Here is a 57671-nt window from a genome sequence, read left to right as displayed (position 1 = left end):
TACGGGGGATTATTTTGTTTTCGTTGCTGGTTTCCCTTGCAACGAGTAATAACTATACCGGGGCTGTTTGGGCTCCGCAACTTGAAATGCCGTGAAGTGCATCACTCTTTGGGTTGTGTGGCTGGATTGGGTGGTGCAGGCTCCGGCGAACCCGCGGTATTCCCCGGCAACCTGCAGAACACAGGACATTCGGCAGGTTGCCGGGGCGTAGCGGAAGAACCGTACTTAGCCGCGCTGGGCTGTGAGCTGGCGGCGGCGCATTTCCAGTTCGAGAAGCTGACGCTGTACCGCTTCGAACTCTTCGTCGTCGGGGTTGGCGCTGAGCTGTTCCAGGCGCATCATCAGGTCGGATTTTTGGCGGGCGATTTGCTGTTCGAATAGGGCGTTGAGCGCACCAATCACAAAACCGGGCAGACGCTCAGCGCTACTGACCGGTAGCGGTGAGACGGCGAGCTCTGCGATGGCGGGGTGTACGCCCTCCACAGCGCCGGAGCGCACGCAGTTAATCCATTCGATGCCGGGGGTGGGCGCCATGACGGTTGCCGCGTGAATAATGCCGGCGGCCACCTCGCGGTGGGTGCGGTAGCGGAACTGCACAGTGGCGAGGTTACGCCACTGTTCCACACTGATGAGCTCGGGGTGCTGCAGGGCAATCTCAAGTGCCGCCTTTTCGAGGCGGGCAACCGGGTCGCGCGGGTCGGGGGTGAGGAATTCCTCGACGGCGGGGGCGGTCACCTCCGGCTGGGGTGCGGCGGGCTGAATGCTACTCGGCGGGTGCGCGGCAGCGTTCTGCCCTGCGTAGGCGCTGGGTGCGGCGTGGTCTTCTGGTGGCGGTGCGTCGTAGGCGGGGTCGTAGGGCGCGTCAGCATGAACTGCGCCCTGAGCACCCGCGTAACCCGGCGCGCCCGCGTAACCCGGCGCGCCCCCATAGCCCGGCGTGCCCGACACTCCCTGCGGCCCCTCATTCAGACGCTCGTAACGCGGCGCGGCGGCGGTAGCCTCCGCCTGCTGGGGGCGAGAAAGCTTCGGGTGGTTCTGCGCGTACGCCACGGCACGCTGAATCTCGTCCAGCTCCAGGCCGAGCTGGCCGGAGACCTTACGCATGTAGGCGGGGCGCAGGTCACGGTCCTTAATGCCGGCAATAATCGGGGCGATAGCGCGCATCGCCAGCACGCGGCCCTCCAGGGTCGCCAGGTCGTACTTGGCGAGGGTCGAATCAATCGCGAACTCGAAGAGCGGGCGGCGCGAAGCAATCAGCGAGCGCACGGCGGCGTCGCCCTTGTGCAGGCGCAGATCGCAGGGGTCCATGCCGTTCTCGGCTACCGCTACGAAGGTCTGCGCGACGAAGCGCTGATCCTCCTGGAAGGCTGCCATGGCGGCCTTCTGTCCTGCGGCGTCGCCGTCGAAGGTAAAGATGATTTCGCCGCCGGAGCCGTCGTCGGTAATCATGCGGCGCACCATCTTGATGTGGCCGGGACCGAACGCGGTGCCGCAGGTGGCTACGGCGGTGGTGATGCCGGCAAGGTGTGCCGCCATGACGTCCGTGTAGCCTTCCACGATGACGACCTGCTTGGTCTTGGTCATATCGCGTTTTGCCAGGTCAATGCCGTAGAGCACCTGGGATTTCTTGTACAGCTGCGTCTCGGGGGTGTTGAGGTATTTGGGGCCCTGATCGTCATCGAAGAGGCGGCGGGCACCGAAGCCGATGGTTTCTCCGGCGATGGTGCGAATCGGCCACATGATGCGGCCGCGGAAGCGGTCGTACAGGCCGCGGTTACCCTCCGAGAACATACCGGTCGCCTTCAGCTCCTCATCGGTGAAGCCCTGGGAACGAAGGTGCTTGAGCAGGTGGTCCCAGCCGCGCGGGGCGTAGCCGACACCGAACTTGCGGGTTGCGGCGGGGTCGAAACCGCGGGCGCCGAGGAAGCGCTGCGCCTCCTGAGCATCAGCGCTGTATAGGTTGCGTTCAAAGAACTCTGCGGCAATCTTGTGCGCATCGAGCAGGCGGCGGCGCATACCCGCCTCGTAGCGGGCGCCGGGCTTACCGCCCTCATAGTGCAGGGTGTAACCAATACGGGCGGCTAGACGCTCCACCGTCTCAACGAAGCTGGTGTGTTCCATCGCCATAACGAAGGAGTACACGTCACCGGATTCACCGCAGCCAAAACAGTGGTACGAACCGACCTGCGGGCGCACATTGAAGGAGGGCGTGCGCTCGTCGTGGAACGGGCACAGCCCCTTGAAGGTGCCTATACCGGCGCTTTTGAGGCTCACATAGCCTTCAATGATTTCGCGGATATCGGTACGGGCGCGGACTTCGTCAATGTCTTCTTTGCGGATCAATCCAGCCATAAACTCAATTCTACGGTGAGGGTCAACAGGTAGCCTCTGCATGCGTTGCAGGAGCGGCAACATAGCGCACGAACAGGCTCGTAAAAAGGATGCGCCGCGACGCGCAAACAGCACGCCGCGGCACACAAGTGTTTAGCCGCCGGAAATATCCAGCTCAGCCTCCACCAGGCCCAGACGCTCAGCGTCCCCCAGGATGCGCGAATCCAGCCAGCCATCGGGCAGGTGCGGCTGCTTGGGGCTGCCGGCGCGACCGCGCGAACCCTCAACGGCGGCACCCGGGTAACCAATCGAGTGGTCCAGCTGAGCAATCAGCTCACGGAAGGTCGCCAGGTCGGGCACCTGAGCCATCTTCGCACGCAGCTCACCGCCAACCGGGTAACCCTTGAAGTACCACGCCACGTGCTTACGAATCTCACGCAGGCCGCGAGTCTCATCGCCGAAAGTCTCCACCAGCAGTTCTGCGTGGCGGTAAATCATGTCCGACACCTCAGTCAGGGTCGGGCGGATACGCTCCGAGGAACCCTCAAACGCATTCTGCAGGTCACCAAATAGCCACGGGCGGCCCTGGCAACCGCGACCAATCACCACGCCGTCCACGCCGGTCTGCTCAACCATGCGCACCGCATCCTCGGCGGAGAAAATATCGCCATTACCCAGAATCGGCACGTCCGGAATCAGCTCACGCAACTGCGCAATAGAATCCCAGTCAGCCTTACCCGAATAATGCTGAGCCGCAGTACGACCGTGCAGAGCAATCGCCGCAACACCGGCATCGCGCGCGATCTTGGCGGACTCCAAGAACGTAATGTGGTCATCGTCGATGCCCTTACGCATCTTAATGGTCAGCGGAATATCGTTGCGGGACGCCTCCTTCACAGCGGTCTGCACAATCGCAGTGAACAGGTCAGTCTTCCAGGGCAGAGCGGCACCGCCACCGCGGCGAGTCACCTTAGGAGCCGGGCAGCCAAAGTTCAAGTCAATGTGGTCGGCACGGTCCTCTTCAACGACCATGCGCACAGCCTTACCGACGTTAACCGCGTCCACACCGTAAATCTGGATGGAGCGGATCTTCTCGTCCGGGTCATGCTCAATAATGCGCATGGACTCGGGCTTACGCTCCACGAGGGCGCGCGCAGTCACCATCTCGGTCACGTACAGGCCGCCACCGTATTCACTGCAGAGACGGCGGAAAGCCTTATTGGTCACGCCAGCCATCGGGGCGAGGACCACGGGGGTGTCAACGGTCAGTTTGCCCAGCTTCAGGGGCGGAAGAGTCAGACGGGGTGCTTCAGAATTCACCCCTATATTGTGGCATACGGGGGCAAATCGGGAACCGGACTCAGCTGAGGGGATACAGCGGGCACAGTACAGCGGCACGGCAGCCGCACGGAGGCGCAGCAGCACAACACAGCACAGGCTCAGCAACCGCAAGGAGGCGCAGGCACGCCAAAGGGCGGGGAAGCACTCCGCTCCCCCGCCCCTTTCAGCAAGAGTCAGCCAGCAGGCTCAGTACCGCGAACCTACTCGGTCACGTAAATATAGGTCGGATCCCCCTCCACCGAGGCAGTACCTGCACGCAGCAGCACGTCGGTCACCTGAACCAGCGCCTCCATGGCGTCGTCAACCTCAACCAGCACCGGGTACTTAGCGCTCAGCAGGGACAGCACCTGCATAATCGCCTCCACGGCACCCTCATTATCAAAGTCATAACCCAGCAGCAGCTCGGTGGCGGTCTTCTCATCCACCAGCGCCGCCTCCGGGTCAGTCTCAAAGGGGTGGTAGCTCACCGCAAACGCCACAATCGGGCCCTTCTTACCCTCAGCGGCAGCCTCACGAATATGGTCACGAAGCACCACCGCACCAAAAGCACGCACCTCATCCGAGAGGAAGTAGCGGTTCACCGTGCCCAGACCCACCTCAGCGGGAACATCCCACTCATGGGCGCGGCGGTAGAACTCCCAGAGCGCGGCGGTCAGCTCAACCGAACCGGTCGCCAAATCCTCAATCGCCTGAGTCTCGTTACCGTCAGCATCCTCACGCAGAGACACCGGGGGAATCGCGCCCGGCTCCACACGCACCATACGGGAACGCTGAATCAGCTTCATACCAGCCGCCTGCGCGAACTCCTCACCGTCACTAAACGGCGACAGCTTCACGCGCAGAGCGGTGGTCTGGCCGTGCGCCGCCGCAATCTCACGCAACGCATCCAGCAGGGCAGTACCAATACCCTGACGGCGGTGGTCAGCCGCGACCTCCACATAGGACCATAGACGCGTCGGATGCAGCATCGAAGCCACCACAGTACCCGCAGCCACCGGCACACCAGAAATAGTCACCACCAGAGTACGGCTGAACGGCGCATCCGTATCCGGGCCGAAAAGGCCACGCTGGCGCTCCTCAACCTCATTGCGGGCAGAGTTCCAAATCTCAAGCAGGGCAAGGTCATCACCCTCCTGCCAAGGACGAATCTCAAATTTTTCGCTGAGGCGTTCAGCCATATCCGTGCACCTTTCCTTCGCTCGCGTCAAACGTGCCAATCAGTCTAACCAGGGTAGCCCAAATACACGACGGCGGGTAGCCTCTTTCGCTCTAAGAGGCTACCCGCCGACCATGTTATAAATTATTTTTATCCTGCCAGGCGTGCAGCCAGGTAAGACTTCACCTGATCCAGAGCCACACGCTCCTGGTTCATGGTGTCGCGCTCGCGGATGGTCACAGCCTGATCCTCGAGAGTGTCAAAGTCCACGGTGATGCAGAACGGGGTACCAATCTCGTCCTGGCGGCGGTAACGGCGGCCAATAGCGCCCGCCTCGTCGTAGTCCACGTTCCACAGGCCACGCAGCTCATTCGCCAGCTTGGTTGCAGGCTCAGACAGTTCAGCCTTCTTCGACAGCGGCAGAACAGCAGCCTTCACCGGTGCCAGGCGCGGGTCGAGCTTCAGCACGACGCGCTTATCCACGCCACCCTTAGTGTTCGGTGCCTCATCCTCAACGTATGCGTCAACAAGGAACGCCATCATGGAGCGGGTCAGACCGAAGGACGGCTCAATCACGTACGGCACGTAACGTTCGCCGGTTGCCTGGTCGAAGTACTCAAGCTTCGCGTTAGAGTGCTCATTGTGCACGCCCAGGTCGTAATCGGTACGGTTCGCAACGCCCATCAGCTCACCCCACTCGGAACCCTGGAAGCCGAAGCGGTACTCAACGTCAATAGTGCCAGCCGAGTAGTGTGCACGCTCCTCCTTAGGAACGTCGAAGCGGCGCATGTTATCCGGGTTAATACCCAGGTCAACGAACCAGTTCCAGCAGTCCTCAACCCACTCGTTGAAGTACTTATCAGCGTCATCCGGGTGCACGAAGTACTCAATTTCCATCTGCTCGAACTCACGAGTACGGAAAATAAAGTTACCGGGAGTGATCTCGTTACGGAACGACTTACCAATCTGGCCAATACCGAACGGCGGGCGCTTACGAGAAGCAGTGACCACATTGTTGAAGTTCACGAAAATACCCTGAGCGGTCTCGGGGCGCAGGAAGTGTAGACCCTCCTCATTATCAACCGGGCCCAGGTAAGTCTTCATCAGACCGGAGAAGTTCTGCGGCTCAGTCCACTCACCACGAGTACCACAGTTCGGGCAAGCAATCTCCTCCATACCCTCAGCCGCGCGGCCCTTCTTCGCCTCAAAGTTCTCCAGCAGGTGATCCTGACGCAGACGCTTGTGGCACGACAGGCACTCAACCAGCGGGTCGGTGAAGGTCGCCACGTGACCGGATGCCTCCCACACCGCACGAGGCAGAATAACAGAGGAGTCCAGGCCAACCATGTCCGCACGGGAGCGGACGAAACGCTGCCACCACTGCTGACGGATGTTTTCCTTCAGCTCTGCACCGAGGGGGCCGTAGTCCCATGCGGAGCGGGAACCGCCGTAAATTTCACCGGCCTGGAAAACAAAGCCGCGGCGCTTCGCGAGCGCAATAACGTTATCGAGGGTGGACTTTTCAGCCATAGTTACTCCTTCTGCCCCGCCACCGGCTGTGACGTGCGTGAGTTCGGGTTCATAAGGGACGCCGCCCAGAACGGGGCGCCCATATTCGCGCTCATCGGCGCAATATGCACACTTTTTGATGCAAGACACTAGGGTACCATCACCACCCCACCCCTGGGTATGCCTACCCAACCCACCACTCCCCCATTTTTGCCGAACACCAGAATGCACCCGGCGGGATAAACTAGGAAGCATGGAAGAAATTTTTATTCGCGACGACATGATCCGCCTCGGCCAGTTCCTCAAACTCGCCAACCTCGTAGAGGACGGCGCGCAGGCACGCGAGGTCATTCAGCACGGCCTGGTAAAGGTCAACGGCGACATTGAGGAAGCACGCGGCAAGCAGCTGCACCCCGGCGACACCGTCACCTTCAACGGCGTGACCGTGAAGGTTGCGCACGAGGACTAGTCCTCTCTCTGCTTGGTTAGGGCTACAGGCGAGGGGCAGTGACCGTCCTCGTTCCTCCCCTCACCAAGCAGGGGCGGGGCGCCGCATATTTCCTCCGCGCCTACGCAGGGGCACCCGTCACCCGGACGCTCCGCCCCTCCTCGCTTCGCAACGGAGAGCGTCCGGGCTGACACCCTGAGGGCGCATCCAGAAAACGCGGCCGCACCCGCACAGTACCCCAGCGAGGAAAGGCGGTATCGTCCGAAAGTGACATCAGGGTGCCCGAAGCGAAGCGAGGGCGGGTTCCCTGTAGGAACGAGGACGATAACCGCCTTTCCAAGCGGAACCGTGCATCCCACGCGGAAGCAGAACTACAGCAAAGCCCCCGAGTCATCAGACCCGAGGGCTTTTTCCTATAGCCGTTTTAGGCGTCAGAGCCTTCCGCGGTGCCGGTCGCCTCCGCAACCTTCTGCGCACGAATACGCGGCTCCTTACCCTGCACCTTCACCTCCAGGAACTCGCCCACGTGACGAATCTCCATGGCGCTCACGCCGTGACCCGCACCGGCGTACAGCACCTTAATGCCGTCGGTGTACTTGCGGATCCAGTCGTAGGTGTAGTTCACCATCTCCTGCGGGATGACGGGGTCTTCCTGGTCGCGGCCGAAGAACACCGGCAGTTCGGTCTTCTTCAGCTCCTCATCCTTGAAGTACGGCGAATCTGAGTCCACCGCGTAGCCGGACAGACCCACCACGGCGGCGAACTCGCCGGGAGCGTGACGCACCATCGAGGTTGCGATACCCATGCCCTGCGAGAAGCCCAGCAGGGTCACCGAGGCGTACGGGGTGCGGTTCTCGCGTACCCACTCCAGCACGTAGTCGCTGGCCTGCTCGATGGCGCGCTGATCGGATTCGAGCTGCTGGTTTAGCGGGTACCACTGGTAGCCGATAGCGTCCGCAGCGATGTAGGCGCCGGTCGAGTCCGCGGAGAACTGGCTGCCAACCGGCTGCGGTGCACGCATGGAGGCGTAGGTGAAGCCCTCCTGCGGAAGGTGCGCCGCCAGGGACAGCAGGTCGTGTTCCTGGGAGCCGTAGCCGTGCAGCATGAGCACCAGGTGGGTGCCTGCGCGTTCGTTCTCGGGGCGGGTGTATTCGACGACGTATTTGTTTTCGCTCATGCACCCATCTTAGCGAGGACTCCTCCACAAACCTGCACCGCAGGTTCCGCCGCTAGCTTGACCCTCACCTAACGTGAGGTTTTAGAGTGAAACCATGGACGCGAACATAACACCACCTGACGGGCAACACGAATACACCGTAGGAGAAGCGGCATCATTGCACGGGCTCACAGTCCGCACGCTACACCACTGGGAGCAGCGAGGCTTACTCAACCCGGCACATGATGAGTTCAACGGGTACCGGTACTACACCGATACAGACCTTTGAACGAATCACCGTCATCATGGGATACCGCGCCATCGGCATGAGCCTTGACGCTATTCGCAACATACTGCAGGACCAGGCGAACAGCACCGAGCATCTGCTCGCTCAGCGGGATATGCTTCAACGCAAAATCGCCGCGTACGGACGCATGCTTGAAACCATCGAACACCTTTTGGAGGACACCATGGCACCTAAAAATGAGCAGCTCAGCGCCGCCGAAAAAGCAGGGATCATGGGTGAGGGGTTCAGCCTCGCCCACCAGCAGGAAGCGCAGGAACGTTACGTGAAAACTGACGACTGGGCTGAATACCAGCGCCGAACTGCAACGATGAACCGTGCCGACTGGCAGAACGGCAAACAGCAGGTTGACGAGGTAGAGCAGGCCCTCGTCGAGGCATTCAACCGCGGCGTGCAGCCGGGCAGCGAGGAGGCGAACGCGCTCGCCGAGCGGCACCGCGCCTCTCTGTTCTTTTTTGAGGTCACCCCCGCCAAGCACGCTATTCTAGCCCGCGGCTACGTTGAGGATGCCCGCTTCAAGGCTCACTACGAGAAGCTCGCGACCGGGCTTGCAGAATGGTTGCGGGATGTCATCTACGAGAATGCTCGTGCACACGGTGTCGACCCTGATGAAGCCGCCTGGGGTTAAATCTTTGGCTGAAAATACCCAGTAGCTAGGGGTGAGTAGCTGAGTGTGAAAGCTGAGCACAGAAAAACGCCCGGTATTCCCAACGTTGGGAATACCGGGCGTCGGCGTGCATACCTGCATGAAAATTAGACGGCTATCTAGCGGGTGCCATCGAGGTGACGGCGGTGCTCCTGAATACGGCGATCCAGGTGCTCAAGGTTCTGCTGCAACCCCACAATCTCATCCTCAATCTTCTGACGGGCACGCTCCATCACATCAATAGATAGAGCGTGGTCGTCCGGATTGCTCAAAATCGTGCGAATATCGGCAAGACTCATTCCGGCCTGACGGCAGGTAGCAATAAACCGTGCCGAGGAGATGGACTCCTCGTCAAAAACGCGAGTTCCGTGAGCATCACGGGGCACAGCAATGAGCCCCTCTTTTTCGTAATAGCGCAGGGCGTGGGTGCTCACCCCCAACTGCTCCGCTACCTCTTGAATACTTACCACAGCTTTAATGCTATGGGGTTAGAGCGGGTCTAAAGCAAACCGAGAACCTTTACCTTCCAGTGCAACAGGAGGCTACTTCCGCGGTATCTCGCGGAGACCTTCTAAAACACCTCAAAAACCGGAAAATATTCCCTGACTTGGCACGATACCCGTCAGGCGGGCATAAAGAAACGCCGGGCACTCGCGCTATGCGAGTACCCGGCGTCCTATAACCCAACCGTCAAGGTGAACGTTAATTCTCAACGGAGGGAAGGACAGTTGAGAATACCCAGCCATTCCCTCACAATCCCACACCCACTGTTTGGATAAAACAACATTCAACAGGATGCGTGAAACGCCTTCGGGTGCCGGTTGAGTTAGCGAGTAACAGCGCCGTACAGACGAGTCATCGAGTCCAGCGCCTCACGCTCACGCTGCGCCTCGCTCGGGGTAGCAGATTCATCTTCAACACCCAGGGCGCGCGCCAGAATCTTCTCCACCTGCTTCGCCTCAATCAGGAAGCCGTCATGGCCGTGGTTCGACTCGATAATATCCACGGTAACCGGGGTGGGCAGCGCCTCCGCCAGACGGTGCGACTCGTGCGGGAAGAACAAGCGATCCGTGTTCACCGCCGCAATCGTCCACTCGCAATCGGTATGCGCCAGCGCCTGCGCCAGAGTGCCGCGACCGCGCGCCACATCGTGCGAAATCAACGCCTCATTGACCGCAAGGTAGCTGTTCGCGTCAAAACGCTCAACCAGCTTAGCGCCGTGGTGATCCAGGTAGCTTTCGATGGCGTAGCGGCCGCGCGGCTCACCCAGCGAACCACCCACGGTGCTTTCGCCGCGGTTCTCTTCGCGGCCGAAGCGGTGCTCCAGTTCGGCGGGGCTGCGGTAGGTGGTGTGCGCGATACGGCGCGCCAGAGCCAGACCGGCAGTCGGTGCAGGACCGGCATAGTAGTCGCCACCGGCAAAGTTCGCGTCCGAACGAATCGCAATATTCTGGGTGTGTGCCCACGAAATCTGTTCCGCCGTAGCCGAAGGACCGGAGGCAATCACCGCGCATCCGCGCACCAGCTCGGGATTGGTTGCCGCCCACTCCAGGGCGCGAGCGCCACCGAGAGAACCACCAATCACGTAGCGGAAGCTGGTCACGCCCAGGGCACGTGCCAGGTGCGCCTCAGCACGCACAGAATCACGGATGGTTACCTGCGGGAAGCGGGAACCCCAGTGCTCGCCAGCACCCGGGTAGCCCTCGGGAATGATGCTTGCCGGTCCGGTGGAGCCGTAGCAGCCACCCAGAATATTGGGGGCAATCACGAAGTAGCGGTTAGTGTCGATGACCGAGCCGGGGCCCACAATACCTTCCCACCAGCCATCCGATTCAATAGCGCGAATCAGCGGAGCGGGCATGTCGGGGGTGGGTACGCCACGGGAGACGTGCGTATCACCGGTGAGCGCATGCAAAATCAGGATGGCGTTATCGCCAGCCTCGTTGAGGGTGCCCCAGGTTTCGTAGCCGATGGTGACCTGCGGCAGGGTTACGCCGGATTCGAGCTCCAGGTCGCCGATGTTCAGCTGACGCAGGTAGCCTTGCGCTTCGGGATGCTCGCGCTGGGTGCCCGCCACGGGGATGGGCGCGGTAACAGGCTGGTTGGTAGTGCCGGGCTGGGTGGTACCGGACTGGCTAGTGCTCTGGGTGGTCATGGGGGGTCCCTTCACTGGGTTTGGTCGGCGAGGTAGTGCCGGGTGTGAGCGGGGTACTCGTCTGTGGGTAGAAGGAGCAACGGGTGGGGCGGCATCAGCGCCGCGCAGTGACAAAACGCTCCGTAACGGGGAATCCGCAGGTAGACCGAAAAGCCGTAGCTTGCCGGTCCACCTGCGGGTGCATCACCGTTTAGGAGAGGGTGTCGAAGCCCAACTGCAGGTCGGCGAGAATATCGTCGATGTTCTCAATACCGACAGCAAGGCGGATAAAGTTCGGGTACACGCCAATCTTCTCCAGCTCCTCGGCGGACAGCTGGGAGTGGGTGGTGGAGGCCGGGTGAATCACGAGCGAGCGCACGTCACCAATATTGGCCACGTTCGAGTGCAGCTTCAGGGCGTCCACGAAGTCGCGGGTCTGCTCCAGGGTTGCGTCCTTAAGGGTGAAACCGAGCACCGCGCCGGGGCCCTTGGGCAGGTACTTCTGTGCGCGCTCGTACCAGGGGGAGGATTCCACGCCAGCCCAGATGACCTTGTCGACCTGCGGGTTTGCTTCGAGCCAGTGGGCGACCTTGGTGGCGTTCTCGATGTGGCGTTCGATGCGCAGGGAGAGGGTCTCCAGGCCGATACCGATGTTAAAGGCGTTGGTCGGGGAGATTGCGGCACCGGTGTCGCGCAGCAGGGAGACGCGTGCCTTCAGAATGTAGGAGAGGTTCGCGCCGAAGGCGGAGTCCTTACCCAGATCGCGTGCGTAGACGAGGCCGTGGTAGCCGGGGGCGGGCTGGTTGAACTTGGGGAACTTCTCGGGGTCTGCGCCGTAGTCGAAGTTACCGGAGTCAACAATCACACCGCCGATGGAGGTGCCGTGGCCGCCCAGGTACTTGGTGGCGGAGTGAACCACCACGTCCGCGCCGTGCTCGATGGGGCGCAGCAGGTAGGGGGTGGGTACGGTGTTGTCCAGGATCAGGGGCACGCCGTTTTCGTGCGCAATCTTGGCGATGGGCTCGATGTCGAGCACGTCGTTGCGGGGGTTAGGCACGGATTCGCCGTAGAACAGCTTGGTGTTGGGACGAACCGCGGCGCGCCATGCGTCCAGGTCGTCCGGGTCCTCAACGAAGGTGGTTTCGATGCCGAGGTCGGCGAGAGTGTACTTGAGCAGGTTGTAGGTGCCGCCGTATATGGAGGGCGAGGCGACCACGTGGTCACCGGCGCCGGCAATGTTCAGGATTGCGTAGGTGATAGCTGCCTGACCGGATGCCAGCAGCAGCGCGCCAACGCCACCTTCCAGGGAGGCGATGCGGTTTTCGATAGCTTCCTGGGTGGGGTTGTTCATGCGGGTGTAAATGGGGCCCAGCTCGGCGAGAGCGAAACGGTTCGCTGCCTGCTCGGCGCTGTCAAAGACATAAGAGGTGGTCTGGTAGATGGGTAGTGCCCGAGCTCCCGTTGCGGCATCCGGCGCCTGACCTGCGTGAATCTGGCGGGTTTCGAACTTCCAACCGGCGGGGTTGGCGGGAGTCGGGACGGTAGTGTTGTTGCTCATGCGTGGCTCCTAATGGGGATTCTTAGGGGGCCGCATGCCGACGGTACAGGAATCGTCGTCGAATAATCCTGTCACGATTGATGTACCGTTATCGGTCACATCGGTCCCGCGCTTGCGTCACGCTTTTGCGTGCCGCCTGGTCTTCACCCAGGGCACCCCACCGCGGAGGAGGGTTGCCGGCCAGCTAGCTGGGGCTTATCGCTGGCGCTCTTGACCTGTATTCAGGGTGTCATAGGGCGTTGGGTGGGGTCAAGGGTTTTGTGGGTGAACGGCACTTTAAGACATTTCATTGCAAAGATGACGTTTTTTAACGTCGATGAAGCTCATGCTGTCGGTGAATATGACACGGGAATCCGCTGCGCAGGTGGTGCCTCATGGATAGTGCTTTCAGAGCGAGTGCCCCACCCTCCAAATAGTAATTCCCATCACTTTTTCGATGCTTTTCGGTACACTGAGACTACACATACACTCATGCGGGGCTTCGCGCACGTCGCCTACCCCTCGCCTACCCTTCCGGCGCAGAAGCCGGAAAACCGACCTCAAAGGTTGTCCATCATGTCTCTCGTTCTCGATGCGGCGCAGCTCAGCCGCGTCTTTGGCAAAGGTGAAAATACCTTTACCGCAGTCGACCGTGTGTCACTTCGCGTTAGTTCCGGTGAGATTCATGCCCTCCTCGGCCCCAACGGTGCAGGTAAAACAACCACCGTGCAGATGTGCTCAACCCTGCTCACCCCTACCGGCGGTAACCTCATCGTGAACGGTATTGACGCCATCACCCACCCGCAACGGGCGCGCCGTCACGTGGGCCTCGCGCTGGGCGGGGAGAACGGCTTCTACCCGCGAGCCAGTGCACGCGACAACCTGCTCTTCTTCGCCGATGTTGCGGGGGTTTCCGGGCGGAGTCGGCGGCGCGAGGTGGACCATGCCCTAGCCCGTGTGGAACTCACCGATGCGGCGGCGCGACCCTTTCAGGAGTTTTCCCGCGGCATGAAGCAGCGCCTGCACATCGCTCGCGCGCTGCTCGGCTCCCCCTCCCTGCTCCTGCTGGATGAGCCGACCAACGGGCTCGACCCCGATATCGCTCTGACCGTGCGTGCCCTCATCCGTTCTCTCGCGGAAGACGGCGCCTCCGTCCTGCTGACGAGTCACCTACTGGGCGAAATCGAGGACCTGGCGCATACCATCACCGTTTTGGGCGCCGGTTCTGTTGCCGTGAGCGGCACCCTCGAGGACGTTGCCGCACACGCCGGTATTGCCGCCACAACCGTGGTGCAGGTTGAGGCCACCGCCACCGAGGGGCTTGATACGCTCCGCGGATTCCTCGGCGAGCGGGCTGCGGTGCTCTTCGCCCCGCGTGGTTCCGGCTGGGAGCTGACCCTCTACTGGCACGGCGAGCGCGCCACGTTCGAGGCGGGTGAGGCGCACCGTATCCTCGCGGAGGGGCTCGCCGCCTCGAACATTGGGGCGAGGACCGAGCCCTACACGCGCCCGGCAACCTTGGAGGAGGCCTACCTGGCGATGGCGGAGGGGCTCAAGCGATGAACGTGAAGACGCGACGCTCGGATGAGTCCCCGCAGCAGGACCGGCAGTACGACCTGATGCAGGAGTGCGCCCGTCAGCTGCGGCTCATGGGATTTAGCCTGCGCCAGTTCCTGACGGTCCCGTACTTTATTCAGCTGCTCATCAGCACGGTGCTCGGCTCGGTCATCCTCCAGGCGCTCGCCGTGCATGCGGCGGCGCAGAGCTCCGCGGGTCACTCCGTTGACCCGACCCTCGCGTGGACCCGCGCGGGCATCGTGGGCATGTGGTCGGTCTGCATCGTGTCTGCGGGCATTATCAATTTTGAGCGCTTCCGCGGGACCCTCGTGTACCTGTGTTCCGGGTCGATTTCTCCGGTGCGGGTGTTGGCGGCTATCGTTTCGAGCGCCTCCATTGTGGGTCTGGCGGCCCTACCCCTATCGTGGGCGGTTTGGGCTCTTGTGACGCTCAATCCGCAGGTTACGGACTTTTCCGAGCTCTGGCCGCGCTATGTTCTGGGCGTTCCCCTGCTGTGGGTTGCATGCCTGTCGGTTACGTTCATGATTGCGGTGTTCTTCGTGGCAACGCCGAACGCCATCGCCTACGAGGAGCTGCTCCTCGTGCCGGTATTTATTCTCTCCGGGGTTCTCTTCACGACCGTTGAGGCACCCGCCTGGCTGGATGCCGTGGGCGTGCTCATTCCTCTGCAGGCGCCGGTGCACCTGCTGCTAGGGCGTATCCCTATTAACACCCCGGCGGATGCGCTCCTGCCCGTTGCGCAGACGCTCGCCGTGAGCCTCGCTTGGGCGTTGTGCGCCTTCCTCTTTGCACGGAAGGCTCTCGCCTCCGCCCGCCGTCGCGGCACCCTGGGGGCGATGTAGCGTGCGTGTTCTCTCTTCTGCTGCTCTGCCTAGCGTGGCGCGTCGGGCACTGTCGACCGCCTCTATTGGCTGGTCGTCGTCGATTACCTTCGCAACCCTCGGAACGGCTGTCACGACCCTGGTTCTCGTACCCGGTCTTAACGTGCTTTTCACGGTGCTTCTGGGTGCTGATCTTGCCGCGAACGATACGGTGCGCATCGGCTGTGCAACCGCCCTGATTGCCACCCTCAGCTCGGTGGCCGCCGGCATTGTTGCGCGCGTCGCCACAGACCGGTGGATTGGCGTCTTCGAGTACGTGTGCACGGCGCGCCCCGTGGATGCGGGCTACTGGCTGGGCGCGGCGGCGGTACCCGCGCTGCTAGCCTCCGTGACGGGCCTGAGCAATGTGGGCATCGTGTGGCTGTTATCCCTCGCGGCACCCTCTACCGGGGAGGCTTCGGGGCTTCTGCTCGGCGCCATCGCACTGATGCCGGTTGCGGTGCTGGGCGGGGTCTGCCTGGGTATTTTTGCCGCCGGGCTGGGCCTGTACCTGTCCGATCCGTACACGGGGTCGAATGTCCTGTCGATTATTCTGCCGGTGAGCGCGGGTGTGATTGTTCCGGTGAGCACCTACCCCGCGTGGCTTGCGTGGCTGTGTCCCTGGGTTCCCGGGTCCCGGCTGGTGCAGGTTTTAGACGCCTCTAGCGGTATTGCGAACGGCACCACCCCGGAGCTCTTCGCGTCCCTGGGGGCAGACGCGGCACTGGCGGTACTCTACGCCGCGGTGGGGTTGGGGCTGACCTTCCTTGCCGCCCGCCGCATCCGTGCAGGCGCCCGCGCCTCGCTGCTATAGGGTGTGAAACCCAAAAAGAACGAACCTTTTAAACACCCTCTCCCCCGGCGCGCTATCCGGGCATGAAAACCGACCGGGCGCCGTACCCAGCCGGGCGCCGCAACTAAGAAAGACTATTCCTGTGACCATTGCTCCCGCTTCATACACCTTAGAGACCCTAGGGTTCGACCCCTCCTGGCAGGGTTCAGCAATCCGCGCCGCGTTCACCCTCGGCGGTACCCTCGAAAACTTTACCCTCGCCCGTGTCAGCGCCGTGCACCGCACCCGCTGCGAGCTACTGACCTGCGAGCGGGGTGAGCTCATTAAGCTTTCCGCTCCGCTGCGTCCGGTTGAGAACGACTACGGCGAAGAAGAGTACCCCGTCGTGGGCGACTGGGTACTCACCCAGCCCATCCCTGGAACCGGTAGCAATAGCCAGCCCTCGGAGCACAAACCCCTCGCGATTCTGCCCCGCCGAAGCTACCTCACCCGCCCCAGCGCCACCCGCGAATCCGCAGATCAGCCCGTCGCCGCCAACGTGGATATGCTCTGCATTGTTGAGCCGTGCTTTCCCGAGCCGTCCATCGGGCGAATCGAACGCTACACCGCCCTGGCGCACGCCTCCGGGGTGCAGGTCGCGCTGATTCTCACCAAGGGCGATCTGGTGACGGCTGAACAGCTCGCCGGCTACGAGGAATCCCTCGCGGGCGGCGTGGATGCGGTACTCACCGTCTGCACGGATAACGGCTACGACCCCGCCCCAGTTGCGGAGCTTGTCGCCGGGCGTACCGCCGCGTTCCTGGGCCGCAGCGGCGCCGGCAAATCTACCCTCGTCAACGCCCTGCTGAACCCCGGAGCCGACCCCCGCGAAGACGCCGCAGAGAACCAGGTGCAGGCGACTTCCGCGGTTCGCGGCGCCGACGGCAAGGGACGCCACACCACCACCAGCCGCCAGATGCTGGTTTTGCCCGGCGCTAGAGAATCCGGCGTAGAAGGTTCCGGTGCAGAGTCTTCAGCTGGCACGGTGCTGATTGACACCCCGGGCGTGCGAGCCCTCGCCGCCACGAGCGATAGCGCCGCGATTGACGAAACCTTCGACGACGTCTCCAGCTACGCCGCCGCCTGCCGGTACAGCGACTGCTCCCACGGCTCCGAACCCGGATGCGCGGTGCAGCAGGCGCTCGCCGACGGTTCCCTCGACCCCGAGCGCTTCGAACGCTACCGCAGGATGATGGCGGAATCCGCGCGCCTGCGCCTGCGTTCTCAGGAGCGCGAGTACCGGCAGAGTAACCGCGCCTTCACGAAGGCGAACAAGGCGGGCCGCCGCACGCTCATGTCCATTAAGGGACGCGCCAACTAGCCGATAAACGCGCACGCCCCGGCGAGGCTACCGCGGGGCTTCCACAGGCTGAGCCGGGCAGCCCCGCACATGCCGCAATATAGTAGCCTGCCTCACTCTTCGATACACTAGAACTAGGCGTGCCCACACTCCCCCGCGCATCCTCCCCGCCACCCGGCGGCGCAGGAACGCGGGCGCAGACGGCACACACCATTCACAAACCCATAACTCAATGAAAGAGGTGGCAGCATGGCTGAACAGAACCTCACCCCGCCCGTACCGAAGAAGGTCGAGCACCGCCGCGAACACCACGGCGACGTCTTCATCGACCCCTACGAATGGCTCCGCGACAAGGAAAGCGAAGAGGTCCTCAACTACCTCAAGGCAGAAGCCGAATACACCGAAGCTGTCACCGCAGACCAGCAGCCCCTCCGCGAATCCATCTTCAACGAAATCAAGGACCGCACCCTGCTGTCGGATCTGACCGTCCCGAACCGTATCGGTGACTGGTGGTACTACAGCCGTATGGTGCCCGGTGGCCAGTACCCCGTCTTCTACCGCTACCCAGCCCTGCACGAAGGCGATGAGGTGGTTCGCTACACCCCGCCGACCGTCACCCCCGGCGAAGTACTAGAGGGTGAAGTCGTCATTCTCGACTGCAACGAATACGCAAAGGACATGGAGTTCTTCTCCCTCGGCAGCTTCCAGCCTGCACGTAACGGCAAGCTGCTGAGCATCTCCGTGGATGAGAAGGGCGACGAACGCTACGAGCAGCGCTTCCTCAACATGGAAACCGGCTCCTTCCTCGAAGACACCATCCCCAACATTGCGGCGGGATCCTTCTTCATCAACCACGCCGAACAGCTCATCTACCTCGTGCCCGACGAGTCGTGGCGCCCCTGGCGTGTCTACGTGCACGACGTCGGACAGGGCACCGAAGACCACCTGATTTACGAGGAACCGGACAACACCATGTGGCTCGGCGCCGCCATGAGCTCCGACCGTTCCTCCGTGGTCATTACCAGCTCCAACTCCGAGTACACGGAGGTGCGTCTCATCCCCACCCGCGAACCCAAGGGCGAGCCGACCCTGCTCATCCCCAAGAGCGCGGGCATCGAATACTACGCCGAGCCGCTCAACATTGCCGGCGAGCAGCACCTGCTGATTCAGCACGACTACAATGCGTTGAACTCCGAGCTGGTCCTCGCAGACATGCCGCGCGAAGGTGAAAGCCTCGAAGAGTACGCGCAGCGTTGGGTGCCGGTCATCCGCCACAGCGAACACGTGCGCCTGGAGGGCTTCACCTTCACCGCAACGCACCTGGTCGTCACCGCCCGCGCGGACACGACCACCCGCATCTTCCTCGCACCGCGTGAACAGCTGCCCATCCAGTGGCGCCGCCGCCGACCCGCCGGCGTGACCTTCATGGAACCTGCCGGCTTCGACGAGGAACTGTACACCGCCTCCGTGCTGCGTGCGGAGAACTACTCCCCCGTGCTGCGCATCGCCTATACCTCGTACCTGACGCCGCGCCGTGTCTACGACTACTTCCCCATGTCGCAGACCCTGCTGCTGCGCCGCGAAACCCCGGTGCTGGGCGGCTACAACCGTGAGGACTACCGCGCCTACCGTGACTGGGCTCCGGCAGCGGACGGCACGCTCATCCCTATTTCGGTGATTCACCGCGCCGACCTGGACATGAGCAAGCCGCACCCCGTCCTCCAGTACGGTTACGGCTCCTACGAGTCGTCCATGGACCCGTTGTTCTCCATCCCGCTGCTATCGATCCTGGACCGCGGCGTCATCTACGTGATTGCACACATTCGCGGCGGCGGCGAGATGGGACGCTCCTGGTACCAGAACGGCAAGAAGCTGTCGAAGAAGAACACCTTCACCGACTTCGTGGACGTCACCAGCTACATTGCGGCGAAACCCTGGGCGGATGAAGCGCGTATCGGTTGCTACGGCGGTAGCGCCGGCGGCCTGCTCATGGGCGCCGTGCTGAACCTTGCCCCCGAAAAGTACGCCGCCTGCCTGGCCGCCGTGCCGTTCGTGGATGCGCTGACCACCATCCTCGACCCTGAGCTGCCGCTCTCTGCCCTCGAGTGGGAGGAGTGGGGCAACCCGATTGAGGACCCCGAGGTCTACGCCTACATGAAGTCCTACACCCCGTACGAGAACATCCGCCCGGTCCGCTACCCGGCAATTGCCGCGGTGACGAGCCTGCACGACACCCGCGTGCTCTACGTGGAGCCTGCGAAGTGGATTGCGGCGCTGCGTGAGCAGATTGACCCGTCGTCGCCGGTGCCCCTGCTGAAGATTGACATGTCGGGCGGTCACGGTGGTGGTTCCGGCCGGTATACGCGTTGGCGTGAGATTGCGTGGGATTACGCGTTCCTCATGAGCAACCTCGGCGTTACTGAGTAACACCCAGCAATAGAGAATGCTCCTTCTATATCTTGAAGATATGGAAGGAGCATTTCTCGTTATGGTACGTTGCGTTACTGGAGGGGCGGCGCTCATCCTCGTTCCTACAGGGGCACCCGCCCTCGCTTCGCTTCGGGCACCCTGATGTCACTTTCGGACGACACCGCCCCTCCACGCGACGTGCCAAACCTAGCCGGAGCGGGGTAGCTATACCCTCCGGAAGCGACATCAGGGTACCCTCTCGGGTGCTCTCCGCAGCGAAGCAAGGAGAGGGCGGAGCGCCCGAGAGGGTGGGTTCCCCTGCAGGAGCGGAGGAAGGGTATAGCGTACCCACCCGCCCTGTAGGAACGAGGACGATAGCCGCTTTCCGCGCGGAACCGCGCATCTCGTGCAGAACAAGAGAGTACGAAAGAGGCGCCGCCTCCCACACGGGGAGACGACGCCTCTTTCGTTAGAGCCGAGTCAGCAGAAAAGCTTAGCCTTCCACGCCGCACTCAGCCAGAATCAGCTCACGCACGCGGGCGGCGTCAGCCTGACCGCGGGTAGCCTTCATGACCTGACCGACGATAGCGCCAGCAGCCTGAACCTTACCGGCACGGATCTTGTCTGCAACGTCGGGCATTGCTGCCAGTGCTTCCTGAACGGCTGCGGTGAGCGCGCCGTCGTCGGAGACTACGGCGAGGCCGCGTGCCTCAACGATTTCGGCGGGGGTGCCTTCACCGGCGAGGACGAACTCGAGCACCTGGCGGGCGATCTTGTCGTTGATCTTGCCTTCGGAGATGAGCGCTTCGAGGGCGACCACGGTTGCGGGCTCCACGCCGAGGGCGGTGAGCTCAACTTCAGCCTGCTTTGCGCGGCGGGCAATCTCGCCCATCCACCACTTGCGGGCTGCTGCTGCGGTTGCGCCTGCGGCGACGGTCTCTTCGATAACGTCGAGTGCGCCAGCGTTGACGACGTCGCGGAACTCTTCGTCAGAGTAGCCCCACTCGCCCTTGAGGCGGCGGCGGCGTTCTGCCGGGGGTTCGGGCAGTTCGGCGCGCAGACGCTCAATCCATTCGCTGTTGGTGACGACCGGTACGAGGTCCGGTTCGGGGAAGTAACGGTAGTCGTCGGCGTCGGACTTGGGGCGGCCCGAGGAGGTTTCGCGGGTGTCTTCGTGCCAGTGGCGGGTCTCCTGGGTGACCTTTTCGCCGCGTTCGAGGATCGCTGCGTGGCGGCGAATCTCGTAGCGGACGGCGCGCTCAACCGAACGCAGGGAGTTCACGTTCTTGGTTTCGGAGCGGGTGCCGAACTTCTCTGCGCCCTTGGGCATGAGGGAGACGTTGGCGTCACATCGGACGTTACCGCGTTCCATGCGGGCGTCGGAGATGCCGAGGGAGCGTACGATGTCGCGGATTGCGGCAACGTAGGCGCGTGCCAGTTCGGGTGCGCGCTCGCCGGCACCGACGATGGGTCGGGTGACGATCTCGATCAGGGGCACGCCTGCGCGGTTGTAGTCGACCAGGGAGGAGGTTGCACCCTGGATTCGGCCGTCTGCGCCGCCGACGTGGGTGAGCTTGCCTGCGTCTTCTTCCATGTGGGCGCGCTCAATTTCGACGGTAAAGATGGTGCCGTCTTCGAGCTCAACGTCCAGGGAGCCGTTTTCCGCGATGGGGCCGCCAGCCTGGGAGGTCTGGAAGTTCTTCGGGGAGTCCGGGTAGAAGTAGTTCTTGCGGGCGAAGTAGGACTTGTCTGCAATCTCGCAGCCCAGTGCCAGGCCGAGCTTGATGGCGGACTCAACAGCGGTCTTGTTCACCATGGGCAGCGCGCCGGGCAGGCCGAGCGATACGGGGGTGACGTTGGTGTTGGGTTCGTCGCCGAACTCGTTGGGTGCGGAGTCGAACATCTTGGTCTTGGTGTTGAGTTCGACGTGCACCTCGAAGCCGAGGACCGGGTCGTACTTTTCGATGGCTTCTTCGAAGCTGAGGACTTCTTCACTCATTACTTGGTTCCCCCAAAGTCAAAGTCGCGGATCAGAGTTTCGGTGTCGGGCAGGCTCTTGTAGAGCGGTGCGCCCCATTTTGCGGTGAGCAGTTCTTCCAGCGCTGCGCCGACGCGGTAGAGGCGTGCGTCTTCGCGTGCGGGTGCGGTGAACTGGATGCCGACGGGCAGGTTGTTCTCTTCGGAGAGGCCGCCGGGCAGGGAGAGCGCCGGGACGCCTGCCAGGTTGACGGGCACGGTTGCGACGTCGCCCAGGTACATTGCCATGGGGTCGCCTTCGGTTTTCTCGCCGAGCTTGAACGCGGTGGAGGGCGCGGTCGGGGAGATGAGCACGTCGCACTTTTCGAATGCTGCCGCGTAGTCGCGCTGGATGAGGGTGCGTACGCGCAGTGCGGCGCCGTAGTAGGCGTCGAAGTTACCTGCGGACAGTGCGTAGGTGCCGAGGATGATGCGGCGCTTGACCTCGTGGCCGAAACCTGCGGAGCGGGTTGCGGACATGACGCGTTCGATGGTGACGGGGCCGTCTTCGGGTACGACGCGCAGGCCGTAGCGGACGCCGTCGTAGCGTGCCAGGTTGGAGGACACCTCGGAGGACATGATCATGTAGTAGGCGCTGATGGCTTCGGTGACGGAGGGCAGGGAGACCTCGATGATCTCTGCGCCTGCGGCACGCAGCTCTTCGACGGATTCGCGGAAGCGTGCGAGGACGCCTGCTTCGAAGCCTTCGCCGTCGCCGCCGCCGAGTTCCTTGATGACGCCGATGCGCAGGCCGGACAGGTCGCCCTTGCGTGCGGCTTCTGCGCCTGCCTTGGCTTCTTCAACGAAGTTGCCGGGCTCATCGGGCAGGGAGGTTGCGTCGAGCGGGTCGTGGCCTGCGATTGCTTCGTGGAGCAGCGCGGTGTCCAGGACGGTGCGTGCGACGGGGCCTACCTGGTCGAGGGAGGATGCCATGGCGATGACGCCGTAGCGGGAGACGGAGCCGTAGGTGGGCTTGACGCCGACGCTACCGGTCAGCGCTGCGGGCTGGCGGATGGAGCCGCCGGTGTCGGTGCCGAGCGCCAGGGGTGCCTGGAAGGCGGTGACGGCTGCTGCGGAGCCGCCGCCGGAGCCGCCGGGTGCGCGGTCAAGTGCCCAGGGGTTGCGGACTACACCGAATGCGGAGTGCTCGTTGGAGGAGCCCATTGCGAATTCGTCGAGGTTGGTCTTGCCGAGGATGGGCATGCGTGCTTCGCGGACCTTGCGGGTGACGGTGCCGTCGTAGGGGCTCATCCAGCCTTCGAGCATGCGCGATGCTGCGGTGGTGGGCTGGCCCTTGGTGACGATGAGGTCCTTGACGGCGATGGGTACGCCTGCGAGCGGGGGCAGTTCCTTGCCTGCTGCACGGTCTGCGTCCACTGCTGCTGCGGTGGCAAGTGCTTCTTCGGCGTTGATGTGCAGGAAGGCGTTGAGGCCGTTCTTGCCGTCTGCTCGGTTGTCGCTCAGGGGCGCGCCGTCGGTGGCTGCGATGCGGTCCAGGTGTGCCTGGGTGAGCTCGACGGAGGTGATTTCGCCGGATGCGAGCTTTTCTGCTGCTTCTGCAGCGGTGAGCTGGATCAGTTCGTTCACTTGGTTGTTCTCCTCTTAGTCTTCGTCGAGGATTGCCGGCACGCGGAACTTGCCGTCCTGTGCGTCGGGGGCGCCGGAGAGCGCCTCTTCCTGGGTGAGGGTGGTGACGGGTACGTCTTCACGGAAGACGTTCTCGAGGGGGATGGGGTGGCTGGTCGCGGGGATGTCGGCAGTTGCTTTCTGCGACATGGTCTCAACGGATGCGACGATGACGTCCAGCTCAGACGCCATCGCGGTGAGTTCTTCATCGGTCATCTCAATGAGTGCCAGCGATGCCAGGTGCTTTACCTGTTCAAAGGTGATGGCAGACATGGTTCTCCCGTAGTTTGTTTTCTTGTCTCTTCTCTAGTGTAGTGGAGGTTGCGTTTTCCGTCTCATTGGGGGTTGGAGGGTTTACCTGCTGGTTTGTGTGTTCAGGCGGTGTTCTTCTCCCCTGTTTTCGGGTTAAATACTCAACGCCCCGCTCCTCGTATGAGGTGCGGGGCGTTGGGCTACAACGTGTCCACGTTACGCTTGGGGGTTAATCCTTAGGCGGGGATGGTCAGAACCTGGCCGGGGAAGATCAGGTCAACGTTGTAGATGATGTCGGTGTTCGCAGCTGCGATTGCCTGGTAGCCGCCTGCAACGCCGAGCTTTGCAGCGATCAGCGAGAGGGAGTCACCGGGAACCACGGTGTAGGTGCCTGCTGCAGCCTTGGGAGCTGCAGCGGGAGCTGCGGGAGCCTCAACTGCCGGTGCTGCGGCGGGAGCTGCGGGAGCCTCAACTGCTGCGGGTGCAGCCTGAGCTGCCGGTGCAGCGGGTGCTGCTGCGGGAGCTGCCGGTGCTGCTGCGGGAGCTGCCGGTGCTGCTGCGGGTGCAGCCTGTGCCGCGGGAGCGGTGTAGGTCTGCTGGGTCTGCGACTGTGCAGCCACGGTGGTGGTGGGCTCAGTGTAGGTGGGAGCTGCGCCGGTCTTGCCGTAGAGGCCAAGCTTAGCGGAGCATGCGGGCCATGCGCCCCAGCCCTGGATAGCGAGCAGACGCTCGCCAGCCTCGATCTGCTGTGCACGGGTAGCGGTCGCGGGGGAGCCGGACATGCCGACGCCGTTCCAGGACTGCTGGGTGAACTGCAGACCGCCGTAGAAGCCGTTACCGGTGTTGATGGACCAGTTGCCACCGGACTCGCACTGTGCCAGTGCGTCCCAGGTAGCACCGTCTACTGCGTTTGCAGCGGGCATCGACATGGTAGCTGCTACAGCGCCACCGATGGCGAGAGCTGCTGCGGTACGACGAATGGAAGTGTTCTTCATAATGCTCCTTGGGGCCGTCCCCGCTCGTTCCGTCCCCGGAACTCTAGCGCGCCGCCGCTCACCCTTTGATAACGAAGTAGGTTACTCATATTCTGGCTCTACCATGTGAGCGGCTCTCCACCGATTTCATGTCACCGTGAGCGATTCTGCACTTATGTGCGGAATCCGGGTGGCACTTCCTCGGTGGGGACGTGCGGTAGAACCGGGCATCGTTTCAAGCATTCCAAGCTTGAAACCACACAGGCGATTCCCTTGCGAGAATCTGTCTGGTCTCAAAGATAGCCGAGGTTTTTTATGATTCCAACCTGATTTCAAGTTCACAGTGAACGTCCCGGGTTCTCCCAGGGTTCTTTCAGGTTAAAAGTGCAGGAAACATTAATCAAGACCTAGAACCCCGCGTATCTTAAGGGTTTCACCCCGGAATTTCGGGGTTTTCTAGGGACTTAACCCCGAGTGCACTCCCCCACTGAGCTTTCCGAATCGGGGTGAATGAGCACCACCTTTAAGGGTTTTGAACGGCGTGTAAATATTTTTTAAATATTTCTTCGCTTTGGGAGTGTTTTAAGGCGCTTCCACCTTAAAAGCTGTGGTAATTACAAATACCAAAAATTGGCATTCAGGCTCTGGAGCACGCACTCCAGAGCCTGAATGCTCTATATATTGCAGGGGTCAGATTCAGATGACCCCGCTACCGGGTCTACTCGGCGGTAGCCTCAACAGCCTCCGGACCACCCTCGAGCAGGGCGGTGAAGCCCTCTTCATCCAGAACCTTCAGACCCAGTTGCTGAGCCTTATCCAGCTTCGAGCCGGCGTTCGCGCCAGCAACCACAAAGTGGGTCCTCTTAGACACCGAACCGGATGCCTTACCGCCGCGAGAAATAATGGCTTCCTTCGCACCGTCACGGGTGTAACCGTTCAGCGTGCCGGTCACAACCACGGTCAAGCCCTCCAGGGTGCGTTCCACGGACTCGTCACGAGTATCTTCCATGCGCACACCGGCGGCAGCCCAGGAATCCACCACCTCGGCGTGCCAGTCCTCAGCGAACCACTCAATAATCGAGTCGGCAATCGTGGTGCCCACACCGTCCACAGCGGCAAGGCGTTCACGGTCAGCCTCGCGGATCGCCTGCATCGAACCGAACTCCGCGGCGAGCGCGCGGGCAGCGGTCGGGCCCACGTGGCGAATCGAGAGGGCAACCAGCACGCGCCACAGCGGCTGCTGCTTTGCCTTCTCCAGCTCGGCGAAGAGGTTCAGCGTATTCTTCGTGGGCTTCGGCTCGGGGCGTGCCTTGGTCGGCTTGGTGTAGAAGTAGGGCACGCGCTCCATCTTTCCGGTGCCCACACCCTTGACCTTCTTCTCACGTTCGATGGTGACCTCGCGCAGGTCCTCAATGTTGAGGCTGAACAGGTGCGCCTCGGTCGTTAGCGGAGGGGTATCCGGGGTTGCGGGGCTGGTGAGTGCCTTTGCTGCTTCAAAGCCGAGCGCCTCAATGTCGAAGGCGCCGCGGCTTGCCGCATAGTACACGCGCTCGGTCAGCTGCGCCGGGCAGGAGCGCGGGTTCGTGCAGCGCAGGTCCACATCGCCTTCCTTACCGGGGGCAAGGGGCGAGCCGCAGGAGGGGCATTCGCTGGGCATGACGAACTCGCGTTCGGTGCCGTCACGTAGGGCAACCACGGGGGCAACGATCTCGGGAATCACGTCGCCTGCCTTGCGCAGCACCACGGTGTCGCCGATGAGCACGCCCTTAGCCTTGACCACGTCCTGGTTGTGCAGGGTGGCTCGTTCCACGGTCGAGCCGGAGACGAACACGGGCTCCATAACACCGTAGGGGGTCACGCGGCCGGTGCGTCCCACGTCCACGCGGATGTCCAGTAGCTTGGTGTGCACCTCTTCGGGCGGGTACTTATACGCCACCGCCCAGCGCGGCACGCGGGAGGTGTAGCCCAGCTGAGCCTGGGTCGCAAAGTCGTTGACCTTAATGACGATGCCGTCAATTTCGTGCACCAGGGAGTGGCGCTGCTCGCCGTACTTGTTAATGAAGTCGAACACCACCTCGGTGTTATCGGCGATTTCGCTGTAGGGGCTCACGGGCAGACCCCAGGAGGCGAGCAGGTCGTAAGTCTCGTACTGAGTGGCAATATCCAGGCCGGTGCGCGAACCGATGCCGTGCACGTACATGCTCAGCGGGCGCGAGGCGGTAATCGCCGCATCCTTCTGGCGCAGCGAGCCTGCCGCGGCGTTACGCGGGTTCGCGAAGGGGTTCTTACCTGCGGCAATCATGGACTCGTTGAGCTTCTCAAAATCAGCGGAAGAGATGAACACCTCGCCGCGGATTTCAATCTCCTCGGGGTGGTTCTCGCCGGTCAGTTGCTGCGGGATGCTCGCAATGGTGCGCACATTGTGGGTGACGTCTTCGCCGGTGGTGCCGTCGCCGCGGGTTGCCGCGCGTACGAGGGTACCGTTGCGGTAGAGCAGATTCACCGCCAGGCCGTCAATCTTCAGCTCGGTCAGCCACTGCGGTGCGCCACCGGTGAGGTTCCGGGTGTTCTCTTCGGTCTTGGTCAACCAGGTGCGTAGCTCCTCGAAGGAGAAGACATCCTCGAGGGAGTACATGCGCTGCAGGTGGGTGACGGGCGCGAAAGCTTCGATGGCTTCACCGCCGACTTCCTGAGTGGGCGAGTCGTTGGCGATGATGAGCGGGTGCTCCGCCTCGATGATTTCGAGGCGGCGGTAGAGCGCATCGTACTCGGCGTCAGAGAGGAAGGGCGCGTCCTCGTTGTAGTAGGCGCGGCGGGCGGCACGAATCTTATCGGTCAGTTCCGCGTACTCGGCGCGCAGGGCCTCGGTAATCTCCACGGAGTTTTCTGCGGGGCTCTCTGCTCGAGTCTCGGCGGGGGCAGTCTGCTGGGTGGTGTTGTTCTCAGTCACCCGTCCAGTCTAGCGTTTTTGATCCGCCTCTCCCCTATCGCTCGTCATATTGGCAGGTTCCGCGAGCGCGAACGATGAGGCAAACGATGAGGCAAGAGTGCCGTAGCCACTTACCGGATTGCGCTTCCTTAGTTTCTGTGCGCGGATACAGTTCACCCCCGCCTCCTGCAGGCACTCGCGCGAGTACCTGTAGAGGGCGGGGGTGAATCACAAGGTATGAAGTTTAGGCTTCGACAGCGTCGGCAACAATCACGGTAATGTTGTCGCGGCCGCCGGAACGCAGCGCCTCGTGCTGGAGCACGTCAGCGGCGTCCTGCGGGTGGCGGATCGAGGTGAGTACACGCGCCATGTATTCGTGCGAAAGCTCACCGGAAAGACCATCGGAGCAGAGCATCAGGCGGTCACCGGCGCGGGCGGGCAGAACCCAGAAGTCCGGTTCCCAGTAGTTGCCGGTACCCAGCGCGCGGGTAATCACGTTGCGGCGCGGGTGGGTCAGCGCCTCCAGGGCGGTAATCTGACCCTCGTCAACCAGGTACTGCACCTCGGAGTGGTCAGTGGTGACCTGCTCCAGCGAGGCGGCCCCTTCAGCGCCGGGCAGCTTCTCCATGGCGGAGTGGTGAATACCCTCGTCCTCACGCAGCAGGCGGTAGGTTCGGGAGTCACCCACGTTGAAAATAACCCACAGGTTACGGTCACCGATGCTGGTCAGCCAGGCGCCGGTGACGGTCGTGCCGCCGGCGCGGGAGAGCGCCTGCTTAATTTCTTCGTTGGTTTCGCCAAGGATATCGTGCAGGCGGTTCAGGGTGCCCACGATTTCATTGTTAAGCAGGGTGTTTGCGCGGCGACGGCGCTTGGCGGGGTCGGATTCGTCAATGGCGGCGAGGCGTTCAGCGTAGGCCTGCTGCTCCTCTTCGCTACGGCCACCGGGCATGGTGAAGAAGGGCGAGTAGGCAAGCTGACGCACGCACAGACGCGATGCTACTTCGCCGGCTTCGTGGCCTCCCATGCCGTCCGCGACCACGCAAAGGGAACCGGCGACGACCATCGAATCTTCGTTATTTTCTCGATGTGCGCCGCGGTGCGTTGCACCACCGGTACGTAGTTTCAGTTCAGTCATGAGAGGTCTATCTCCATTGTGTAGTTCGCGCGACGAGTCACCGCCACGGGGTCTACGTTACCAAAGCTTCTAACGTTTCGCGTCCCTTGAGAGGTGAGAGTATAGCGATTTCCCACCTGTCGGAGCGTGTTTGCTGTCTCATTATCGGTCAGCACGGTACCCGGTTCAGCGAGGGAGACCAGGCGCGCAGCCAGGTTCACGCTGGAGCCGTACACGTCGCCGCGGTTAGCCAGAACCTCGCCCCAAATGAAGGCGACGCGGGCTTCCGGTAGCTGCGGGTCGGCGCCGATCTTTTCGGAGAGCTGCAGGCTAATTTCTGCGATAGTGTCCGGGGTTTCGGTGAGGAAGAAGACTTCGTCACCGAGGGTCTTGATAATGCGACCGCCCAGGGGTGCGATGACGTCCAGGCAGCTCTGCTCAAAGTGGTTGATGAGCTGAGAAAGAGCCGCGGCGTCCAGGTTACGCACCAGGGAGGTATAGGAAACCAGGTCAACGAACCCTACGCCTCGCACCAGGGGCAGGCGGGAAAGTCCGGAGGTGGTCACGTTGTTTTCGCGCAATCCCAGGCGCAGGATTCCGGCGTACATCTGGCGACGGTATGCGTAGAGCGCCAGACGCTCGAGAACCTCGAGGTAACGCGGGAAGTCTTTGAGGAGCTTGCGGCGGGCATCATTATCGCTGAGGTTTTCGGTGACCATAATGTTGTGCACGAGCGCCTCAATCTGCCAGGCGACGGTACGGTCGGTCAGTTGACCTTCAGCGCGCACGAGGGATGCCACATATTCCATGCGAATGTCGCCGTCTGCGTCCAACTTCTGCAGGTCGGCGAGCATCTGCACGTCTGTTTCAGTGAAGTAGGGCGAGTGGTTGGGGATTGTCGGGAAGCCCACATTGTGCCAGATACGCTGGGCGGTTTCGAGGGGAAGTCCGGCGCACTCTGCAGCTTCTACGGGGGTGTAGCGGCGACCCTGTCCCAGGAGCGACTTTTCGAGGGCTCGGATTCCTGCCTTGGATTCCTCGTCGCGGTAGATATTGTTCTGGGCGAGGTTCTGCAGAATTTTGAGGTTCAGCATTTGGGTTTCGGGGCCCATGGTGGCACCGGTGCCCTGCGGAGAGTGTGCAGGTTCATGATGGTCTGCCGTGCTCATTGCCGCTGCCGCTCCTTTCATATCTGCCGGATCATCTGTTCTGCCGTGCGGATGCACTGGTGTGTGCCGTGCGTCGACTGTGCACTGCTTCACTGTATAGCGCCTTGTTAATATACCCTCCACTGCGGTGTTTTGGGCGTCAAAGCCTCCACACCCAAAGATATTTTAGTGGAGTAATTCACATTTAAGAATACTCTAATCCGCATTTTTTCGGCTGATTTTAGGTGCCGGGTTAGGCTCCGAGCCAACCGGTCCGCCCTCCTTGTAGTGGGAGGAGGCACCCCAGAGAGGGCTAAATGTAGCGGGAACGCAGGGCGTAGTAGTCGCGTCGAGCGGATTTAATTTCTTTTTCGAAACGCTTGGGGTCGGGCACGTAGGTCAGGCGGTGGTGCACCCCGCGGCATACCACGTACACCGAACCGTAGCCCAACCAAGCGCCCGGGCCACGCTGTTTTGCCCAGCGCTCGCCCATGGAATCCAGGTAGAGGGATTCGTCTCCGCTACGGGTCATCACACCGCGGCGCACTACGAGCCGATGGGTGGTCAGCAGGTAGTAGGTGGTAACCCACCGCCAGGCAGTACGCACAGCACCAAGCAGGGCACCCACCGCACACATCGTGCCGAGAGTCCACAGAATCGGTGAGGACCGTGCCGTGGAAGCGAAGGTAGATGCGGCGATAGCAACCAGCAGGTAGGCGAGCGCGGGTAGCAGTGCACCGTAGTGCTGTCGGGTGGCGATGATGACATGCTCACCGGGGTTGAGTTTTCCGCGCAGGCGCATGGTGTTCCTTAGCTGTGCTGGTTGTTATGTCCCGGCTGGAGGCGCCGGTTTGAGGTGGTGCGGGCGTATTCAGTGTTGCTGTGCCGGGCAAAATTTTATGGGCAGAAACTTTATAGGTTGGTTCTAGTGTGCCTGCTGAAAATCTCCGTAGCTACCGTTGGCGGGGCGAAGATGCTCAATATCGCCCACCGCGTAGGGCTCTATGGTTCCGTCCTCGCGGCGAATGAGGATGCGCCCCTGCGCATCGAGGTCTTCGGCAATGCCTTCTACGGTGCTTCCGTCGGGCAGGCTCATGCGCACGCTGGCTCCGAGGGTTGCGGTGGAGGCGCGTGCCTGGTCGAGCAGGCTGATGCTCTGTGGGTTGAGGGGGTCGGGGTTGAGGGGGTCGGGGCGTTCGGGATCACCGCCGGCGCGCACGAAGGCGCGGTAGCGGCGGGCGAAGATGCTCAAGAGTCGGGTGAGCACCTCGGAGGAGTCAACCACGGCACCGGTGCACAGGCTCAGGCTCGTGGCGGTGGGTACGGGTAGCTGTTCGGCAGACATATTCGTGTTCTGACCGATGCCCACGATGATGCTACGCTGCCCCTCGGTGGAGCCGCTTTCGGGAACGAGCTGGGCGAGAATTCCGCACCCCTTAGCGCCCTGCGCGATGACGTCGTTGGGCCATTTGAGGGCGGCATCCACGCCGTAGCTGCGCCAAATATCGACCACGCTGAGCCCGGCGATGAGGGTCATCCAGTGGTAGCTGCCTTCGGGGAGTTCTCGGGCGAGCGGGTCTGCGGAGGCGTGCGGGCGCACCACGATACTCGCGGCGAGGCAGGCTCCGGGAGGGGCAGTCCAGGCTCGGGCGAGGCGGCCGCGTCCGGCGCTTTGGTAGAGGCTGGCGTAGACGGAGAGCTCACCGAGCTGTTCGCGTTCGGGGTCCGTGCCGTCCATAAGTAGCTCGCGGGCGCGGGTGGTGGTGGAGTCGACTTCATCGTAGAGGTTTACGCTGGAGTAGCCCGCGTCCAGCGCCACGGTGCGGATGCGCGGCGCATCCAAAACCGAATGATCACTCTCGTTATGCATGTTTTCAGCCATAGCCTGCACCTTTCTGTCCTACCTCAATCAGTCCTGCAATTCGCAGACCCGCTATCAACCTGCCGCCGTAATCTGCCGGTTTCTACCGAGTCGCACTGATTTCTCACCATACCAATTTCTTGCCGCCGGTGATGCCCACCGGCACCCGAGACGGTACATTAGACAGTGAGGGTGCATGAAGCACCGACCGGCCGCGGAGGTTCCTCCGCCCTGCTCGAAAGAAGACCGCTATGGCTTATTACGCAATTACTTACGTTTACGCAGCTCCCGAGGAGCAGGCGAAGTACCGTCCGGCTCACCGCGAGTACCTTGGTTCGCAGATTGAGGCGGGCAACCTGATTGTTTCCGGTCCCCTGCTGGATGGCGAGACCCCCGCCGGCGCTCTGCTGATTGCAAAGGTTGACTCCGCTGAGGCTGCCGAGAAGATTGTGGCTAACGACCCGATGAACATTGGTGGCGCGGTTCTGTCTCACACCGTCACCGAGTGGAACCCGGTCCTGGGCACCATCTAAGCGTCATTTCACGTTGAAAGCTTGAACGTAGACCCCCTTCCGCAGGCAAGGATTGCCGAGGCGGAAGGGGGGTTTTCTGTGCTCTTTTGAGCGGTTCTTTCGCGCTTTTCGTTCACTGTATGCACCTTCTTGGGTGCTGGGTGCATAAAAGTGTATCTAGTGTTGATATTCTGGCTTCTCACCTGGCATATGTGCCCTAGTTCGCACTATAGTTGAGGGATATGCACATTGTTCAAGAGTGCTCTTCGGGGCCTTCTGAACAACCATCACCGCAACCACTGGCTCCCGACAATCGGGTGGAGCAGGAACGAGGAATAATGTCCGAGAACCTCCAGCAGGATTTTGACTTGAGCACCACCGCCGGTAAGCTCGCTGATTTTTATGCACGTCGAGAGCGCAGCTTCGCGCCCAGCGGTGAGGCAGCTATTGAGAAGCAGCACGCACGCGGCAAGAACACCGCCCGCGAGCGCATCGATATGCTTCTGGACGAGGGTTCTTTCGTAGAGTTTGATGCACTCGCCCGCCACCGCACCACCGCATTCGGCATGGAGGCGAAGAAGCCTCTGGGTGACGGCCTGGTCTCCGGTTACGGCACCGTGGATGGTCGCCTGGTTGCCGTGTATTCGCAGGATTTCACCGTCTACGGTGGTTCTCTCTCGCAGGTGAACGGCGAGAAGATTGTGAAGGTGCAGAAGTTCGCTCTGAAGAACGGCTGCCCGGTTATCGGCATTAACGATGGTGGTGGCGCCCGTATTCAGGAGGGCGTGGCTTCCCTGGCGATGTTTGCCGATATTTTCCGCATGAACGTGCGCGCCTCCGGTGTGGTTCCGCAGATTTCTGTCATTATGGGCCCCTGCGCTGGCGGTGCCGCTTACTCCCCCGCTCTGACTGACTACATCATCATGGTGGATAAGACCTCGCACATGTTCATTACCGGCCCGGACGTCATTAAGACCGTGACCGGTGAGGATGTGGACATGGAGACCCTCGGTGGTGCGCGTCAGCACAACTCGGTGACCGGTACCAGCACCTACCTGGCTGAGGACGAGGAAGACGCTTTCGACTTTGTGCGTGAGCTCCTCGAGTTCCTGCCCTCGAATAACCTTGCAGAGTCCCTGCCCCTGGAGCATGACCAGGAGGCGCAGGTGTGCGTGGACGATTTGGATTTGGATACTCTCATCCCGGATTCTGCGAACCAGCCTTACGATATGCGCGCGGTCATTGAGTCCGTGGTCGATGACGGCCATTTCCTGGAGATGCAGGCGCTGTACGCTCCGAACGTGATGATTGGTTACGCCCGCGTTGAGGGCCGCGCGGTCGGCATTGTGGCGAACCAGCCGATGCAGTTCGCCGGCTGCCTGGACATTTCTGCATCCGAGAAGGCTGCCCGCTTCGTGCGCCATTGCGATGCGTTCAACATTCCGATTCTGACTTTTGTGGATGTTCCCGGCTTCCTACCCGGCACCGATCAGGAGTTCAACGGCATTATTCGCCGCGGCGCTAAGCTGCTCTACGCTTACGCGGAGGCGACCGTTCCGCTGGTTACCGTCATTACCCGTAAGGCGTACGGCGGCGCGTACATTGTGATGGGCTCGAAGAAGCTGGGTGCCGATATTAACCTGGCGTGGCCCACCGCTCAGATTGGCGTGATGGGCGCTCAGGGTGCGGTGAATATTCTGTACCGTCGTGAGCTGGCTGCTCTGGCGGCTGAGGGTGGCGATGTTGAGGCTCGCCGCGCTGAGCTGATCACCAAGTATGAGGAAGAGTTGCTGAACCCGTACCAGGCTGCTGAGCTGGGTTACATTGACGAGGTTATTGCCCCGAGCGAGACTCGCGTGCGCATTATTTCATCGCTGCGTGCCCTGCACGATAAGCGTGCGTCTACCCCGGCAAAGAAGCACGGCAACATCCCGCTGTAGGCTTCCGTTGTGCCCGCACCGTCTGTGGCGCGGGCCTTCGCACGATTTAGGTTTTCTAAGGAGGCGTGCCTTTGGCAGGCTACAACCCGCTGAGTTATTTCTCATTCGGTAAAAAGAAGGATAGTTCGGAGGCTGCTGAGAGCCCCGAGCAGCTTGAGCGTAGCTCCGCACATTCTTCTGCGCACGCAGATACCGCATCCAGCGCCCCGCCGAAGGATTCTGCTCAGCCTTCGGTAGATGCTGACGCTGAGCAGGAGCCTCTACTGAAGGTGGTTAAGGGCTCCCCCACTCCGGAGGAGATTGCCGCCCTCACCGCTGTGGTTGCGATGATGCAGGCGAGCGCCGCAAAGCAGGAGCAGAACTTGCTGGTGGGTGCCGCTTCGCGCATCCTGAACCGCGGTCAGCGCCTGGGTGTTTCGTTGCGTCCCGGCCCCGGTTCGTGGAGGCGCGCTCGCCCCATGTAATGCGGGCTGCTAACTATGCTTCTTATATTCCCGTCACGCCAGCCGGTGTGACGGGAATATATTGTTTTGCCTCAAATTCAAGATTTATATTGCGTTATTGTACATCTAATGCGCTGGTTCTTGCGGTTTTGTCATATTAGAAACGATAAAGCGATGATGATACGCCCTGATGCTACGATGTATATACCATCACAATAGTGTTAGTAAATTGGCAGGGACCATGGCAAAGATGCTGAATAAAAACCATAGGCCCCCACCGGATGTCTATATCACGCTTCTGTTGCCGACGCTACGGCGCTTGTCGAAGACTGTGCCCCGCACCGCCGCCTATGTTAGCGAGCAGTTGCGGCAGCAGACTAAGGCATTGGGGTCGAAGAAGAACCTACCGGCTCTTGAATCCACCGATTTTGCGGTGGCTGTGCGTACCACCTTGAAAATCTTGGTGGCACTTCGTTATGCCCAGCTTATGCCTCGTTTGACCCCGTGGGAGAAGAGGAAGTACCTGCTCACTCCCCTGGGCGCCGAGCTGACCTGCACCCCGCATCTGCACGGTTCGGTGCCGCCGCGTGTGGTGAAGCAGGTGCAGGCGTTGTGCTCTCAGAGTTTGACGGCAAAAAGCGTGAAGAAGCTGAAGAAGCAGGCGAACGCGCTACTGGAGAATGCGCAGGAGGAGCATCGCCTCATTTTTGGCACTCCTGATACCGGCGTCCTTCATGCTCTGCCGCATTTCTCAGGCGCTGATCATGCTGATGCCGCCACCGCTGCTTATGAGGCAACCGGCGCGGCGCATCTTGCGCATGCTTTGAATTCTGCGGAGGCTGCGGGGTCCTGGCCCGCCGGTCAGTCACCTCTGGATATTATTTTGCGTGCCAGCGATTCGCCGGTGATTCACGCTCAGGCTGAGTTCGCGGAGCATTTTACGCAGGATTTGATTCAGCATATTCACGCGGTGACGCCAGAATATTTTGAGCAGATTGTTGCCGATATTTTTACGGCTCTTGGTTTTAACACCGAGGTAACCGGCGGTGCTGATGATAAGGGTGTTGACGTTATTGCCCGCTATTCTGATGGCCTGGATTTCGCGCCGATTTATATTCAGGTGAAGCATTATTGCGGAACTATGAAGGTCACCCCCAACGAGATTCAGAAGCTTGCCGGTGCAGTGCTTCTGCACGGCGGCCTGCAGGGTGTTTTGGTGACCTGCGGTGCTTTTGCGCATCCGGTTCCCGAGTATTTGCAGGGTTTGCCCGGCGCTCGCAATATTGCGCTGGTTGATCGACACCAGTTGGTGGAGCTGATGATTCGTCACCGTGTGGGTGTTCTTGATGGTGAGGGCGAGTGCGGTTACCGCATTGACGAGGAGTATTTTGCCCGCGGCTTGGAGTAGCCGGGGTGTTTCTGGGGCGAGTTATTTCTCTCCGAATATCTCTGGCCTTCATGCATTTCCCACGTCATTTCACTTAATGTATTTTCACTTTTCCTTGAGGATATTTTTCACATATCGGCTGGTTTTAGAAATCTAGGTTATTTCTCGAACCAGCCGATACAATAATGAAGGTAATGCGTTATATATTCTTCGCATTATTTCACGAAGTGAATATACCCGTGACGGTCTAGACACTTCACCCCAATTTATAGCGTTCTTTTCTGAAGTGTTCGTCGTTGAAGACGGTGCGTAAGCGGGACGGGTTGAGAAAAAACTACCTACCCTGCTTCTCTTCGCTTCTCTTCACTGCGGGATTTCAAAGTGCCGGCCCAAAAATAAAGATGGTGCCGCTCACTTTCGTGATTATTTTCCCGTTCGCATGACTGCACTTTATGAAGAACGCCTGCACGATAAATAACACTAGATAAGGAGCCCGGCGTGGCTTTTGTGAATAAAACAATGCTCCATATCGATCATTCCGAATTGCACTCTTTGCAGCAGGAAACCTCGTGGGAGGCTCTACCCGAGGAAGCACGCACTCTCAGCATTGCGGCGGCTTTCTCTCTGCTCCGCCATTTTGAGCGCGCGCAGGATCGTGGCGAGAAGGTTTTCTTCCCCGATATGTACACCCCGGTTGGCGTGGACCTGGGTTTCAACATGACTCAGCGTTTCATTGCGGTCGGTGACAATGTCCTCTTCCGTGAGGCACTCAATAAGCTGATTGCGGCGCTGGTCAATGCTGATTATCTTGAGGTGTCCCTCAGCCAGTTGCATCCGGGCAACCTGCACTACACCCTCAGCGAGGCTGGCCGTGAGCTTTTGGGTACCCCGAAGGAACAGCAGGCGCAGGCTCTTCTGCCGGTTCTGCCTCTGCAGAGCGGCGTGTACCTGCACTATCTGAAGCAGTTCTACCCGGTTCTGCTCTCGCACATTACGGTGCGTGAGCTTCTGCCCATTGTCCTGAGCGTTACCCCGTCCTACCCTGCGGCGGCGCCCGTGAAGATTCGCGAGCTGGTGCTGCGTGAGTGCGGTTTTGTGCAGGGCTGGTACGGTCTGTCGTACCTGGAGCAGCGCATTGTTGAGCCGGTGATTGCTCAGGCGTTGAGCCTGCTGACCCGTGAGGGCTACCTGCGCACCAAGACCATTCACGAGCACACGGATTCTCCGCTGACGCTGTACTCGCTGTCGCCTTCGGCGAAGGATCTGGTGGCACGCCACGGGGAGACTGGCGTGCCCGCAAGCGAGCTGAGCTCCGTACTGGCGCTGGTGAAGGATGAGGGCGCCTCCATTACGGCTGAGGATATTGCCGCAACTGACGCTCTGCTGACTCATATGGGCGTTCTTCTGCTCGACACCCTCAACGACCACGGCGCCGATGTGGAGCTGAGCCTTCCGAGCCTGGAGCAGGTCTTTGACCGCGACGAGCGCATTCAGCAGGCGTCCTCGAACCCCTATTTTGTGCAGATTGACGCGCAGGATTACCTCTACGATGTGCTGATTGCCCACCACTACCTCTCCGAGCGTGAGACCGTCTACTCGCTGGGTCCTGCGTTTGCACCGGCTTTGGCGCAGATGGTTGAGCCGAGCGTTCAGAAGCTGGTGGCTTCGGCTCTGCTGGATCCCGCGGCGGTGGATGCTCTGCCGTACCCGCATCAGTTGCTGTACCCGATTCTGAAGCTCGTGGAGGAGAACCCGCGTATCTCCTACTACGACATCTACGATGAGTTGAAGCTCGCCCTGGATATCCCGTACCTGCAGGGTGAGATTGCTCCGCACCGTTATAAGCTGACCCCGCGTCTGCGTAACCGCTATTCGGTGGCGATGCACGTGCTGAAGGGCGAGCGCTACCTGAATGCTCTGCGTGAGGGTACCGGTCGTACTTCCCGCAAGAACCCGGAGCGTTACGAGCTGAGCGAGGCGGGTAAGGAGCTGCTCAAGCGATTCCCGGAGGGTGCTCCGGAGGCGGTGACCGCCCGCATGGCGCCGCTACCGCCGCAGTCGCTCAAGCACAAGCTGCCTCAGGATATTGCCGCTGAACTGCAGGCTCGTGAGGAGGCTCTTCAGGCTGCTAAGGAGGCGCGCGCGACGGAGCGTCAGGCTCGTCTGGCGGCCCGTGAGGGTCGTGAGGGTCGTGAGCCGTTGGCTCCGGTGCCGGGTGCTTCTCCGGCGCTGTTGGCGCGTCCTGCCGGTTCGCCGGTGGCGGCTACTACCCAGGCTCCCGCTGAGGTTCCGGCGCCGGTCGCTGCGGCTACCGCCCAGCCTGCCGTGCCCGCTCCTGCTGTTTCTGCGCCCGCTGTTTCTACACCCGCCGCGGCTCCTGCCCAGCCGGTTGTTTCCGCTCCGGCTGTTTCGGCTGCTGAGTCCTCGACCGCGCTGCAGGTGGCTGCCGCGCAGGTGCGTGAGGCTCTGAAGCGTTACCGTCAGGTCTTCCGCCGCGAGGCGCTGGCTCCGGCGCTGGCTCAGGTGTCTGAGGAGCGTTTCCGCAGCATTGGTTTCGATCTGTTCCTGATGCGCGGCTACACGGTGGAGGCTCTGGAGGCTCAGGGCGTAGATGGTGTGGCAACTCCCGCCACCGGTGAAAAAGAACGCGCATTCTACGTGCGTACTCTGCGCCCGGTAGCGAACGGTGTGCTGTCCGCGAGCGTTCAGCCGCAGGATATTACCGCGTTCTTCCTGGCGATTCACGCCCGCGGCGGTCAGCTCGGCACCTTCATCACGAACGCGGCGTTCAGCGATGAGGCGTACGACGAGTTCATCCGCTGCTCGACCAAGTACCCGAACATTCTGGTGGATTTGGTGTCCGGCGATGAGCTGCAGGACCGCCTCATTGCGCACCGCCTCGGCGTGGTCGAGAGCGCAAACGGTCTGCTGGAGCTGAACGGTGAATACTTCGCCGGCTAAGTCACCAGCTAGCAGCTTTTAGCCCATCTTGGGTATGCCCCGGTTTTCTCTCTCCTGCACGTTCAGGTGGGAGAAAGCCGGGGCATTTTCGCGCCTGCGCCCCGGTGAGTTGTCCACAGGTGAGCCCTTTTCGTCGTGTTCGGTGCCGCTCAGCCCGTAATATTGCCGGTTTAAGCGAGCTAAATCACCGAAAATCGTGGTTGGAGGCACACCCCTGCGTTAGGATATGAACATGAGCACTTACCAGGAACTTCCCAGCATCTACCGATTGAAGCGCTCGCTGACCGACGTCGATCAGATTGCTAACGAATACTTTGAAAAGGTCCTCGACCTGAACCCCGTCCATGCAACCGAGCTTGGCCGTAAGGGCGTAGAGACCCTGTACCCCGATTACTCGCCCGCCGGCGAGAAGGCTTTTGCGCGCCTTGCGAAGAAGACTTTGAAGAAGGTCGATAACGTCCTGCCTATTGATGACGTTGACCTGGTCACCCTGGATGCTCTGCAGGAGCGTCTGAGCCTGTACCGCAAGCAGTACAAGGCTGGTTTTGGTGGCTGGCAGCTGAACAATATTGCGTCCGTCCCGCAGGAGGTGCGCTCGGTCTTCGACCTGATGAAGCGCAACACCCAGCAGGATTGGGAGCACATTGTCGGCCGTATGCACCGTGTGACCGAGGCGCTGGAGGGCTACATCCAGACCCTTGAGGCGGCTCGTGAAGAGGGTAAGGTTGCCCCGCGCCGCCAGGTGGATATTGTTATTGAGCAGACCGCCGCATACTACGCTCCCGGTGGTTTCTTTGATAATCTGGCGGCTGAGGTCGCCGAGGCTGTCCCCGCGCTGAAGGATGAGGCTGCCGCAGGTGCCGAGGCTGCAAAGGAAGGCTACCGCCGCCTCAACAGCTACCTGGTGGAGAAGCTGCAACCGGCCGCTCCCTCCCGCGACGCTGTGGGCCGTAAGGCGTACAGCCTGCACTCCCGTTCGTTCCTGGGTACCACCATTGACCTGGACGAAACCTACGCATGGGGCGTGAAGGAGCTGGAGAGCATTATCGCTCGTCAGCGTGAGGTTGCCGAGGAGATTGAGCCGGGCGCAAGCATTGAGCGTGCTAAGCAGCTGCTCGATGAAGATCCGGCACGTCAGCTGCACGGCACCGATGAGCTGAAGGCGTGGATGCAGAAGCTCGCCGACGCCGCGGTGGAGAACCTGGCGGATACTCACTTTGAAATTGGCGGCCCCATGCGCCGCATTGAGTGTTGCATTGCGCCCACGAACGAGGGTGGTATTTACTACACCGGCCCCTCCCCCGATTTCTCGCGTCCGGGCCGCATGTGGTGGTCGGTTCCCGAGGGTGAGGACACGTTCACTACCTGGCGTGAAACCTCCACCGTGTACCACGAGGGCGTTCCGGGTCACCACCTGCAGATTGCGATTGCTACGGCTCTGCAGGGCACCATGAACTCCTGGCGCACGAACATGCTGTGGGTTTCCGGTCACGGTGAGGGCTGGGCGCTGTACGCCGAGCGCCTCATGGAGGAACTGGGCTACCTGAAGGATCCGGGTGACCGCATGGGCATGCTGAACGCTCAGCGTATGCGCGCCGCCCGTGTGGTCTTCGATATTGGTGTTCACTGCGAGATGCCGATTCCCGCGGAGTGGGCTGAGCAGCTGGGCGTTGAGCCGGGCACCATCTGGACCTCTGAGCTGGGTTATGAGTTCTTGAAGCTGAACCTGGACGAGTCCGAGGGCCACCTGCGCTTCGAGTTCCTGCGTTACCTGGGTTGGCCGGGTCAGGCGCCGAGCTACAAGATTGGCGAGCGCCTCTGGCTGGAACTGCGCGATCAGGCTGTGCGCCGCGGCGATGACATTCGCGCGTTCCACACGCGTGCGCTTCTGCTCGGTTCGGTGGGTCTGGATACTCTGCGCCGCGCCCTGACCGATGAGATGATGCTCCCTCTGGATACTGAGGATGACGACGATGAGGACGACGAGTAGCCTCTAGTCTGCTCGCTCCTCGCCGAGTGGATTTCTGGAGTCTCTGGTTAAGAGCTCTATAGATGAAGCCCCCGCTTCAGCTTTGGCTGAGGCGGGGGCTTCGTCTTTTCGTGCGAGGTTTATCTATCGGGATTCCGGGCTATCCGAAGTTTGCGGTGCCGGGGTCGGTGGTGCCGAATCCCATGCCGGTGGAGTCGTTCAGATCCACCAGATGCGGGGCGAAGCGGCACCAGTAGTCGGTGAGCGCGCCGTTCGATTCGCGGATGCCCACGCCTACGGTGCGTCCGTCGACCACCCACACGCCGAGGATGGGGTGGCTGACCGGGTTGATAATGCCTTCGTAGCGCGGTGCCGGGATGTACTCCTGGTAGATGAATTCGCTTTCGGGGGCGTTGGCGAAGAAGTCGTCGTCTTCGGGCTTGATGAAGACGTCGTAGTCGGGGGCGTAGATTTCTACGCCGTCGCCTTCGCGTCCGAAGATGGGTTTGCGAACCCAGTTGCGCATGCCGCCGCGGTGGCCCGCGTAGGTGGGTACGAGGTTCGGGTGGCCGGGGTACTTATCCCAGAGCGCGGCAAGCAGCAGCTTATTGGAGAGGAACATCTTCCACGCCGGCTCAATCCAGCGCTGCATGGAGTCATGGTAGGCGAAGAGGAGCTTGTCGTAGCCTGCTTCGCTGTCGGTGACCAGGTCTTCCCAGGGGTAGAGCTTGAAGAGGTTGGTGATGGCGCGTCCGTAGGCGTCTTCCCAGCTCTTGGTGTCCTCGTTGAAGATGACTTCGTCGATGGGAATCATGTGGGTTTTGATGCCCGCCTGCTGCGCCGCGTAGGCGATGAGCCAGAGGTTGTTGTAGTCCTCGTTGTTCTCGTCAATCTCGGGGCTCACGTGCGCCAGGTGCAGTACGGGCTGCACGCCAGCGGCAATTTCGGCTGCGAAGATGTGGCGCCAACGGTTGGTGAAGGCTTCGCCGATTTCACCCCAGTGGGCGTAGCCGCGGGTATCGAGGCGCTGGTCTTTCGCCCAGGTTTTCTGGCTGACTGCCGCCTCCACGATGCCAGTGGGGGTGTCTGCGTTGTATTCGAGCAGCTTCATGGGGTCGCCAGGCACGCCCGAGTAGGTGAAGTCGAAGCGTCCGTAGAAGTCGGCGTCGCGGCGGTTCCAGGATTCTACGGCGAGGTTGAACGCCGCCTGGGGCAGACCGAGGGTGCCGAACGCGCCGGAGGCAATGTACTCGACGGTTTCCAGGCACATGCGGTGCATTTCTTCCGCCTGGGCGCGCACAGAGTCCATTTCTTGCGGGCTGAAAATGTAGGCGGCGTATTCGTTCCAATAGTGGTCGGTGTCGTGGGGGCCGTCCACGCTGTAGGTGAGGCCTTCCTCAATGATGACGTTCTCCCAGTCGGGTCGGCCGACGGGAAATTCTTCACGGCGCATGAGGGGCTAGGCTCCTTCGAAGTAGTGATTGGAAAATAGTGAGGAAAATGCGGGCGGGACCGTTCAGTCCCTGCCCGCATTTAGTGTGATGGCTTATGGCTTAGCCGCCGGAGCGGCCGCCACCGGACTTGGAGCCGCCACCGAAACCGCCCTTGCTACCGGACTTCGAGGAAGAACCAGACTTGGACGAAGAACCCGACTTAGACGAGGAACCAGACTTCGAGGACGAACCCGACTTGGAGGTGTTCGACTTGCTATAGGAGCCGGTGCTGCCGCTATTGCTGGTGCCCTGCTTACCGCTGGAGACCGAGCCGGTGGTCTTATTACGCACCGTGGAGGTCTTACCGGAGTTGTTGGTGCTGGTTACCTTGCCGGAGGAGACGGTGGAGGACTTCTTCGCGGTGCGGTAGGAGTCCTCGAAGCCGCCGCCCTTGGAGGACACGCCGCTGTAGACGGTGCCGTTGCTGGGGCGGGTGGTGCTGCCTCCGGAGAGCTTAGTGCCCACACCCGGAACCGTGGGGGTGCCGGTGGAGTTTGCGGCACTCTGGCGACCTAGGTAGTACCAGAGGAACGCATTCGAATTATTGTGAGTGGTGGTCGAACCAGAAGTGCCCGAAGACCCAGAAGATCCGGAGGAACTAGAGGAACCCGACGAGTTCGAGGAGCCCGAGGAATCGCTGCTGGATGAGTCGGTCGGCTCCTGAACGCCTGCCTTCTCACATTCGCTATCTTCCACGCGCAGGCCGGTCTTCGCATCCTGGCAGACGCGGGCGTACTCTTCGCCCTGCGACAGGAACGCGTTCTCTTCCTGGTGCATGGAGTTGTAGGCGAAGATGCCACCGCCAACCAGCAGCACGCCAGCGCCCGCTACGGCAATCATCTTGGCGATGCCGGGGCGGGTCGCGCCCAGGTTCAGGGTCTGCTGGGCAGAGGTCTGTGCGGCGCGGGTAGCAAAGTTGGCGACTGCTTCCATGCGGTTGCCGGGCTTCTTCGGGCCGTTGGGGGTGGTGGTTCCGCCGGGGTATTGGGGAGCAGAACTCATGCATCTCTCCTTGAAAGGTGGTGCGTGGCGTATTGCTCAACGCGTACATGAAGCTGAGTGGGTACAGCATCATCCGGCGACTTTCGCCGGACTATCGGTGTGATTCCAGCATATCAAGCTCTAGCTTTCGGCTTATTAGCTGACGGCAAAATCTCAGCAAGCTTCCCCGCATGTTGCGCAGTTGTTTCCTTTCTGTTTGCTTTTGCGGCAATTCCTAATTAACTATCAGCCGATTTAACCGCCTATGTGGGGGGCTGCTGGCGGCACTGGTGGCGGCGTTGCTGGTTGGGCTACTCTGCTGGTTAGACTGCGGGATGTACAGCCGAAAGATGCCACAGGATGGTCACGGTTCGTCACACATCCCCTACACTGCACCGGATTGAAACACTTCTTCACACAAACTCGCGCCGGAGCGCGCAAAAGTTTTAGAGTATGCCACATGTCTACACCGCATGCATCATCTCGTTCACGTCTGCCCAAGTGGGCTACTTCTTTTGGCAACCAAATCATTGCCTCCCTCATTCTGGGTATTGTTCTCGGCGCGCTCGCCCTCGCATTGGGCGGGGACGCGAAGAACAACCCCAACTGGCTCATGGTGACCCTGGATACCATTGGTTCCTCCTACGTCACCCTGCTGAAGGCGGCTGTTGTTCCGCTGATTTTCACCGCCGTGGTCGCCTCCATCTCTAACCTGTCGCAGGTAACGAACGCGGCGCGTCTGGCGGTTAACACGCTCATCTGGTTTGCGATTACCGCGTTCTTCGCGGTGCTCATTGGTATTGCGATGGGCCTCATTGTTCAGCCGGGCGTGGGCGCGCAGGTGCAGGGCAAGGCGTACACCGGCTCGACCGGTTCGTGGACCGCGTTTTTGACCGGTCTGATTCCGGTGAACTTCCTGGGTCTGGGTGTCAGCGCTAAGTCCGGTGATTCCGGCATCACCGCCTCGGCAAACTTCAACGTGCTGCAGATCCTGGTCATTTCCGGCGCGGTCGGCATTGCCGCGCTGAAGGTCGGTGAGGCAGCCAAGCCGTTCATTGACGTGGTCAAGAGCGCTCTGGCGATTATTCAGAAGATTCTGTGGTGGATTATTCGCCTGGCACCGCTGGGTACCGTGGGTCTGATTGCTAAGGCAGTGTTCGCGTACGGTTGGGCGTCGATGGGTTCGCTGGTCGCGTTCGTCATCGCCCTCTACATTGGCCTGCTGCTGGTCTTCCTCGTGGTCTACCCGATTATTGTTCGCGCGAACGGTCTGTCGGTCCGCCAGTACTTCTCGGGTGTGTGGCCGGCGCTCCAGCTGGGCTTCGTGTCCCGCTCCTCAATGGGTTCGATGCCGATGACCCAGACCGTTGCCGAACGTAACCTGGGCGTTCCCCGCGCCTACGCATCCTTCGCCGTTCCGCTGGGTGCGACCACCAAGATGGACGGTTGCGCCTCGGTTTACCCGGCTCTTGCCGCGATCTTCGTGGCTCAGTTCTACGGTATTCAGCTGGACTTCACCCAGTACCTGCTGATTGTGATGGTGTCCGTACTTGGTTCGGCTGCGACTGCCGGTACGACCGGCGCTATCGTGATGCTGACTCTGACCCTGTCCACTCTGGGTCTGCCCCTGGACGGCGTGGGTCTGCTTCTGGCGATTGACCCGATCGTTGACATGGGTCGTACCGCCCTGAACGTTGCCGGTCAAGCTCTGGTTCCCGCGATTGTGGCTCGCCGCGAGGGCATCCTGGATGAGGAGCTTTACAACGCTCCCCGTTCGGAGGGCGGCTTCGTGGCTCAGGAATTCTACGATGAGCGCATCGCCGGTGAGGCGCAGCGTCTGCACGAGGTGGAGGACAACACCGTCGCGGCACGCCGCTAACCTGGCGACTCTTGAAGCTACACGGCGCTAGGCTGTACTGCCTAGCGCCGTGTAGCTTTCTCGCTCTCGTGCCCCAACATGGATGACATACTTTTGCCAAACGTCATAAAACGTCACGATTGATTCTTCTTTTCTTTAATGTTTGAGAAGAGTTATGATTTTGAACGGCGTGTTCCATCTCCTACGTGGTTGAGGGGGATGGGACACGCTCTTTCTCTATATCCCCTGCTTTTCCGCTCCCTCCCACCGGCTTCTCAGCACCCTCAATCTGCACCCGAGAGTAAGGGTCACTCGTGAGGCTCTAAAATAGAACCTATGAGTACCACACCGACCCGATTGATTCTTGCCTCCGCCTCCCCGGCACGCCGCAAGCTCCTGGAAGACTCCCGCATCGCCTTCACGGTGCGCGTCTCCTCCGTAGATGAGGACGCCGCGCTCGCTACCGCCAACGAACAGGCGCGAGCGCAGGGACGTGCGGGACTCACCCCGGCTGAAACCGCCTCCCTGCTGGCGCAGTTGAAGGCGCAGGCAGTTGCCGCTGAACTTGCCGCCGAGGGTGTGCGCGATGCGCTGGTTCTGGGATGCGATTCGGTCTTCGAGTTTGAGGGAGTCGCCTACGGCAAGCCCCACACGGCGGAGGCGGCACGCGAGCGCATCAGTGCGATGAGCGGCAACTACGGCGTACTGCATACCGGTCACGCGCTCGTGGATTTACGCGGTATTGAGCCGGGCGCCGCACTGCCTGTTGCTTCCGACCTGCCTACCGTTTCCGAACTGCGCAGCGCCACCGTCCACTTTGATGAGCTCAGCCCCGAAGAAATCGAGGCGTACATTGCTACCGGTGAGCCGCTCTGGGTAGCCGGTTCCTTTACCCTGGACGGTTACGGTTCGGCATTTATTCGCGGTATTGAGGGTGAGTTCCACACGGTGGTGGGCCTGTCCACCCACGCGCTACGCGATATGTTGCGCCGCCGCGAGGTTGCGGTGACCGAGCTGTGGCTGGCGCCCCAAAATGAAGATTAGATTCAGCGCAATCGTATAAATCTGTCTCAAAGCGTGCCCTGAAATACACATTATTGAACACCAATCGATAAGATAGAACAGTATGATGCGCGTTATATTCGCCAATCCTGCCGATGTATCCTTGGAGCAGGAGATTAAAGGAGAGCTTTAAGTGACTCAGCACCAGGCAGAAGCCGCCAAGAAATTTACTGCAGTCCCCGGCCGTCACACCGGCCCGGTCAGCAAGATTCTGATCGCTAACCGCGGTGAAATTGCTGTCCGCGTGATTCGCGCAGCCCGCGATGAGGGTCTGCAGACCGTCGCCGTCTACGCTGACCCCGACCGCGACGCCCAGCACGTAAAGCTCGCCGATGAAGCCTACGCTCTCGGCGGTGCCACCGCGGCACAGTCCTACCTGGTGATGGACAAGCTCATTGAGATTGCTATCCGCTCCGGTGCTGACGCTGTGCACCCCGGCTACGGTTTCCTCTCTGAGAACGCGCAGTTCGCTCAGAAGTGCATCGACGCGGGTCTGACCTGGATTGGCCCCTCCCCCGAGTCCATTACCCAGCTGGGCGATAAGGTGGCGGCACGCCACATCGCGCAGAAGGTGGGCGCTCCCCTGGTGCCCGGCACCAAGGACCCGGTCAAGTCCGCCGATGAGGTTGTTGCCTTCGCGGATGAGCACGGTCTGCCCATTGCGGTGAAGGCCGCATTTGGTGGCGGTGGCCGCGGCATTAAGGTGGCGCGCGACCGCGAGAGCATTGTTGAGATGTACGAGTCCGCTGTTCGTGAGGCTACCGCGGCGTTCGGTCGCGGTGAGTGCTTCATCGAGCGCTTCCTGGATTCGCCCCGCCATGTTGAGACCCAGTGCCTGGCGGATGCGCACGGCAACGTTGTGGTGGTTTCCACCCGTGACTGCTCCCTGCAGCGCCGCAACCAGAAGCTCATTGAGGAGGCACCTGCCCCCTACCTGAGCGATGAGCAGAACGAGCGCCTGTATGAGGCGTCCCGCGCGATTCTGCGCGAGGCTGGCTACCAGGGTGCCGGCACCTGTGAGTTCCTGGTCGGCACCGACGGCACCATTTCCTTCCTTGAGGTCAACACTCGTCTGCAGGTGGAGCATCCGGTTTCCGAGGAGATTTCGGGTATTGACCTGGTACGCGAGCAGTTCCGTATTGCCCGCGGCGAGAAGATTGAGGAGAAGGACCCGGTTCTGCGTGGTCACTCCTTCGAGTTCCGTATTAACGGTGAGGATGCGGGCCGTTCCTTCATGCCCGCCCCCGGCACCATCGAGAAGCTGACCGTGCCCACCGGCCCCGGTGTTCGCTGGGATTCTGGCTTCGTGGCTGGCGACGTTATCGGCGGCAACTTCGACTCCATGCTGGCTAAGCTCATTGTTACCGGCGCAGATCGTGAGCAGGCTCTGCAGCGTGCCCGCCGTGCCCTGGCTGAGCTGACCATTGAGGGCATGCCCACCGTCGTCCCGTTCCACCGCGTCGTGCTGGATGACCCCGCCTTCGCACCGGCTGAGGGCGGCGAGTTCAAGGTGCACACCCGCTGGATTGAGACCGAGTTCAACAACACCATCCCCATGTACTCCGGTGCGCCCGGCAGCGTGGATTCCGATGAGGACGAGCGCACCACCGTGGTCGTTGAGGTCAACGGCAAGCGCATGGAGGTGTCCCTGCCCGAGCTGGGCGGTGGCGCTAAGCCTGCCGCTAAGCCCGCGTCCAAGACCCGCAAGTCCCGTTCGGCACGTAGCGCGGCAAAGGGTGGCGGCGACGAGCTGACCAGCCCCATGCAGGGCACCATCGTGAAGGTAGCGGCTTCTGACGGCGACACCGTCGCTGAGGGCGACCTGATTCTGGTGCTGGAGGCGATGAAGATGGAGCAGCCCATTACCGCGCACAAGGCGGGTAAGGTTTCGGGACTGTCAGCTAAGGCCGGCGATACCGTCACCTCCGGTGCGGTGCTGGCGACCATTAAGTAACGCTCTATCTCGATACTGAGGTCTCGCGACTGCAAGCGCTATAGGCTATACGAATCCCCCGGAAGGGTATGAGGTCATGTCTCGTATCTTTCCGGGGGATTTTCTATGTCCGCTCTTGTCTGCTTCTGTGGGGTTTGAGCGGCCCCCTTATTGCGATTATGTCCAGATAGTGGCTGTATTTGTTGGGTCTTTTCTGAACAGAGTTATAATGTTGCACTTTAGAGGAGCCTTTCAGATTCCTACGCCCACCGCACCCACCCGGTGCGGTCACGGCACCCGATACGCGCCTACGGCACACCCGCCTCACGCGCTGACCGGTAACGGACGCCCCGGCTCCACCTGTACACACAGTTCACCATTTCGGGAGTTTTCCTTATGAGCACCTCTGCACCCGACACGAAAGCGTCTGCTGCACCGGTGAAGAATACGACTCCTCGCAGTCGAGTTATTCTCGCCTCGCTCGTTGGTACCACCATCGAGTTCTACGATTTCTACATTTACGCCACTGCAGCAGTGGCTGTGTTCCCCGTGCTGTTCTTCCCCTCGAAGGACGCAACCACCGAGCTTCTGGCTTCCTTCGCTACCTTCGGCGTCGCATTCATCGCGCGCCCCCTCGGTTCCGTGATCTTCGGCCACTTCGGCGACAAGATCGGTCGTAAGGCTACCCTCGTCGGTGCACTGCTCACCATGGGTCTGGCAACCTTCATCATCGGTCTGCTGCCCACCTATCACCAGATTGGTCTGTGGGCACCGACCATGCTGACCATTATGCGTTTCTGCCAGGGCCTGGGTCTGGGCGGCGAATGGTCCGGTGCGGCGCTGCTCGCCAGCGAATATGCTGAGGACGGCAAGCGCGCCCGCGCCGCCATGTGGCCTCAGCTGGGTGCACCCATCGGCTTCGTGCTTGCGAACGGCTTCATGCTGCTGCTGACCAGCTGGATTACCTTCAACTCCGCAACCGACGCGAAGAACCTCGAGCACCCCTTCCTCATTTGGGGTTGGCGTATTCCGTTCCTGCTGTCCATCGTGATGGTCGCCGTTGGCCTGTACGTTCGTTTCAAGCTGGAGGAGACCCCCGTCTTCGCCAAGGCTGCCGCTAACAACGAGAAGGTGAAGACCCCGCTCGTTGAGGCGTTCAAGGTCGCCTGGTGGCCCATGATTCAGGGTACCTTCATCATGGTGGCGTGCTACGTGCTGTTCTACCTGATGACCGCATGGGTTCTCTCCTACGGTATCGGCAAGGCCGATAAGGGCGGTCTGGCTATCCCCTACCGCGAGTTCCTGATTATTCAGTTGATCTCCATTACTGGCTTCGCGATCTTCATCCCGATCTCGGGTTGGCTAGCTGATAAGTACGGCCGCCGCACCCAGCAGCTGTGGACCACCATCGCGATGGCTGTCTTCGGTCTGTCCTTCGGTCTGTTCATCTCCCCCTCCGTTGTTGGTACCGGCGCGAACGCAAACGCCGCTGTGGTTACCCTCTTCATCTTTATCGGTATGTGCCTGATGGGTCTGTCCTTCGGTTCCATGTCCGCATACCTGCCGGAGCTGTACCCCACCAACGTGCGTTACACCGCCAGCGGTATCGCCTACAACGTGGCATCCATCCTCGGCGCGGCACTGACCCCGTTCGTGGCTGTTTGGTTGAACTCCACTTACGGTGTGGCTGCAGTGGGCGGCTACCTGGCATTCGCATCGATTCTGAGCGTTGTCTTCATTCTGCTCACTCACGAAACCCGTGACGTGGACATGAACGCCGTCAGCACCACGAAGTAAAGCTTCGCGGCGCTAAGCGTCTCTACGGCAAAGCGGTGGGGGTCACCTCCTGATTCTTAGGAACTCAGGAAGTGACCCCCACCGCTTTTATACTGTTCCGGGATACTGCACCAGGCGGGGAACGCTCGGCTCAGCACCTAACAGGTTGATGCCTACAGACCGCGAGTGTGCAGCTTGCGTGCCGCCTCAGCAATAGAGCCAGAGAGCGAGGGGTAAACCGTGAAGGTGTCCGCCAGGTCATCCACCGCGAGCTTCTTCTCCACCGCCAGGGCAATGGGGTAAATCAGCTCGGAAGCACGCTGACCGACCACCACGCCACCAATGACGGTGCCGGAGTGACGGCGAGCAAAAATCTTCACGAAGCCGTCGCGCATCGCCATCATCTTCGCGCGCGGGTTGGTGCTCAACTGCAGGGTCACCGCGTCACCGCGGTAGGCTCCCTCGGCGAGGTCCTTCTCGCTCACACCCACGGTCGCAATTTCCGGGGAGGTGAAGATGTTCGCGGCAACCTTATCGGTGCGCAGCGGGCGCACCGCATCACCGAGGATGTGCGCCATAGCGATACGGCCCTGCATCGCAGCCACGGAAGCCAGCGGGTACACGCCCGTGCAGTCACCAGCGGCGTAAATGCTGTTCACGCTCGTGCGGGACACACCGTCCACCTTAATATGGCCGCTCGGGGTCTGCTCAACACCGATGTCTTCCAGGCCCAAATCTTCAGTGTTCGGAATCGAACCAATAGCTACCAGGCAGTGAGTGCCAGAAACCTTACGACCATCCGACAGGGTCACGATAACGCCGGAGCCATCCTCAGTACGCTCAACAGCAGCCGCACGGGAACGCGGCATCACTCGCACGCCGCGACGCTCAAAGACGTCCTCCAGCACGCGGGCTGCGTCCTCGTCCTCACCGGGAAGCACGCGGTCACGCGAAGACACCAGGGTCACCTTCGAACCCAGACCGTTATACGCCGAAGCGAACTCGGCACCGGTCACACCCGAACCAATCACAATCAGTTCCTCGGGAACCTCGGAGAGGTTGTACAGCTGAGTCCAGGTCAGGATGCGCTCGCCATCGGGCATACCGGTCGCCATTTCACGCGGATGCGTACCCACCGACAGCAGCACAAAGTCCGCGTGCAGGGGGTAGACGAGGCCCGCCTCATCGGTCACCTGAACGGTGTGGCGGTCCAGGAGCTTACCGGTACCGTGAATAATCTTCACTCCTGCAGAAGCCAGGGCGCGCTTAATGTCGGCAGACTGCTGCTGAGCCAGGTCGCGGACTCGGCGGTTCACACGGTCCATATCAACACGAAGCTGCGGAGCCTTACCCTTCGTATTTTCAATGCCCAAGCTACCCGCCTCAGAGAAGCGGGTCATCATATCCGCCGTAGCGATTAGGGTCTTAGAGGGCACAACGTCAGTCAGAACGGCGGAGCCACCAATGGCATTACGCTCGATCAGAGTCACGTCCGCGTTGGATGCGGCAGCCACCATCGCCGCCTCGTAGCCGCCGGGGCCACCACCAATAATTACAATTCGCTGAGATGCGTAGTTCACCTTTGAAGTCATGCCTTAATTGTGAGCTATGCCGCCTGCGTGGGGCAAACGCACTCGCCGTGCAGATGTGCCATATTGTGGCAATCTGCACGGCGAGCATCTTCATGGTTCGGCATCATGGTTCGGCAGCCCGATATGACTGGGCGGCGCCTACCCCTGTAGGTCTCTACTCCTCGAGAGCCTGCGGCTTCTCCGAGTAAATCGAGTTGATGAACTTCTCAGCCCACTGCAGCATCGCGCCGTCCACCAGGTCCTTACCGCCAACCGGCATGGTCTTCGGGCGCGGCACCAGAGTCAGCCAGGTATCCATACCCTTCGGCTGGGCGTGCGTGGACCCAGGGTACACGCGCTTCAGGCGCATCTGGCGGGACTCCGGCAGCGGCGTAGCGGTTACCACGCGAACCTTCGGACCCAACACCACCAGTTCATGAATACCGGCGGCACGGGCGTGCATACGCACCGTCGCCACGGCAAGCAGGTTCTCTACCGCATCCGGCAGCTCGCCGTAACGGTCGACCAGCTCCTCGCGTGCCTCCGCGATCTTCTCTTCGGTATCGGCGGCAGCAATCTGACGGTACGCCTGCAAGCGCAGACGCTCAGAATCAATGTAGGTGTGAGGAATATGCGCGTTGACGGGCAGGTCAATCTTCGTCTCGACCTCGCGCTCTTCCTTCTCGCCGCGGTAGTTTGCGACCGCCTCGCCGACCAGGCGCAGGTACAGGTCAAAACCGACACCGGCAATATGACCGGACTGTTCGCCACCGAGCAGGTTGCCGGCACCACGAATCTCCAGGTCTTTCATCGCAAGCTGCAGGCCAGCGCCCAGCTCGTTATGCGTTGCCACAGCCTTCAGACGCTCGTGCGCAATCTCGCCGAGGGTCTTATCCACCGGGTACAGGAAGTAGGCGTAGGCGCGCTCGCGGCCACGACCCACGCGGCCACGCAGCTGGTGTAGCTGGCTCAGACCGTAGTTCTGGGCGTGGTCGACAATGAGGGTGTTCGCGTTCGAAATATCCAGGCCGGTCTCCACGATGGTGGTGCACACCAGCACGTCAAAGCGGCGCTCCCAGAAGTCCACAATAATCTGCTCCAGGCGCGATTCACTCATGCGGCCGTGGGCGGTGGCGATGCGCGCCTCCGGCACGAGCTTGCCGATTTCCGCGGCAACATCGTCGATGTCAGCCACGCGGTTGTGCACGAAGAAAACCTGTCCTTCACGCATGAGCTCGCGGCGGATTGCGGCAGTAATCTGGCTGTCGGTGCGCGGACCAACGAAGGTCAGCACGGGATGGCGTTCCTCCGGCGCGGTGGCAAGGGTGGAGGTCTCGCGAATACCGGTTAGCGACATTTCCAGGGTGCGCGGAATCGGGGTAGCACTCATGGCGAGCACGTCCACGTTGGTGCGCATCTGCTTGAGCTTTTCCTTATGCTCCACGCCAAAGCGCTGTTCCTCGTCAATGATGACCAGGCCCAGGTCCTTGAACACTACGCTGTCCGAGAGGATGCGGTGGGTACCGATCACCACGTCCACCGCGCCGGATGCGATTTCTTCGGTAATCTGGCGGGTTTCCTTCGCCTTCTGGAAGCGGGAGAGCACGCGAATCTTCACGGGGAATCCCGAGAAGCGCTCGCTGAACGTCTCGTAGTGCTGCTGCGCGAGCAGGGTCGTGGGTACGAGTACGGCAACCTGTTTGCCGTCCTGCACCGCCTTGAATGCGGCACGTACGGCGACCTCGGTTTTGCCGAAGCCCACATCGCCGGAGATGAGGCGGTCCATGGGGATTTCCTTCTCCATGTCTTCCTTCACCTCGTGGATGGCGGTGAGCTGGTCCGGAGTCTCGTTATAGGGGAAGGATTCTTCCAGCTCTCGCTGCCAGGGAGTGTCTGCTGCGAAGGCGTGACCGCGCGATGCCTGGCGAGCCGAGTAGAGTTTCACCAGGTCAGCAGCGATTTCCTTGACGGCTTTGCGAGCGCGGGACTTGGTCTTAGCCCAGTCGCTACCGCCCATCTTGGACAGGCTCGGGTTCTCGCCACCCACGTAGTTGGAAATCAGATCCAGCTGGTCGGAGGGCACGAAGAGTCGGTCGGGTGCGCCGCCACGCTTGGTGGGGGCGTACTCGATGACCAGGTATTCCTTCATGGGCTGCACGCCGTTGACCGGGGATGCACCAGCCACCGGGCGGGAGGTCATCTCGACGAACCTGCCGATGCCGTGACGCTCGTGCACCACGTAGTCGCCGGGGTTCAGTGCGAGCGGGTCAACCGCATTGCGGCGGCGGCGCGTTTTGAATTTCTGTCCTGTGGCGCCTCGGGGTGCGTAGGTTCCGCGGCGGCCAAGCAGTTCGGCTTCGGTGAAGACGGCGAGCTTCGCCTCCTCGATGAGGAAGCCTGCGGAGGCGGGTGCCTCGCAAACCTCGACGATGCCGTGTTCGAGGTCGCCTGCGGGGTCCTCCTCGAGGCTGGTTCGGCGGGCTGCGGGTACGGCGGGTGCCCCTTCGCCGGAGTGGAAGAGGTCGATGAGGCGGTCGGTGGAGCCGCGGCCGTTGGTGAGGGCGAGGACGGTCCACTGTTGACGGATGAGGTCGCCGACCTGGCAGAGCATGCGTTCGACGGAACCGTTGAATGCGGTTGCGGGGGTGGCGTTGACGGTGTAGGTGTCGAATCCGTCTTCGATGGCGTCGGCGATGCCCTGGTTCTGGAGCGCCCCGGCGGCGTCTTCGAGTAGGTCTGCGTCGGTGACGAGTTCGGTGATTTCCCACCAGCTGAGCTTGGCTTCGAGTGCCTGTGCGGTGGTTTGGTCGATGGTGCGGAATCCACTGTCGCTCATGCGGAGCTGGCCGAGGTCGATGGGTGCTACTGCGTCGGCTTCTGCAGAGGTGTCCCATGCTGCGGCGAGGAATTCTTCGTTGGTGGCGACGAGGTCTTCGGCGCGGGCGCGCACGCGCTCGGGTTCGACGTTAATGATCATGGACCCTGCCGGCAGCAGCTCGGTGAGGGTGTTCATGGATTCGATGAGCAGCGGGGTGAGCGATTCCATGCCTTCGACGTAGATTCCGCCGGCAATCTTCTCAAGCATGGCTGCGGCTGCCGGGTAGTCGGCTTTCAGTCGTGCGGCGCGGCTCATGACCTCGGGGGTGATGAGCAGTTCGCGGCAGGGCAACAGGGTGAGTTCGGTAAGCTCTTCTCCCCCACTGAGGGTGCGCTGGTCGGCGACGGAGAAGTGGCGCATTTCGTCGAGTTCGTCGCCGAAGAATTCGAGGCGGACGGGGGTAGTTGCGGTGGGCGGGAAGACGTCGATAATGCCGCCTCGTACGGCGTATTCGCCGCGCTTGGCGACCAGGTCTACGCGGGAGTATGCGGCGTCGTTGAGGCCACGCACCACATCTTTGAAGGGGTATTCTTCGCCGCGGACCAGGTGCACGGGTTCGAGCTTTTCGATGCCGGTGACGATGGGCTGGATGACCGCGCGTACGGGTGCGATAACAACCTGGGGGCGTTTAGCCGCATCCCCGGTCATGGCGCGCAGTACCTGCAGGCGGCGGCCTACGGTGTCGGAGCGCGGTGAGAGGCGTTCGTGGGGCAGGGTTTCCCAGGCGGGGAAGAGTGCAATGTCGGCGGCGGGCAGGTAGGAGCGCAGGGCTGCGGCGAGGTCTTCTGCTTGGCGGTCGGTGGGGGCGATGATGAGGCTGAGCGCTTCGGGGGTGGTTGCGCGTACGGCGGCGGAGATGTCAGCAATGAGCGCGGCGTGTGTTCCTCCGACGGCACCGATGAGGGTGCGTGCGCTACGTTCGGTGGGGTGCACGGAGGCAGCGGTGCGGATTGCGGCCCAGTTGCTGAGTTGGTTGAGGGTTTTCAGGAGGGGGTGCAGGGGTGCTTCGAGGGGCTGTGCGGTAGCTTTTCGGGTGGTGCTCACGGGTTCTCCTGAGTCTGGGGTCTTCGCTTGCGGCGGTTGAGCTGGTGGAGGGCTGCTATGGATGGTCGGTATAGGGCGGTACCGGTTTGGGGCGTCCGAGTGAATTTGCCTTTATTTCATGGTGCTTTTTGTGCGTTTTGGGGTGTTTTTTTTGCGGCTTTTCCATTGTAGGACTTGTCCGCTTTTTCTGGCATTTTTCTCTTGTATTCTCTGTGATGGAATATATTCCTTTTTGCACTCGGTTGTCGCTTTCGTGGGTGATATTTGAGTATGGTTTTCTTCCGTGTCTGTTCCTGTGCCACAACGTTCATCACATGGGGCGCAAATCACACATCCACAGACATCTTTGCACTTTGTGCACCATTATTTTCACAGCTTAATCCTGTACCCTAATCATTAACGCTTACAGAAAAACCAGACAGTATATCCCCTTCCGGATTCTGTTTACCTCTTCCAACCAACCTCAGGTTTTCAGTATTTACTGCGGTTTTTCTAGTGCGCTAAATTCACCGTATCTTTCGATGTTTCTTCCGGAACGTCGCATCAGAAAGACGCATATGACAACCACATACACGAACAAACCCACTGAAAAGCCCCATGTCCGTTCATGGTCTGCTAAAAAGTGGGCCGCTTTCGCACTCGCTTTTGGTACCGCTTTCACTGCGGCACCTCTTACTCCTACTACTCCCGCCTCGGCTGCGACCGGAACCCATGATGGTTCCAGTAGCGATAAGGCGGCTGCCTCTTGCTACGAGGTCAAGCAGGTTAATCCTTCTGCCTCCTCTGGCACTTACTGGCTGTACACCCCGCAGATGAGCGGCCCGGCGCAGTTCTACTGCGATCAGGAAACTGATGGCGGCGGCTGGGTCATGATTGGTCGCGGTCGTGAGGGTTGGACCGAGTCTTACAACGGCACCGGCGACCCGAATCAGCTGCACCAGAACCCCACCGGCCCTTCCGCTTTTACTCCGGTCCAGCTTCCCGCAAACACTGTCGATGCGCTGCTGAACGGCATTAAGCCTCAGGACCTTCCCGACGGCATGCGTCTGCACCGTGCTCACAATGCGAGGGGCACTCAGTGGCAGAACGTTTATGTTCAGCGTCCTCAGACTGAGCAGTGGACCTGGGCGATGAGCTACGGTCAGCGTTGGGGCAACGTGAAGTTCACTGGTGCCGGCATTAACCGCACCGCTCATATGGGCGGTTCTCCCTCGGAAATGGCTCCGGGTATTACCACCAGCTCGGTTCGTTTCTTCGCGAACCCGAACCAGGGCTACCAGATTGGTTTTGCGTACGGTTCGCTGGTGAACTTCGGCAATGATCGTGCCGATTCTTATATTTATAAGAAGCGCGGTTCCGCCGGTTATTCCATCCCCTTCACCCAGGTGTTCCTGCGTCCGAAGCTGACTCAGCGTGACTTGAACTTCTCGCAGATTGGTTCTGGCTCTGCCGCTAGCAACCGTCGTGCTCTGCCCAATAGCTACACGATGCCCGTTCGTTGGCGTACCAGTGAGCAGACTGGTACCGGCAAGAAGAACGAGATGAACACCTACGTTCAGGCTATTACTCAGGTGGGCGATACTGTCTTCACCGGTGGCGACTTCAAGTATGTTGAGTCTGCTGGCGGCGAGCGCGTGAACCAGTCGTACCTGGCTGGCTACAACGTGGATTCGGGTGAGCTGGTTCGTTCCTTCCGCCCGACTTTCAACGGTCAGATTAAGGCTCTGGAGGCTCTGCCGAATAACCGCCTGGCGGTTGGTGGCGAGTTCACCGAGGTTAATGGCGAGAAGGTTGATCACTTCGTCATTCTGGATGCGACCACCGGTCAGATTGACCGCACGTGGGATGTTCAGGTTCAGCGCCGTAATGGTGCTGCCGCGCAGGTGAAGACCCTGCTGGTTCAGGATGGTTACCTCTACATTGGCGGTAACTTCACCCATGTAAAGGGCAATACGTCTAAGGCGTACGCTTACTCGCGTGGTGCCGCTCGTATTAAGCTCTCGAACGGTGCGGTGGATTGGAACTGGCGCCCGAACTTTAACGGTACGGTCAACGGTATTACCGCTGCATCCGACAACTCGACTGTTCACGCTGCGGGTTACTTCACTGAGCTGAATAACCAGCGCGCGTTCCGCCTGGCGGCGCTGAATGGTTCTAACGCTTCGAATATTAAGTGGGAGTGGGAGCCGTCGCTGAAGCTGAACATTACTGACCGCATTGTGTACGCGTTCCAGTTCGATGTTCAGGATGCTGGTTCGACCGTGTGGACTGCCGGTGCTGACCACCTGATTGCGAACTACTCGAAGAACGGTTACGGCCGTATTTCTTCGTCTATCTCTAAGTACGGTGGCGACTGGCAGGATCTGCATCTGAGCGGTAACACCATTTACGGTGCGTGC

40 protein-coding genes, 1 tRNA gene and 1 riboswitch (1 of these 42 cut by a window edge) are annotated in these 57671 nt (G+C 61.0%); of the genes, 19 read left to right on the top strand and 22 right to left on the bottom strand.

Annotation, left to right across the window (positions count from 1 at the left end; all coding sequences use genetic code 11):
- The 5 genes from HMPREF2971_RS06575 to HMPREF2971_RS06555 form a co-directional block, all read right to left on the bottom strand.
- Window positions 1–9, bottom strand: a tRNA-Asn gene (locus tag HMPREF2971_RS06575) (it extends 64 nt beyond the left edge of the window).
- A 216-nt stretch (window positions 10–225) separates the two neighbouring features.
- Window positions 226–2352 (bottom strand): DNA primase, encoded by a 2127-nt coding sequence (gene dnaG, locus HMPREF2971_RS06570; RefSeq protein ID WP_070692000.1) that lies wholly within the window; start codon window positions 2350–2352, stop codon window positions 226–228.
- A 132-nt stretch (window positions 2353–2484) separates the two neighbouring features.
- Window positions 2485–3651 (bottom strand): tRNA dihydrouridine synthase DusB, encoded by a 1167-nt coding sequence (gene dusB / locus HMPREF2971_RS06565; protein WP_049341672.1) that lies wholly within the window; start codon window positions 3649–3651, stop codon window positions 2485–2487.
- A gap of 221 nt (window positions 3652–3872) precedes the next feature.
- Window positions 3873–4850: a GNAT family N-acetyltransferase gene (locus tag HMPREF2971_RS06560; protein ID WP_070691998.1), complete on the bottom strand. Its 978-nt coding sequence runs from the start codon at window positions 4848–4850 to the stop codon at window positions 3873–3875.
- Between the two features lie 128 nt (window positions 4851–4978).
- Window positions 4979–6358, bottom strand: a complete 1380-nt coding sequence (locus tag HMPREF2971_RS06555) for a glycine--tRNA ligase (RefSeq protein ID WP_005507052.1) — start codon at window positions 6356–6358, stop codon at window positions 4979–4981.
- Window positions 6359–6590: 232 nt separating this feature from the next.
- On the opposite strand from HMPREF2971_RS06555, the gene HMPREF2971_RS06550 reads away from it, so the two are divergent.
- Window positions 6591–6806 carry an RNA-binding S4 domain-containing protein gene (locus HMPREF2971_RS06550; protein WP_005508828.1) on the top strand — a complete coding sequence of 72 codons (216 nt, stop codon included), beginning with the start codon at window positions 6591–6593 and terminating at the stop codon, window positions 6804–6806.
- A gap of 403 nt (window positions 6807–7209) precedes the next feature.
- On the opposite strand, the gene HMPREF2971_RS06545 is transcribed toward HMPREF2971_RS06550, so the two are convergent.
- Window positions 7210–7962 carry an alpha/beta hydrolase gene (locus HMPREF2971_RS06545; protein WP_070691996.1) on the bottom strand — a complete coding sequence of 251 codons (753 nt, stop codon included), beginning with the start codon at window positions 7960–7962 and terminating at the stop codon, window positions 7210–7212.
- 94 nt (window positions 7963–8056) lie between these two features.
- On the opposite strand from HMPREF2971_RS06545, the gene HMPREF2971_RS09425 reads away from it, so the two are divergent.
- Together HMPREF2971_RS09425 and HMPREF2971_RS06540 are read left to right on the top strand one after the other, a co-directional pair.
- On the top strand, window positions 8057–8230 hold the full coding sequence (locus HMPREF2971_RS09425; protein ID WP_246825070.1) for a MerR family DNA-binding transcriptional regulator: 174 nt from the start codon (window positions 8057–8059) through the stop codon (window positions 8228–8230).
- A gap of 16 nt (window positions 8231–8246) precedes the next feature.
- The gene (locus HMPREF2971_RS06540; RefSeq protein WP_246825068.1) at window positions 8247–8873 is read left to right on the top strand and encodes a TipAS antibiotic-recognition domain-containing protein; all 627 of its coding nucleotides are present in this window, start codon (window positions 8247–8249) and stop codon (window positions 8871–8873) included.
- Window positions 8874–9010: 137 nt separating this feature from the next.
- Here HMPREF2971_RS06540 and HMPREF2971_RS06535 read toward each other — a convergent pair whose 3' ends face one another.
- From HMPREF2971_RS06535 to HMPREF2971_RS06525, 3 genes are all read right to left on the bottom strand, one after another.
- The gene (locus HMPREF2971_RS06535) at window positions 9011–9361 is read right to left on the bottom strand and encodes a MerR family transcriptional regulator (protein WP_070507770.1); all 351 of its coding nucleotides are present in this window, start codon (window positions 9359–9361) and stop codon (window positions 9011–9013) included.
- 356 nt (window positions 9362–9717) lie between these two features.
- Window positions 9718–11046 carry a homoserine O-acetyltransferase MetX gene (locus tag HMPREF2971_RS06530; protein ID WP_210398877.1) on the bottom strand — a complete coding sequence of 443 codons (1329 nt, stop codon included), beginning with the start codon at window positions 11044–11046 and terminating at the stop codon, window positions 9718–9720.
- 190 nt (window positions 11047–11236) lie between these two features.
- Entirely contained in the window at window positions 11237–12583 is a 1347-nt protein-coding gene (locus tag HMPREF2971_RS06525; protein WP_070691994.1) for a bifunctional o-acetylhomoserine/o-acetylserine sulfhydrylase, read from the bottom strand.
- 103 nt (window positions 12584–12686) lie between these two features.
- Window positions 12687–12799, bottom strand: a riboswitch (SAM riboswitch).
- A gap of 339 nt (window positions 12800–13138) precedes the next feature.
- Between HMPREF2971_RS06525 and HMPREF2971_RS06520 the strand changes: the two genes are divergently transcribed.
- The 5 genes from HMPREF2971_RS06520 (at window position 13139) to HMPREF2971_RS06500 (ending at window position 19559) form a co-directional block, all read left to right on the top strand.
- On the top strand, window positions 13139–14125 hold the full coding sequence (locus HMPREF2971_RS06520) for an ABC transporter ATP-binding protein (RefSeq protein ID WP_070691992.1): 987 nt from the start codon (window positions 13139–13141) through the stop codon (window positions 14123–14125).
- Complete coding sequence (locus HMPREF2971_RS06515; protein ID WP_083314088.1) at window positions 14122–14982, top strand: ABC transporter permease; 861 nt, start codon at window positions 14122–14124, stop codon at window positions 14980–14982. The genes HMPREF2971_RS06520 and HMPREF2971_RS06515 overlap by 4 nt, the downstream gene beginning before the upstream one ends.
- Before the next feature lies 1 nt (window position 14983).
- Window positions 14984–15814, top strand: a complete 831-nt coding sequence (locus HMPREF2971_RS06510; protein ID WP_070691990.1) for an ABC transporter — start codon at window positions 14984–14986, stop codon at window positions 15812–15814.
- A 121-nt stretch (window positions 15815–15935) separates the two neighbouring features.
- Window positions 15936–17153 carry a ribosome small subunit-dependent GTPase A gene (gene rsgA / locus HMPREF2971_RS06505; protein WP_070691988.1) on the top strand — a complete coding sequence of 406 codons (1218 nt, stop codon included), beginning with the start codon at window positions 15936–15938 and terminating at the stop codon, window positions 17151–17153.
- A gap of 228 nt (window positions 17154–17381) precedes the next feature.
- On the top strand, window positions 17382–19559 hold the full coding sequence (locus HMPREF2971_RS06500) for a S9 family peptidase (RefSeq protein WP_070691985.1): 2178 nt from the start codon (window positions 17382–17384) through the stop codon (window positions 19557–19559).
- Window positions 19560–20034: 475 nt separating this feature from the next.
- On the opposite strand, the gene gatB is transcribed toward HMPREF2971_RS06500, so the two are convergent.
- The 9 genes from gatB to HMPREF2971_RS06455 all read right to left on the bottom strand — a co-directional run bounded on the left by gatB (window position 20035) and on the right by HMPREF2971_RS06455 (window position 31485).
- Window positions 20035–21540, bottom strand: coding sequence for an Asp-tRNA(Asn)/Glu-tRNA(Gln) amidotransferase subunit GatB (gene gatB, locus HMPREF2971_RS06495; protein WP_049341656.1), 1506 nt, complete (start codon window positions 21538–21540; stop codon window positions 20035–20037).
- Window positions 21540–23144, bottom strand: a complete 1605-nt coding sequence (gatA, locus tag HMPREF2971_RS06490; RefSeq protein ID WP_049338850.1) for an Asp-tRNA(Asn)/Glu-tRNA(Gln) amidotransferase subunit GatA — start codon at window positions 23142–23144, stop codon at window positions 21540–21542. The genes gatB and gatA overlap by 1 nt, the downstream gene beginning before the upstream one ends.
- Before the next feature lie 15 nt (window positions 23145–23159).
- Window positions 23160–23456, bottom strand: coding sequence for an Asp-tRNA(Asn)/Glu-tRNA(Gln) amidotransferase subunit GatC (gene gatC / locus HMPREF2971_RS06485; protein WP_005507016.1), 297 nt, complete (start codon window positions 23454–23456; stop codon window positions 23160–23162).
- Window positions 23457–23671: 215 nt separating this feature from the next.
- Window positions 23672–24430: a transglycosylase family protein gene (locus HMPREF2971_RS06480; protein ID WP_070691983.1), complete on the bottom strand. Its 759-nt coding sequence runs from the start codon at window positions 24428–24430 to the stop codon at window positions 23672–23674.
- A gap of 697 nt (window positions 24431–25127) precedes the next feature.
- A complete protein-coding gene (gene ligA / locus HMPREF2971_RS06475) occupies window positions 25128–27359 on the bottom strand; it encodes an NAD-dependent DNA ligase LigA (RefSeq protein ID WP_070691981.1) in 2232 nt (743 codons plus the stop codon).
- 223 nt (window positions 27360–27582) lie between these two features.
- The gene (locus tag HMPREF2971_RS06470) at window positions 27583–28476 is read right to left on the bottom strand and encodes a PP2C family protein-serine/threonine phosphatase (protein WP_012903977.1); all 894 of its coding nucleotides are present in this window, start codon (window positions 28474–28476) and stop codon (window positions 27583–27585) included.
- Entirely contained in the window at window positions 28473–29624 is a 1152-nt protein-coding gene (locus HMPREF2971_RS06465) for an adenylate/guanylate cyclase domain-containing protein (RefSeq protein ID WP_044150684.1), read from the bottom strand. The genes HMPREF2971_RS06470 and HMPREF2971_RS06465 overlap by 4 nt, the downstream gene beginning before the upstream one ends.
- 292 nt (window positions 29625–29916) lie before the next feature.
- Window positions 29917–30405, bottom strand: a complete 489-nt coding sequence (locus HMPREF2971_RS06460; protein WP_049349988.1) for a hypothetical protein — start codon at window positions 30403–30405, stop codon at window positions 29917–29919.
- A gap of 123 nt (window positions 30406–30528) precedes the next feature.
- Window positions 30529–31485 (bottom strand): biotin--[acetyl-CoA-carboxylase] ligase, encoded by a 957-nt coding sequence (locus tag HMPREF2971_RS06455; protein WP_070691979.1) that lies wholly within the window; start codon window positions 31483–31485, stop codon window positions 30529–30531.
- A 230-nt stretch (window positions 31486–31715) separates the two neighbouring features.
- Between HMPREF2971_RS06455 and HMPREF2971_RS06450 the strand changes: the two genes are divergently transcribed.
- From HMPREF2971_RS06450 to HMPREF2971_RS06425, 6 genes are all read left to right on the top strand, one after another.
- Window positions 31716–31997 carry a YciI family protein gene (locus HMPREF2971_RS06450; RefSeq protein WP_005508857.1) on the top strand — a complete coding sequence of 94 codons (282 nt, stop codon included), beginning with the start codon at window positions 31716–31718 and terminating at the stop codon, window positions 31995–31997.
- A gap of 317 nt (window positions 31998–32314) precedes the next feature.
- Window positions 32315–33916 carry an acyl-CoA carboxylase subunit beta gene (locus tag HMPREF2971_RS06445; protein ID WP_070691977.1) on the top strand — a complete coding sequence of 534 codons (1602 nt, stop codon included), beginning with the start codon at window positions 32315–32317 and terminating at the stop codon, window positions 33914–33916.
- A 65-nt stretch (window positions 33917–33981) separates the two neighbouring features.
- Window positions 33982–34380 (top strand): acyl-CoA carboxylase subunit epsilon, encoded by a 399-nt coding sequence (locus tag HMPREF2971_RS06440; RefSeq protein WP_012903982.1) that lies wholly within the window; start codon window positions 33982–33984, stop codon window positions 34378–34380.
- 298 nt (window positions 34381–34678) lie between these two features.
- Window positions 34679–35767, top strand: a complete 1089-nt coding sequence (locus HMPREF2971_RS06435) for a restriction endonuclease (RefSeq protein WP_070507799.1) — start codon at window positions 34679–34681, stop codon at window positions 35765–35767.
- A 477-nt stretch (window positions 35768–36244) separates the two neighbouring features.
- Complete coding sequence (locus HMPREF2971_RS06430) at window positions 36245–38707, top strand: restriction endonuclease (protein WP_070691975.1); 2463 nt, start codon at window positions 36245–36247, stop codon at window positions 38705–38707.
- 232 nt (window positions 38708–38939) lie between these two features.
- Window positions 38940–40697, top strand: coding sequence for a DUF885 domain-containing protein (locus HMPREF2971_RS06425; protein ID WP_070691973.1), 1758 nt, complete (start codon window positions 38940–38942; stop codon window positions 40695–40697).
- A 139-nt stretch (window positions 40698–40836) separates the two neighbouring features.
- Here the strand turns inward: HMPREF2971_RS06425 and HMPREF2971_RS06420 are convergent, their stop codons facing one another.
- Together HMPREF2971_RS06420 and HMPREF2971_RS06415 are read right to left on the bottom strand one after the other, a co-directional pair.
- The gene (locus tag HMPREF2971_RS06420) at window positions 40837–42129 is read right to left on the bottom strand and encodes a glutathionylspermidine synthase family protein (protein WP_070678579.1); all 1293 of its coding nucleotides are present in this window, start codon (window positions 42127–42129) and stop codon (window positions 40837–40839) included.
- Window positions 42130–42229: 100 nt separating this feature from the next.
- Window positions 42230–43171, bottom strand: coding sequence for a hypothetical protein (locus tag HMPREF2971_RS06415; protein WP_049358696.1), 942 nt, complete (start codon window positions 43169–43171; stop codon window positions 42230–42232).
- 439 nt (window positions 43172–43610) lie between these two features.
- On the opposite strand from HMPREF2971_RS06415, the gene HMPREF2971_RS06410 reads away from it, so the two are divergent.
- The 4 genes from HMPREF2971_RS06410 to HMPREF2971_RS06395 all read left to right on the top strand — a co-directional run bounded on the left by HMPREF2971_RS06410 (window position 43611) and on the right by HMPREF2971_RS06395 (window position 49800).
- The gene (locus HMPREF2971_RS06410; protein WP_070691971.1) at window positions 43611–45029 is read left to right on the top strand and encodes a dicarboxylate/amino acid:cation symporter; all 1419 of its coding nucleotides are present in this window, start codon (window positions 43611–43613) and stop codon (window positions 45027–45029) included.
- Between the two features lie 315 nt (window positions 45030–45344).
- Window positions 45345–46052 carry a Maf family protein gene (locus HMPREF2971_RS06405; protein ID WP_070691969.1) on the top strand — a complete coding sequence of 236 codons (708 nt, stop codon included), beginning with the start codon at window positions 45345–45347 and terminating at the stop codon, window positions 46050–46052.
- A gap of 151 nt (window positions 46053–46203) precedes the next feature.
- Window positions 46204–48024, top strand: a complete 1821-nt coding sequence (locus HMPREF2971_RS06400) for an acetyl/propionyl/methylcrotonyl-CoA carboxylase subunit alpha (RefSeq protein ID WP_049352013.1) — start codon at window positions 46204–46206, stop codon at window positions 48022–48024.
- A 375-nt stretch (window positions 48025–48399) separates the two neighbouring features.
- Window positions 48400–49800: an MFS transporter gene (locus HMPREF2971_RS06395; RefSeq protein WP_070691967.1), complete on the top strand. Its 1401-nt coding sequence runs from the start codon at window positions 48400–48402 to the stop codon at window positions 49798–49800.
- 152 nt (window positions 49801–49952) lie between these two features.
- Here the strand turns inward: HMPREF2971_RS06395 and HMPREF2971_RS06390 are convergent, their stop codons facing one another.
- Both HMPREF2971_RS06390 and mfd read right to left on the bottom strand, forming a co-directional pair.
- Complete coding sequence (locus HMPREF2971_RS06390; protein ID WP_070691965.1) at window positions 49953–51371, bottom strand: NAD(P)H-quinone dehydrogenase; 1419 nt, start codon at window positions 51369–51371, stop codon at window positions 49953–49955.
- Between the two features lie 154 nt (window positions 51372–51525).
- Window positions 51526–55272 carry a transcription-repair coupling factor gene (mfd, locus tag HMPREF2971_RS06385; protein ID WP_070691963.1) on the bottom strand — a complete coding sequence of 1249 codons (3747 nt, stop codon included), beginning with the start codon at window positions 55270–55272 and terminating at the stop codon, window positions 51526–51528.
- 557 nt (window positions 55273–55829) lie between these two features.
- On the opposite strand from mfd, the gene HMPREF2971_RS06380 reads away from it, so the two are divergent.
- The coding region (locus HMPREF2971_RS06380; protein WP_070691961.1) for a fibrinogen-like YCDxxxxGGGW domain-containing protein at window positions 55830–57671 on the top strand (1842 nt) is incomplete at its 3' end.

The organism is Rothia sp. HMSC066G07 (assembly GCF_001814485.1).
Taxonomy (GTDB): domain Bacteria; phylum Actinomycetota; class Actinomycetes; order Actinomycetales; family Micrococcaceae; genus Rothia.
The sequence above is the reverse complement of the archived record's forward strand: the minus strand, read 5'-3'. Positions and strand labels throughout refer to the sequence as shown.

Excerpts from the sequence above, each read along its gene's own strand:
- dnaG (WP_070692000.1), bottom strand. The coding sequence starts at position 2,352 with ATGGCTGGATTGATCCGCAAAGAAGACATTGACGAAGTCCGCGCCCGT.
- HMPREF2971_RS06560 (WP_070691998.1), bottom strand. The coding sequence starts at position 4,850 with ATGGCTGAACGCCTCAGCGAAAAATTTGAGATTCGTCCTTGGCAGGAG.
- HMPREF2971_RS06555 (WP_005507052.1), bottom strand. The coding sequence starts at position 6,358 with ATGGCTGAAAAGTCCACCCTCGATAACGTTATTGCGCTCGCGAAGCGC.
- HMPREF2971_RS06550 (WP_005508828.1), top strand. The coding sequence starts at position 6,591 with ATGGAAGAAATTTTTATTCGCGACGACATGATCCGCCTCGGCCAGTTC.
- HMPREF2971_RS06545 (WP_070691996.1), bottom strand. The coding sequence starts at position 7,962 with ATGAGCGAAAACAAATACGTCGTCGAATACACCCGCCCCGAGAACGAA.
- HMPREF2971_RS09425 (WP_246825070.1), top strand. The coding sequence starts at position 8,057 with ATGGACGCGAACATAACACCACCTGACGGGCAACACGAATACACCGTA.
- HMPREF2971_RS06540 (WP_246825068.1), top strand. The coding sequence starts at position 8,247 with ATGGGATACCGCGCCATCGGCATGAGCCTTGACGCTATTCGCAACATA.
- HMPREF2971_RS06530 (WP_210398877.1), bottom strand. The coding sequence starts at position 11,046 with ATGACCACCCAGAGCACTAGCCAGTCCGGTACCACCCAGCCCGGCACT.
- HMPREF2971_RS06525 (WP_070691994.1), bottom strand. The coding sequence starts at position 12,583 with ATGAGCAACAACACTACCGTCCCGACTCCCGCCAACCCCGCCGGTTGG.
- HMPREF2971_RS06520 (WP_070691992.1), top strand. The coding sequence starts at position 13,139 with ATGTCTCTCGTTCTCGATGCGGCGCAGCTCAGCCGCGTCTTTGGCAAA.
- HMPREF2971_RS06515 (WP_083314088.1), top strand. The coding sequence starts at position 14,122 with ATGAACGTGAAGACGCGACGCTCGGATGAGTCCCCGCAGCAGGACCGG.
- HMPREF2971_RS06500 (WP_070691985.1), top strand. The coding sequence starts at position 17,382 with ATGGCTGAACAGAACCTCACCCCGCCCGTACCGAAGAAGGTCGAGCAC.
- gatB (WP_049341656.1), bottom strand. The coding sequence starts at position 21,540 with ATGAGTGAAGAAGTCCTCAGCTTCGAAGAAGCCATCGAAAAGTACGAC.
- gatC (WP_005507016.1), bottom strand. The coding sequence starts at position 23,456 with ATGTCTGCCATCACCTTTGAACAGGTAAAGCACCTGGCATCGCTGGCA.
- HMPREF2971_RS06480 (WP_070691983.1), bottom strand. The coding sequence starts at position 24,430 with ATGAAGAACACTTCCATTCGTCGTACCGCAGCAGCTCTCGCCATCGGT.
- HMPREF2971_RS06470 (WP_012903977.1), bottom strand. The coding sequence starts at position 28,476 with ATGACTGAACTGAAACTACGTACCGGTGGTGCAACGCACCGCGGCGCA.
- HMPREF2971_RS06465 (WP_044150684.1), bottom strand. The coding sequence starts at position 29,624 with ATGAGCACGGCAGACCATCATGAACCTGCACACTCTCCGCAGGGCACC.
- HMPREF2971_RS06460 (WP_049349988.1), bottom strand. The coding sequence starts at position 30,405 with ATGCGCCTGCGCGGAAAACTCAACCCCGGTGAGCATGTCATCATCGCC.
- HMPREF2971_RS06455 (WP_070691979.1), bottom strand. The coding sequence starts at position 31,485 with ATGGCTGAAAACATGCATAACGAGAGTGATCATTCGGTTTTGGATGCG.
- HMPREF2971_RS06450 (WP_005508857.1), top strand. The coding sequence starts at position 31,716 with ATGGCTTATTACGCAATTACTTACGTTTACGCAGCTCCCGAGGAGCAG.
- HMPREF2971_RS06445 (WP_070691977.1), top strand. The coding sequence starts at position 32,315 with ATGTCCGAGAACCTCCAGCAGGATTTTGACTTGAGCACCACCGCCGGT.
- HMPREF2971_RS06425 (WP_070691973.1), top strand. The coding sequence starts at position 38,940 with ATGAGCACTTACCAGGAACTTCCCAGCATCTACCGATTGAAGCGCTCG.
- HMPREF2971_RS06420 (WP_070678579.1), bottom strand. The coding sequence starts at position 42,129 with ATGCGCCGTGAAGAATTTCCCGTCGGCCGACCCGACTGGGAGAACGTC.
- HMPREF2971_RS06415 (WP_049358696.1), bottom strand. The coding sequence starts at position 43,171 with ATGAGTTCTGCTCCCCAATACCCCGGCGGAACCACCACCCCCAACGGC.
- HMPREF2971_RS06410 (WP_070691971.1), top strand. The coding sequence starts at position 43,611 with ATGTCTACACCGCATGCATCATCTCGTTCACGTCTGCCCAAGTGGGCT.
- HMPREF2971_RS06405 (WP_070691969.1), top strand. The coding sequence starts at position 45,345 with ATGAGTACCACACCGACCCGATTGATTCTTGCCTCCGCCTCCCCGGCA.
- HMPREF2971_RS06395 (WP_070691967.1), top strand. The coding sequence starts at position 48,400 with ATGAGCACCTCTGCACCCGACACGAAAGCGTCTGCTGCACCGGTGAAG.
- HMPREF2971_RS06390 (WP_070691965.1), bottom strand. The coding sequence starts at position 51,371 with ATGACTTCAAAGGTGAACTACGCATCTCAGCGAATTGTAATTATTGGT.